The sequence below is a fragment of the Rhodococcus sp. BP22 genome, assembly GCF_014281965.1.
Classification (GTDB): Bacteria; Actinomycetota; Actinomycetes; order Mycobacteriales; family Mycobacteriaceae; genus Rhodococcoides.
The window spans coordinates 1-57671 of the sequence record NZ_JACFTB010000004.1; the positions used below are offsets into that span (position 1 = coordinate 1).

General features: G+C 61.4%; 49 protein-coding genes and 2 tRNA genes (1 of these 51 running past the window's edge). 27 read left to right on the plus strand and 24 right to left on the minus strand.

From position 1 onward, the window contains the following. Positions 1-509: 509 nt before the first annotated feature. Complete coding sequence (locus H2510_RS09615) at positions 510-779, minus strand: metal-sensitive transcriptional regulator (RefSeq protein WP_186628152.1); 270 nt, start codon at positions 777-779, stop codon at positions 510-512. Between the two features lie 235 nt (positions 780-1014). Next, positions 1015-2427, minus strand: coding sequence for an MBL fold metallo-hydrolase (locus tag H2510_RS09620; RefSeq protein ID WP_186628153.1), 1413 nt, complete (start codon positions 2425-2427; stop codon positions 1015-1017). 386 nt (positions 2428-2813) lie between these two features. Between H2510_RS09620 and H2510_RS09625 the strand changes: the two genes are divergently transcribed. Next, positions 2814-3590, plus strand: coding sequence for a DUF1542 domain-containing protein (locus H2510_RS09625; RefSeq protein WP_186628465.1), 777 nt, complete (start codon positions 2814-2816; stop codon positions 3588-3590). A gap of 81 nt (positions 3591-3671) precedes the next feature. Here H2510_RS09625 and H2510_RS09630 read toward each other — a convergent pair whose 3' ends face one another. Then, a complete protein-coding gene (locus H2510_RS09630; RefSeq protein ID WP_186628154.1) occupies positions 3672-4199 on the minus strand; it encodes a hypothetical protein in 528 nt (175 codons plus the stop codon). 229 nt (positions 4200-4428) lie between these two features. Here H2510_RS09630 and H2510_RS09635 point away from each other — a divergent pair, with 229 nt between their 5' ends. Further along, positions 4429-4773: a hypothetical protein gene (locus H2510_RS09635; protein WP_186628155.1), complete on the plus strand. Its 345-nt coding sequence runs from the start codon at positions 4429-4431 to the stop codon at positions 4771-4773. 207 nt (positions 4774-4980) lie between these two features. On the opposite strand, the gene H2510_RS09640 is transcribed toward H2510_RS09635, so the two are convergent. The 3 genes from H2510_RS09640 to H2510_RS09650 form a co-directional block, all read right to left on the minus strand. After that, a complete protein-coding gene (locus H2510_RS09640; protein ID WP_186628156.1) occupies positions 4981-5727 on the minus strand; it encodes an N-acetyltransferase in 747 nt (248 codons plus the stop codon). 198 nt (positions 5728-5925) lie between these two features. Continuing rightward, complete coding sequence (locus H2510_RS09645) at positions 5926-7656, minus strand: MMPL family transporter (protein ID WP_222438566.1); 1731 nt, start codon at positions 7654-7656, stop codon at positions 5926-5928. Between the two features lie 837 nt (positions 7657-8493). Beyond that, the gene (locus tag H2510_RS09650) at positions 8494-8934 is read right to left on the minus strand and encodes a VOC family protein (protein ID WP_186628157.1); all 441 of its coding nucleotides are present in this window, start codon (positions 8932-8934) and stop codon (positions 8494-8496) included. Between the two features lie 132 nt (positions 8935-9066). Here H2510_RS09650 and H2510_RS09655 point away from each other — a divergent pair, with 132 nt between their 5' ends. Together H2510_RS09655 and H2510_RS09660 are read left to right on the plus strand one after the other, a co-directional pair. After that, positions 9067-9627, plus strand: coding sequence for a dihydrofolate reductase family protein (locus H2510_RS09655; RefSeq protein WP_186628158.1), 561 nt, complete (start codon positions 9067-9069; stop codon positions 9625-9627). A gap of 135 nt (positions 9628-9762) precedes the next feature. After that, positions 9763-10791: an LLM class flavin-dependent oxidoreductase gene (locus tag H2510_RS09660; RefSeq protein WP_186628159.1), complete on the plus strand. Its 1029-nt coding sequence runs from the start codon at positions 9763-9765 to the stop codon at positions 10789-10791. Positions 10792-10820: 29 nt separating this feature from the next. On the opposite strand, the gene H2510_RS09665 is transcribed toward H2510_RS09660, so the two are convergent. Beyond that, positions 10821-11486, minus strand: coding sequence for a phosphoribosyltransferase (locus tag H2510_RS09665; protein ID WP_186628160.1), 666 nt, complete (start codon positions 11484-11486; stop codon positions 10821-10823). Positions 11487-11551: 65 nt separating this feature from the next. Further along, the gene (locus tag H2510_RS09670; RefSeq protein WP_186628161.1) at positions 11552-13177 is read right to left on the minus strand and encodes an acyl--CoA ligase family protein; all 1626 of its coding nucleotides are present in this window, start codon (positions 13175-13177) and stop codon (positions 11552-11554) included. A gap of 113 nt (positions 13178-13290) precedes the next feature. Between H2510_RS09670 and H2510_RS09675 the strand changes: the two genes are divergently transcribed. Beyond that, a complete protein-coding gene (locus H2510_RS09675) occupies positions 13291-14157 on the plus strand; it encodes a LuxR C-terminal-related transcriptional regulator (RefSeq protein ID WP_186628162.1) in 867 nt (288 codons plus the stop codon). Between the two features lie 18 nt (positions 14158-14175). Here H2510_RS09675 and H2510_RS09680 read toward each other — a convergent pair whose 3' ends face one another. Next, a complete protein-coding gene (locus H2510_RS09680; RefSeq protein ID WP_186628163.1) occupies positions 14176-14838 on the minus strand; it encodes a hypothetical protein in 663 nt (220 codons plus the stop codon). A 462-nt stretch (positions 14839-15300) separates the two neighbouring features. On the opposite strand from H2510_RS09680, the gene H2510_RS09685 reads away from it, so the two are divergent. From H2510_RS09685 to H2510_RS09710, 6 genes are all read left to right on the plus strand, one after another. After that, on the plus strand, positions 15301-16185 hold the full coding sequence (locus H2510_RS09685) for a universal stress protein (protein WP_186628164.1): 885 nt from the start codon (positions 15301-15303) through the stop codon (positions 16183-16185). A gap of 96 nt (positions 16186-16281) precedes the next feature. Continuing rightward, the gene (locus H2510_RS09690; RefSeq protein WP_186628165.1) at positions 16282-19437 is read left to right on the plus strand and encodes an HAD-IA family hydrolase; all 3156 of its coding nucleotides are present in this window, start codon (positions 16282-16284) and stop codon (positions 19435-19437) included. A 141-nt stretch (positions 19438-19578) separates the two neighbouring features. Next, positions 19579-20385, plus strand: a complete 807-nt coding sequence (gene modA, locus H2510_RS09695; RefSeq protein WP_397517347.1) for a molybdate ABC transporter substrate-binding protein — start codon at positions 19579-19581, stop codon at positions 20383-20385. 148 nt (positions 20386-20533) lie between these two features. Next, on the plus strand, positions 20534-21181 hold the full coding sequence (locus tag H2510_RS09700; protein ID WP_186628166.1) for a TetR/AcrR family transcriptional regulator: 648 nt from the start codon (positions 20534-20536) through the stop codon (positions 21179-21181). A gap of 96 nt (positions 21182-21277) precedes the next feature. After that, positions 21278-22723: an NAD(P)/FAD-dependent oxidoreductase gene (locus H2510_RS09705; RefSeq protein WP_186628167.1), complete on the plus strand. Its 1446-nt coding sequence runs from the start codon at positions 21278-21280 to the stop codon at positions 22721-22723. 193 nt (positions 22724-22916) lie between these two features. Continuing rightward, the gene (locus H2510_RS09710) at positions 22917-24113 is read left to right on the plus strand and encodes an Ig-like domain-containing protein (RefSeq protein WP_186628168.1); all 1197 of its coding nucleotides are present in this window, start codon (positions 22917-22919) and stop codon (positions 24111-24113) included. Positions 24114-24153: 40 nt separating this feature from the next. Here H2510_RS09710 and H2510_RS09715 read toward each other — a convergent pair whose 3' ends face one another. From H2510_RS09715 to orn, 3 genes are all read right to left on the minus strand, one after another. Continuing rightward, entirely contained in the window at positions 24154-24897 is a 744-nt protein-coding gene (locus H2510_RS09715; protein ID WP_186628169.1) for a M23 family metallopeptidase, read from the minus strand. Positions 24898-25213: 316 nt separating this feature from the next. Then, positions 25214-25289 (minus strand) — tRNA-His (locus H2510_RS09720). A gap of 86 nt (positions 25290-25375) precedes the next feature. Then, on the minus strand, positions 25376-25978 hold the full coding sequence (gene orn / locus H2510_RS09725; RefSeq protein ID WP_186628170.1) for an oligoribonuclease: 603 nt from the start codon (positions 25976-25978) through the stop codon (positions 25376-25378). Positions 25979-26065: 87 nt separating this feature from the next. On the opposite strand from orn, the gene H2510_RS09730 reads away from it, so the two are divergent. Further along, positions 26066-27808 (plus strand): helicase HerA-like domain-containing protein, encoded by a 1743-nt coding sequence (locus tag H2510_RS09730; RefSeq protein WP_186628171.1) that lies wholly within the window; start codon positions 26066-26068, stop codon positions 27806-27808. Between the two features lie 31 nt (positions 27809-27839). On the opposite strand, the gene cmrA is transcribed toward H2510_RS09730, so the two are convergent. The 3 genes from cmrA to H2510_RS09745 are packed head-to-tail and all read right to left on the minus strand — an operon-like array spanning position 27840 to position 31240. Next, positions 27840-28643: a mycolate reductase gene (gene cmrA / locus H2510_RS09735; protein ID WP_186628172.1), complete on the minus strand. Its 804-nt coding sequence runs from the start codon at positions 28641-28643 to the stop codon at positions 27840-27842. A 36-nt stretch (positions 28644-28679) separates the two neighbouring features. Next, complete coding sequence (locus H2510_RS09740) at positions 28680-30716, minus strand: NADPH-dependent 2,4-dienoyl-CoA reductase (protein WP_315901314.1); 2037 nt, start codon at positions 30714-30716, stop codon at positions 28680-28682. Further along, positions 30713-31240, minus strand: coding sequence for a PadR family transcriptional regulator (locus H2510_RS09745; protein ID WP_186628174.1), 528 nt, complete (start codon positions 31238-31240; stop codon positions 30713-30715). Before H2510_RS09745 ends, H2510_RS09740 begins: the two co-directional genes overlap by 4 nt. A gap of 131 nt (positions 31241-31371) precedes the next feature. Here H2510_RS09745 and H2510_RS09750 point away from each other — a divergent pair, with 131 nt between their 5' ends. Further along, the gene (locus H2510_RS09750; protein ID WP_186628175.1) at positions 31372-32694 is read left to right on the plus strand and encodes an MFS transporter; all 1323 of its coding nucleotides are present in this window, start codon (positions 31372-31374) and stop codon (positions 32692-32694) included. On the opposite strand, the gene H2510_RS09755 is transcribed toward H2510_RS09750, so the two are convergent. Both H2510_RS09755 and H2510_RS09760 read right to left on the minus strand, forming a co-directional pair. Further along, positions 32691-33515: an alpha/beta fold hydrolase gene (locus tag H2510_RS09755; RefSeq protein ID WP_186628176.1), complete on the minus strand. Its 825-nt coding sequence runs from the start codon at positions 33513-33515 to the stop codon at positions 32691-32693. The genes H2510_RS09750 and H2510_RS09755 overlap by 4 nt on opposite strands. Then, positions 33512-34153 carry a TetR family transcriptional regulator gene (locus tag H2510_RS09760; RefSeq protein ID WP_315901315.1) on the minus strand — a complete coding sequence of 214 codons (642 nt, stop codon included), beginning with the start codon at positions 34151-34153 and terminating at the stop codon, positions 33512-33514. Before H2510_RS09760 ends, H2510_RS09755 begins: the two co-directional genes overlap by 4 nt. A gap of 210 nt (positions 34154-34363) precedes the next feature. Between H2510_RS09760 and H2510_RS09765 the strand changes: the two genes are divergently transcribed. Genes H2510_RS09765 through H2510_RS09775 form a run of 3 tightly spaced genes read left to right on the plus strand, consistent with a single transcriptional unit; the run spans position 34364 to position 36979 of the window. Further along, positions 34364-35476 (plus strand): ferredoxin reductase, encoded by a 1113-nt coding sequence (locus H2510_RS09765; RefSeq protein WP_222438569.1) that lies wholly within the window; start codon positions 34364-34366, stop codon positions 35474-35476. Between the two features lie 49 nt (positions 35477-35525). Then, positions 35526-36710: an acyl-CoA desaturase gene (locus tag H2510_RS09770; protein WP_186628178.1), complete on the plus strand. Its 1185-nt coding sequence runs from the start codon at positions 35526-35528 to the stop codon at positions 36708-36710. Between the two features lie 41 nt (positions 36711-36751). Then, a complete protein-coding gene (locus H2510_RS09775) occupies positions 36752-36979 on the plus strand; it encodes a hypothetical protein (RefSeq protein WP_084344822.1) in 228 nt (75 codons plus the stop codon). Here H2510_RS09775 and H2510_RS09780 read toward each other — a convergent pair. From H2510_RS09780 to H2510_RS09790, 3 genes are all read right to left on the minus strand, one after another. Beyond that, positions 36935-38575, minus strand: a complete 1641-nt coding sequence (locus H2510_RS09780; protein WP_186628179.1) for an MFS transporter — start codon at positions 38573-38575, stop codon at positions 36935-36937. The genes H2510_RS09775 and H2510_RS09780 overlap by 45 nt on opposite strands. Positions 38576-38651: 76 nt before the next feature. Beyond that, positions 38652-39794: a N(5)-(carboxyethyl)ornithine synthase gene (locus H2510_RS09785; protein ID WP_186628180.1), complete on the minus strand. Its 1143-nt coding sequence runs from the start codon at positions 39792-39794 to the stop codon at positions 38652-38654. Positions 39795-39856: 62 nt separating this feature from the next. Then, positions 39857-39929 (minus strand) — tRNA-Arg (locus tag H2510_RS09790). Positions 39930-40112: 183 nt separating this feature from the next. Between H2510_RS09790 and H2510_RS09795 the strand changes: the two genes are divergently transcribed. Further along, positions 40113-42182 carry a cytochrome c oxidase assembly protein gene (locus H2510_RS09795; protein WP_186628181.1) on the plus strand — a complete coding sequence of 690 codons (2070 nt, stop codon included), beginning with the start codon at positions 40113-40115 and terminating at the stop codon, positions 42180-42182. Between the two features lie 12 nt (positions 42183-42194). Here the strand turns inward: H2510_RS09795 and H2510_RS09800 are convergent, their stop codons facing one another. Next, positions 42195-42620: a MarR family winged helix-turn-helix transcriptional regulator gene (locus tag H2510_RS09800; protein ID WP_186628182.1), complete on the minus strand. Its 426-nt coding sequence runs from the start codon at positions 42618-42620 to the stop codon at positions 42195-42197. A gap of 160 nt (positions 42621-42780) precedes the next feature. Here H2510_RS09800 and H2510_RS09805 point away from each other — a divergent pair, with 160 nt between their 5' ends. From H2510_RS09805 to H2510_RS09845, 9 genes are all read left to right on the plus strand, one after another. Next, positions 42781-44523, plus strand: coding sequence for an ABC transporter ATP-binding protein (locus tag H2510_RS09805; protein ID WP_315901340.1), 1743 nt, complete (start codon positions 42781-42783; stop codon positions 44521-44523). Positions 44524-44561: 38 nt separating this feature from the next. Next, positions 44562-45188, plus strand: coding sequence for a YigZ family protein (locus H2510_RS09810; RefSeq protein WP_186628184.1), 627 nt, complete (start codon positions 44562-44564; stop codon positions 45186-45188). Positions 45189-45398: 210 nt separating this feature from the next. Further along, positions 45399-45884 (plus strand): single-stranded DNA-binding protein, encoded by a 486-nt coding sequence (locus H2510_RS09815; protein ID WP_186628185.1) that lies wholly within the window; start codon positions 45399-45401, stop codon positions 45882-45884. Positions 45885-46062: 178 nt separating this feature from the next. Continuing rightward, the gene (locus H2510_RS09820) at positions 46063-46605 is read left to right on the plus strand and encodes a hypothetical protein (protein WP_186628186.1); all 543 of its coding nucleotides are present in this window, start codon (positions 46063-46065) and stop codon (positions 46603-46605) included. 58 nt (positions 46606-46663) lie between these two features. Next, positions 46664-48343, plus strand: coding sequence for an energy-dependent translational throttle protein EttA (gene ettA, locus H2510_RS09825; RefSeq protein ID WP_186628187.1), 1680 nt, complete (start codon positions 46664-46666; stop codon positions 48341-48343). A 3-nt stretch (positions 48344-48346) separates the two neighbouring features. Then, complete coding sequence (locus tag H2510_RS09830; protein WP_186628188.1) at positions 48347-48781, plus strand: thioesterase family protein; 435 nt, start codon at positions 48347-48349, stop codon at positions 48779-48781. A gap of 119 nt (positions 48782-48900) precedes the next feature. Then, positions 48901-53757 (plus strand): NAD-glutamate dehydrogenase, encoded by a 4857-nt coding sequence (locus H2510_RS09835; RefSeq protein WP_186628189.1) that lies wholly within the window; start codon positions 48901-48903, stop codon positions 53755-53757. Positions 53758-53812: 55 nt separating this feature from the next. After that, entirely contained in the window at positions 53813-54277 is a 465-nt protein-coding gene (locus tag H2510_RS09840; RefSeq protein ID WP_261392847.1) for a thioesterase family protein, read from the plus strand. Beyond that, a complete protein-coding gene (locus H2510_RS09845) occupies positions 54270-54956 on the plus strand; it encodes a hypothetical protein (RefSeq protein ID WP_186628190.1) in 687 nt (228 codons plus the stop codon). The genes H2510_RS09840 and H2510_RS09845 overlap by 8 nt, the downstream gene beginning before the upstream one ends. Before the next feature lie 31 nt (positions 54957-54987). Here H2510_RS09845 and H2510_RS09850 read toward each other — a convergent pair whose 3' ends face one another. Then, on the minus strand, positions 54988-56571 hold the full coding sequence (locus tag H2510_RS09850) for an alpha-amylase family glycosyl hydrolase (RefSeq protein ID WP_186628191.1): 1584 nt from the start codon (positions 56569-56571) through the stop codon (positions 54988-54990). Between the two features lie 161 nt (positions 56572-56732). Between H2510_RS09850 and H2510_RS09855 the strand changes: the two genes are divergently transcribed. Further along, complete coding sequence (locus tag H2510_RS09855) at positions 56733-57200, plus strand: cupin domain-containing protein (RefSeq protein WP_186628192.1); 468 nt, start codon at positions 56733-56735, stop codon at positions 57198-57200. Between the two features lie 5 nt (positions 57201-57205). On the opposite strand, the gene H2510_RS09860 is transcribed toward H2510_RS09855, so the two are convergent. Together H2510_RS09860 and H2510_RS09865 are read right to left on the minus strand one after the other, a co-directional pair. Further along, positions 57206-57601, minus strand: coding sequence for a globin (locus H2510_RS09860; RefSeq protein WP_136171816.1), 396 nt, complete (start codon positions 57599-57601; stop codon positions 57206-57208). A 51-nt stretch (positions 57602-57652) separates the two neighbouring features. Beyond that, positions 57653-57671, minus strand: partial view of a mechanosensitive ion channel family protein gene (locus H2510_RS09865; protein ID WP_186628469.1) — the final stretch only. It continues 860 nt past the right edge of the window; 19 of the gene's 879 nt are visible here — the last part of the coding sequence; its start codon lies beyond the right edge, outside the window; it ends in the stop codon at positions 57653-57655.

A 57671-nucleotide genomic window follows, 5' to 3' on the forward strand; every position in this document is an offset into this window, starting at 1 on the left:
TCGTTCGTCAGGAGCTCATCACTTTCAGTCGTGTTGGTGTCGAATGTCCGCGGCGGTCCGTTTAGCCGATGGGGGACCATGCGGGACTCAGATGGACCGGAAGCAGGTCGCCGGTGGTTATCGTTTACTCATGACTTTGGGGCGCACCCGGGTGGATTCACGCGGACGCCGATGGTCACTCGATTCGCCGAACATCCAGCTCAACGGGCCATTGATGGACGCGCGTGCATCCAGGTGAATTGTTATCTCTTGTACAGCGGGTCCGGGGTTCGAATCCCTGATGGCGCACAAAATATGCCCTCGAACAGCAGAAATGCTGTTCGAGGGCACATTTTTTTGACTCGGTGAGTCGGGTACCCGCTGCCCTTCGATGCCAGAGGTAGCAACCAGCGGCGTAGCGGGAAAGATTCCCCTGCTCGCGACTGTGATCCTCTGTCAGGTCAACCCGCGAGGGTTGGTTGCGTGCGGTTCCGCTCGACACCGCCCGTGGCGCCACGGCTACGCACCATTCAGGCGAGGGTGAGGAAGAGCTTTTCGAGTTCGGCTTCGGTCATCGGTTCCGTGGCGCTGGAGCCCTCGCCGGTGATGCATTCACGAAGGCTGGTGGCGACGATCTTGAAGCCGGCCTTGTCGAGTGCACGGGACACGGCAGCGAGTTGCGTGACGACATCCTTGCAATCACGACCCTGTTCGATCATCGAGATCACTCCCGCGAGCTGACCGTGTGCTCGCCGGAGTCGGTTGAGTACCAACGCGATGCTGTCCTCGTCGCCGGTCATGAGAGTTCCCTTCGAAGATGAATCGGGGTTGTGGGTTGGGCGGGTCATCGCCGAAGCAGGGAGCGGAAGAAGCCGGTCCCTGCTGTATCGGCAGCAACGCAGGTGCAGCGCTGCGCTGTGGGAACGCTATTCATTACGTCGTCGGAGTGTTGACCGCATCCGGCCCAGGTGGTCTTGGAACAGGAAGGACACTTCTCGGGGTAGCACATGATGGGGATTCCTTGTCGGGTCTGCGTCACTCGGTGACGGATGAAAGTTGCTGCGAATCAACCGATGTGGAAGATGATTCGATCCAGGCGTTGTAGCCACCGACCAGGTCGCTGACGTTCTCGATACCGTCGGCACGCAGTAGCGACGCGGCGACGGACGAGCGCCAGCCGCCGGCGCAATAAACGACTATCGGCTTGTCTTGTGGCAGATCGTCGAGATGGGAGCGGAGTTGAGCGAGCGGAATCGGCTGAGCGCCTGCGATGACGCCGTCTTCGCGCTCACCGGGATTACGAATATCGATCAGTGTGATCGCGTCCGCACTCAGGAGCGAGTCCAGCGCGACCACTTCGGTGCGCGGTGCAGTACGCACCAGGTCGGTGAGTGTGTCGGGGAAGGTGCCGTCTGTGTCGACGGTGAGATACCCGATGACATTGTCGGATCCGATGCGCGCGAGCCGCATTGCTGCATCTTGTTGCTGACCCGGATAGGTGATGAGAGCGATTCGGCCGCCGATGTCTGCCACCATGCCGCCGGTCTCGGCGAACCTGCCGTCGAATCCGACATTGATCGAGCCACGCACATGTCCGGCAGCGAAATCGTCGGGCGTGCGGGCGTCGAGGACTCGAATCCCCTCAGCCAATCCAGTGCGCAGTTCAGTCGGCGACAGCGCGGGGATGTGCCGACCTTGATCGAGCAGCGCCCGATTCGACTTGTTCAAGGCGACATCGGTCGAGAAGTAAGCCGGCACCGCAGGCTGACCGTCCGTGACGAGTGCGACGAAGGCGTCCTCGGTCATGGGCTGCACCGACGGATTGGTGCGTCGTTGCTCACCGATCGTGGAGGTCAGCTCGGACGAGAGGTTTTTGCCACAGGACGATCCGGCGCCGTGAGCGGGCATGACGGTCACTGAGTCGGGCAACATCAGGAGAGTCTCGTGGACGGTGCGGTACATCGCCCGTGCAAGATCGGTGTTGGTGCCATCTCCGAGGTTGGCCAGGTCGGGGCGGCCGACATCGCCGATGAACATCGAATCTCCGGTGAGCACGGCAGACGGCGCAGCAAGCGGACTCTCTCGGACCAGCAGGCTGATCGACTCCCATGTGTGGCCGGGGGTGGAGAGAATCTCGATGTCGACTGTCCCGAGGGACACATGTTCGCCGTGCCGCAACCTGCGGATCGGATACTCGGTCTCAGCGGACTCGCCGAACCCGACCCACGCTCCCACGGCGTCGACAAGCTCGAGGTGACCGGAAACGAAGTCTGCATGAAGGTGGGTGTTGATTACCCCCTCGATTGTCAGTCCGTATTTGGCTGCGTCATCGAGATACTCGGTGATGTCGCGACGCGGATCTACCACGATGGCTCTGCCGGTGGTCTCATCGCCGATCAGGTATGACGCATGAGATAAGCACTCGATGTAGTACTGCTCGAGAATCATCGGACAACCTTCCTTGCGATATTCGGGGTATATGGAGACTGTATAGATACCCCATGGGGTATGTCAAGTACCCCATGGGGTATGCAAGCAGAGTGGACACACCTCGATTTGTGGCCTCGTCGCGAGCGTTCGGACATCAAGCAGGACTGGGCAATTGGAAGACCACTGCATATTCGTCGGTTCAGGAAACAAGGTGGTCCCATGACCGCATCCGCCCGGCTTGGGTCGGGAGAATCAGGTCACAACAACGCGAACGTGCCATGTTCAGGTGCGGGTGTCAGTCCGGTTGTCGAGGCAGATGACCCCCTCGACGACCGGGCCTCGTGCAGTTTCCGGCGTATCCTGTGGAGGGCATGACCTCCGTCTCTTGCTTCGAAAGGTCTCCCGTGGCGTACCTCCTCATTGTCATCGTGTTAGCTGCGCTCATCGTTTTGGTTGTAGCCGGCCAGCGACGATCCACTGCGGCCAAAGCCCACGAATTGGAGGATGCCCAAGCAGACGCACGTCAATCGATCGAGCGTCTCGGAGGTCAGATCTACAACTTGTCGGGGACCGACCTTGCCTCCAAACAAGCGCTCGCCGACGCATCGGAACGAAATATTGCCGCGGGATCGCAAATCGAGCAGTCGAAGACTGTTGCGCAGGCGCGGCTCGCGAAGCAGACCGCCCTCGAGGGGCTGTACTACATCCGCGCGGCTCGGCTGGCTATGGGCATGGACCCTGGCCCAGAAATTGTGGGAATCGACGGTCAGAAATCGGCCGGTGAGGTGACCGAAGATCGGAAAGTCGACTTCGAAGGAAGGAAAGTCGCCGCATCACCGAACCCATCGGATCAGACCCCGAATTACTACCCTGGCGGACGGGTCGCCGGTAGGCCTGTGCCAGCGGGTTGGTACTCCGAGCCCTGGTGGAAACCCGCGCTTGTCGGCGGCGCTTGGGGACTGGGGTCGGCGTTGTTGTTCTCCTCGATGTTCTCGGGGATGTCCGGCGTCGGCTACGACACCCAAGCCTTCGAAGGCGGCTACGGCGACGGCACCGACAGTGGGTACGACACAGCTGGAAACTTCGAGGGCGACCAGGGCGGGTACGACCAGGGTGGGTACGACCAAGGCGGTGGCGATTTCGGTGGCGGTGGCGGGTCTGATTTCGGTGGAGGATTTTAACTGATCTCACCGCAGCTAGAGGCAATTTTGTCTGTCCGGGGGCCTCCTAACGAAGCTCGAAGCAATCGGCGTTGGTCCGGGTTATCGGATGGGGGAGTACACGTCGTTCAGGGTCACCAACGTCAGTTCTCTAGTTCGAATGTTGTCGAGTAATTTCGGGTGGACATGCGTGACGGCAGGGTGGATTGCGTGTCCGATCACCACAGCGCCGGGCGTGAGGTACTTGCGCACGCACTCGATGAGGTAGTCCTCGGTAACGATGGAGGAGTCCGACAGCGTCCACGAGTGGTACGAGGCCGTCACGAAGAATGTGAAACGAGCGCCGTTGTCCTTTGCGAATTGGATGTAGGCCGCAACTACCGCGGGGTCGGTGCCGTCATTGATGGTCAGCGCAAGAGTTGGTGCGGCCGGCAATTCAGTCCCCGCGCCGGGTGGGATCGGAACGCGGGTGCGCGGCGCCGCGGGAGCTGTGTTGGGCTGGTTTGTCAATGCTGCGGAGGGCTGGGGAATTTTGGCCGATTTACCATCTGCGGTGCTGGGTATCGCGTGGGGCTCAATTCGATCGAATCCAGCGGTAGCGGCGTTGGCGCCGACGGCGTGAGCCGTCATGAGAGCGTGTCGACTCCGCGCGAGCCTGACCGCATCGCGCGGATGTCAAGTGGGGCCCGATGCACCGTAGCCGTATAAACGTGGCTGGAAGATCACCGGCGGACGGCTGGCCCTCGCACCTAGGGTCCGGTTCATTTTAGCCGCCGATGATGGGCAAGCATCGGTCGCTGCATGCAGACATTTCAAGAAACGGTCGAAGGGTGCGACGGGGTCTGTCATTCTCGCCGTGATGGCGTCTCTGGCCGCTGGGCCTTCCGCCTCCTTCGAGATGTCGACGGCCATCGTGTTCGTCCTGGTGTTGATGGCGGGAATCATGGTCGGATGGCGATGGCGTGCACCGCTGACGGGGTTCGCGATGTTGGCGGTCGTCGCTGCCACGGGACTGTTCACGCAGCCGCCTCTCGAGGCGATCCACTCGGTCGCGACCATCGTCGTACTTCCTCCCGCCCCTGGTCTGCTTTTCGCATCGTTGCTGCCAACGGATGCACCGTGGCGACAATCGCTGTCACGACGCCGATTGCTGGGTCGATTCCGATCGTCGCCGAGTTTGAGTGGACGGCCTACACCCCTCTGACGCGGATCCAGACAACCCTCTCGCCTAGCACCTGGATGTGGACGTCCACCGTCGTCTCGTTTGTGTCGGTCCTGGCGGCGGGTGCGGCTCTACTTATGCTGGAGAAGCGTCGGGAAGTCCCGACCGCTGGTCGATGCGGCAGAACGGGACTATCGCAGCATCTCTCGAACTTCATCTGCCGCGTCTGAGGGTTGAACTCATCGGGAGCTAGGCGGGATTGGTCCGGTGCCGAACCCACACGTTCGGCTCGACGTAGACAGCGGTTCCGTGTTGGAGATCGCACAGGACCGGGGTGAGCGCGCCTGGTATTTCGACTGGACCCGATCGATCGAAGGGCAGCCTGGTCCATGTTCGCCACTCGTCGAGTGTCCCGGGGATGACCATGGAGCGCGGCGCGATACTGTCGATGCGTCCACCTGCTCGTACGTGTACACGCAGCCAAGGATCCACAGGCAGTCCATCGAGCCGAGTTCGAAATGCGTATCGATGCATCGCTTCGTGTATGTCGGTCTTGCCATTGGGTCGTACCGGGACGATCAGCTCTTCGAAGCCTAGACGGCTTGAGTTGTCGCGGAGCGCCGCCAGCATCTTCGATGAGGCCCCGCTGCCTTGCATGCCGGGGGTCACGGCAATTTCGAGGGCGCACACTGTATTCGGGGTGTGTCCGACGAGCCGGGTTTTGACACCACGCCGTATCGCCCCGTCCCAGCCATCAGTGGGGAGAGGCTCTCCATTGGGGAGATAGATCGGCATCGAGAGGCCCTTCGCGACGACGGACCCCTTCTCATCCAGCCCGGCTACAACAAACTGGGAGAAGGCCTCGCGAATATCGGGGTCGAAGTACAGTGCCGCAATTGGATCCTGGGTCATGAACTTTGGCCATGAGTCGGTCATGTTCCACAGTGCATCTGCGAGATCGGGTCGATCGGCAAGGGTGGCTACGGTCAGGTTCATGAGCCCTATGATGCCTGAGCCTGACTGTACCTATGTGCTGATGAGCTTGGTCTTGCTTGCGCTAAGCAGATTCTGGCTGGGCACGAGTACGGTTCATTTTCCCGGACCAGCGCCTGCTGCCCTCGCCGCACTCTTAACTACTGAAGTGGCCGGTGAGCCTTCTGTTCATCGGCCCCTTTGTGTGAAATAGCGGAAAATTTACGAAGCCGCGACATTACCGACGGGTTTTGCCATCGGTGTTAGTTCTCGAAAGGTATATGTCTGCCCGGGGGAATAACCGAAAAGGGAATTTCTTGAATGACGAGCGGAATGGCAGCCAACGAAAGACTTTTGACGGTATCCCAGCTCAGTGCGTTGTGCGGGCTGTAAAGCTCGAGAAGCAGGAGCACCGCGGGCAGAGTGAGCGCGCCGGCGACGGCAGCGGCCCGTCGGCCACGAAGGCTGGCGCGGTTGTAAGCGCAGATAGCCGTGGGCAGGGCCCCACGTTGTACGTGTGGGCGAGGGGAAAGAGCCCCTAATGACAGCATCGCCAGGAGTAGGGACAGCGCTGGGCGCTGGCGGCGGATCAGGATAAGCGGCGACGCGATCACAATAAGCACTACGGACAGCACCGGCGGCCCACCACGGTCCGAGATGAAGAATTCTGCGCAGATCAGCGCCACAGCCGTCGCGAACACCACTGCATCTACAAGCGGGGCGCGGAGAGCGGACAACTATGTCGATCGGGTCACCCCCGCCGTTCGGTGTGTAGTTGAGAATGCCGGTAAATCTAACTGCCTGGTAGATGAAAGTGAGTAGGCCGAGTGCTACGCCGACGGTGAAGACGTTCATGACGACAGCCACCACGGGTAGCACCGCTGATCCTGTCATGAGCCACAGCACCAGCAGGGGCAGCAGAACAAGCAGCCCGGCCGCGTAGGGAAGTGCGTCGGCAATACCGGACTGTTGGTCCACGAACTCGGCTGCATTGCCACTTATCAAGACATCAGTGCCGGACTCTTCTGCGAGGTCTCGAACGTCCGAAACTACTTGCTGCGCAATAGTACCTGCTGGGTCGTCGTTGAGCGGGAGATTCACTTGCCAGGTGTTCTCGTTCAAGGCGGGAACCGTACCCGGCGCTGCCACTCCGTCGAGCGAAGAAGCCTCAGCAGTGAACTGTTCGACTAGTTGGGAACTGTTGCCGGAGACCGTAGCGGCGGAGTACAGCACTGTGCGACTGGCGGTGCGCATGGTGGTCACAACTGCCCCAGCCGTGGCGCCTTGACGGTCGAGCTCTTCTCGGTATCGACTCACCAAAAAGAGCGTGTAGTCCACTGCCAGTCCGAGTCCGAGTCCGAGACCGATGACGAGGTTGAGGGCGAACGCGCTGAGGGCGTAGACCTGATTGATCACGGTCAGCGCCAGGAAGGTCCCGAATACCGTGGTGACGCTGACGATCAACGGCAGAAACGCGGCGCGGCCGCCGAAGATCAATATCGTCAGGAGCACCAGCACCAGCAGCGGGAAGGCCAGCGATTCCGAGCGAGCAAGATCGCTGGTTACTTGTTCAGCGATTTGCAATCCCGCGACTGCTTGGCCGCCGACGCTGACGGCTGGATCGCCTTCGAAACTGTCAAGAGCGCTCGTTGCAACCACCCGCTCGTCGGCACCGCTCTCCATGGCGCCGAGTAGCAGCGCCGACGAGCCGTCGTTCGATCTTTTACCGGGCGTCACGAAGGCAACCCCGTCGATACCTGTGAGCTTGTCTGCAGCAGTGGACACCGCGCTCGAATCGGCCCCGTCGACCAGAAGGACGATACCCGGGAACGGTGTACTGCCTGTGGCAGTTTCGATTCTCTCGACACCTCGAGCCGACGCCGCGTCTGCTGACGTAAACCCTCCAGTGGTGGCCAGATCCTTGGAGACGCCACCTCCGAATACGCCGGCCACAATGACGAAAAGTAGAACCAAGAGGAGCGGCCGACGTGGCCGAGACTGCAGTAGGCGCACGACCGGCGAGGATCCTTCGGACGGCGGACTAGGTGGACTGTGGACTGTGGACTGCGTGATCGCTGGATGGCTTGGTCATGACATCACCCTCGCGCAGCGTGGCAGTTCTCCACATCGGCCACCGGGAGTACCTCACTACGGGCTTCGGCCCGCTGTACTCCCGAGGATGTACACGCAGACTGCCCCACCACCCCGGCCGGCGATCCGGACTACAAGGTGGCAGAGCACCGAGAGGGTCATGGGGTCGGATATTTCGGGGCAGTTTTTCGAAAGCCGCGGCGTACAGTCGGCGGTGTCGAGGCCAACTCGTGCAAGGTGGAAGGCCCGCGAGTTTAGCCAGCGGTCATACGAGATAGGAACGGACCTGATTGTGGTCAGCGTGGACAGCGGGGGCGATGACACAAACGGTTGTGGCACAGACAGACGCAGTTCCGGTGGGGATAGTGTCTGCAGCGGCGATGTCTGCAGCGGACCTGCTGGAAAATTGGCAGTCAGCGCGGAGGTAGGCCTGTCCGGTGCCCAGGCCGCTCGGCGGCGCACACAGTGGGGACCCAACGCGGTGTCCTCACATCGCGCAAGGTTCTGGCCGGTGCTCTAGTCGCAGCACCCGGTGATCGCGAACCGCTTGGTTCAGTGCTTGTTTCGTCTACCCAGTCGCATCCAGGGCCTGCTTGTGGGTGACAATCGCGCCGATGTGGTTCTCACAGGCGCGGGGAGCCTTCAAGCCGGATAGCACGCTGCTGATCCCGTTCTCGACGAATGCGACATCGCTCGGGTTCAGCTCCGTGTGGCCGAGTCCGCTGGCAGCGCGCTAGCGGGCGCCAACACCACCAGCCACCCGTCCGGGTCCTCGAACAACACGGCACCGTGGTCCGTCCAATATGGGTTGGCGGCTACAACCGGGGTCTGACCGTGATCGGTGAAACGCTTGCATGCGGCCGCCAAGGCTTCCGGTCCACTGAGGTAGAGAACCAGCTGATTCTCAGGGTTCCTCTCAGGAATACGTGGTGATTCGCCGAACTGCAGTAACTCCATGTGAACGGGGGCGCCCGGCAAACCGAACACGACTCCGTCGTATCCGCTGTGATTTCGCCACTGCGCCAGCACTGTTAGTCCGACAACGTCGCGGTAGAAAACGAGTACCTCTTCGTAGTTGGCGGTGGGACGCGCAAAGCGAACTGCACCGACATCGAGGTGAGCGGGCCAGGACGGAGACATTTGCGTACTATTCCACGGGTCGTTGCCGAGCACAGGGGCAAACGATTTTCGTCGCTGTGATGAAGAGTCGGTTGAGAAATGGCCGAGTGTGAACAGCGATGAGTTTCACCCGCCGGCGCAGTCTTCAGCTGCATGGGAAAACTCAGCTATGGCTTCAACGTGTCGGTGGACGGATACATCGCTGACGCGCAAGGCAGCATCGACTGGTCCGAACCGAGCGAAGAACTGCATCAGTATTGGAACGACCTCGAGCGGGAGACTGCCTTGTCGTTCTATGGGCGGCGGCTCTATGAACTGATGTCCGCGTTCTGGCCGACCGCCGACAAGTCCCCGGACGCTAGCCCGACGATCGTCGACTTCGCGCACATCTGGTGCAACATGCCCAAGGTCGTGTTTTCTCGCACTCTGGAGTCCGTCGACTGGAACTCCCGCCTCGAACGCGGCGACCCGGTCGAGGTCGTGAAGAAGCTGAAAGCCGAAACCGACGGCAGGCTCGAGGTGGCCGGGGCGACGTTGGCCGCACCTATTGTGCAGGCGGGACTGGTGGACGAGTACCGGATCGTGATCTCGCCCATCGCAGTAGGCGGCGGCATACCGTTCTTTCCGACCCTGCCGTCATGGATCTCGCTGCGACTGGTGGAGAACCGCACTTTCCCCGGAGGCGCGGTCTTGCTGCGCTACGAGGCTAAGTAGCCGAAGACTCCGCCGTCATCGGGGTGAACCGTGCGACTACCGATCTGGCCTGCGACCCGGAACTCGTTCATCCGGAGTGGTTGAATCGACTCCAATGCGGGTGGATCCGTCCGCCCTGAATCGAGAGGTCGCATCATGCATGTTGGCGTAGACAGCTTCGTCTCCTCCGTGACAGACCCGACGGACGGCCGTGTGATCGGGCCGGCCGAGCGGATGGGGCACCTGCTGGAGGAAATCGCCCTTGCTGACCAGGTCGGGCTGTACTCGTTCGGGATCGGTGAGCACCACCGCAGCGAGTATTACGATTCGGCACCGTCGATCATTCTGGCCGCTGCGGCCGCTCGGACGGAACGGATCCGCCTCGGCAGCGCGGTCAAGGTGCTCAGCGCAGATGATCCGGTGCGGGTGTTTCAAGAGTTCGCCACCCTGGATCTGATCTCGAAGGGCCGGATCGACCTGGTGGTAGGCCGCGGGTCCTTCACCGAGTCGTTTCCGCTGTTCGGCCTCGATTTCGCCGACTACGACTCTCTTTTCACCGAGAAGCTGGAACTGTTGCTGCAGATCCGCGACAACGTCGAGGTCACGTGGTCCGGTCGGCATCGCCCACCACTTGTCCAGCAGAGCATCTACCCACGGCCGGTGCAGGATCCTTTGCCGATCTGGGTCGGCGTCGGTGGAACCCCTGAGTCCTTCGCCCGCGCGGGCATGCTGGGACTGCCACTGATGGTTGCGATCATCGGAGGTGAGCCGCGCCAATTCGCCCCGCTCGTAGACCTGTACCGGCGCGCAGGAGCTCAGGCCGGTCACGCCCCGGAGAAGCTGCAAGTAGGGCTGCACGTATTCGGCTTCGTCGCCGAGTCCACGAAGGTGGCAGCGGACACTATCTACCCCGGCTGGAACGAAATGTTCTCCAAAATCTCCCGGGAGCGCGGTTTCTCCCGGCCGACCCGCCAGCAGTTCGACGCCACATCCGGGCCCGACGGTGCCTTCTTCATGGGAGACCCGCAGACGGTGGCCGAGAAGATCCTGCGGGTCGGTGAGCAGCTGGGCGGTGTCGACCGGTTGTCGCTGCAGATGACGAATCCGAGGCTCGCCCACGGCGACCTACTCCGCGGGATCGAATTGCTCGGCACCGAGGTTGCCCCTCTGGTGGCGAAAGCCTGACGTCTGCGCGGGTAGCTACCGGCGGCACATCACTGATCACGCTGATGTTGTGCGGCCGCGTCGGCGAGTGTCGATCGGACTTCTTCGTCGGTGGTCTGCTCGAATCGTGCATACGACGCTCCCACCCCGAGGAACCGGGCAGGAGTGCAGACGCACACGAACTCGTCGACCAGGTTTTGGAGTAGAACGCGGCTCGAAGCCGGAGCCACGGGGACGGCCGCAACGACGCGGGTAGGGCCGTAGCGATACACCACCTCGAGCGCCACTCGCAGGGTTGCTCCGGTAGCGACACCATCGTCGACGACGATCACCGACCTCCCGTCGATCCGAGCAGGCGGTGCGTTTCCGCGGTAGAGCTGTTCGCGACGCTTCAGTTCGCGTTGTTCGTCGGCAATCACCTGTTGCAGCTCAACCGAATTCACCTTCTCGGCACGGATCACGTCGCCGTTGATCACCATGGCTCCACCGCTGGCGATAGCTCCCATCGCCAGCTCGGGGTGCCTGGGTACGCCGAGCTTGCGGACGACGAGAACGTCCAACTGCGCGTGCAATGCCGTAGCGACTTCGGCGCCGACTGGAACTCCGCCACGCGGCAAAGCGAGCACCAGCACGTCGTCAGAGAACTTATCGGGGTCGAAGAGGACCGACAACGCCTGCCCGGCGTCGGCTCGATCGCGGAACGTTCTCGTCCCCATGTGGGACGGTTACCCGTGGTATCGAGGCACAAACGCGTCGAACCTCTGGTTGTTCTTTCCGGCGCTCAAGCCGTCGACTTCCTCAGCTCGAATTTCAGTATCTTGCCTGTCGGCGTGCGGGGGAGGTCCAGTGGGAAGACGATCTCGTCGGGGACCTTGAATTTTGCGAGACGGCTGCGGGTGTACTCGATCAATTCTTCGACGCTTACGTCGGCGTCCTTCTTCTTGATCACGAATGCTTTGGGGCGTTCTCCCCACTTCGGGTGCGGGACGCCGATGACGGCTGCTTCCAGAACCGCTGGGTGGGACATGAGGGCTTGTTCGATCTCCACGGTCGAAATGTTCTCGCCGCCCGAAATGACGATGTCCTTGGCGCGATCTTTGACCTGGATGTAGCCGTCCGGGTGCATTACCCCGAGGTCGCCGCTGTGGAACCAGCCACCGGCGAAGGCTTCCGCTGTGGCCTTCGGATCCCGGTAATAGCCGAGCATTACGTTGTTGCCGCGAAGGACGATTTCACCCATCGTCTGTCCGTCGGCTGCGACGTCGTTCATTTCTGGGTCGACGACGCGTGCGTCCTCGGCTTGAATCATCCCGACGCCCTGTCTGGACATCAGCTCGGCGCGCTCGTCGGATTTCAGCTCGCGCCAGTCGTCCTGAACTTCGCAGATCGTGTACGGCCCGTATACCTCGGTCAGCCCGTACACGTGGACGACGGTGATTCCGAGTCCTTCCAGCTTGGCGATGATGCTCGGTGCTGGTGGCGCTCCGGCGGTGGTGATGTGCAGGGCGTCCACGTGATGTGCCTGGGGTGCTTCGGCGATGGTCGAACAGACAACCGGCGCGCCGCACAGGTGTGTGACGCCGATATTGTCGATTGCATCCCATACTGCATCGGCGCGAACCGCGCGTAGACAAACGTGGGTCGCGGCGGCCTGAGTGACGGCCCAGGGTGTGCACCAGCCGTTGCAATGAAACATCGGGAGGGTCCACAGATACTTGGTCGAGCCGGTGAAACCGTTGTGGAACGTTTCGCCGAGCGAATTGAGGTAGGCGCCACGATGGGTGTACATCACACCCTTGGGCTTGCCTGTGGTTCCGGAGGTGTAATTGATTGCTATGACTTGCTGTTCGTCCTCTACGCCCCACACCAACGGCGGTGCATCGACCAGGTTGCCCGCCTCGGCGAGAAGGTCTGAATACTGCCCGGTGACAACGCCTTCCGGAACGGTGGGGGGAGCGATAGTGGAGTCGGGGATTTCGATTATTTCCTGCAGCGACGGCACTGCCGCGCGGGCACCGGAGGCGGATCCGACCAGCTCCGAATCGACGAACAAGATCTTGGTGCCGGAGTGGTCGAGGATGTAGTCGAGTTCACTGCCCGTCAGGCGCGAGTTGAGAGCGACGAGGACGCCCCCTGCCAGGGGAACGGCGAAGTGCGCAAACAGCATTTCCGGGGTGTTGGGACTGAGGTATGCGATGCGGTCGCCGGGTTCGATACGGCTCGACAGGACGCGGGCGAGACGGTCGACCTCGTCACCGAATTGCTTGTAGGTATAGCGGCGGTCGCCGTGAATCACAGCCACCCGATTCGGGAATACGCTCGCCGAACGCGCCAGAAAACGCAACGGGCTCAACGGTGTGTTGTTGGCGGACGACAGTTCGGCGGACGACAGTGTCGAATCGAGCATCGGGTGAGACCTTTCGAAAAGCGATAGTCTTGTGACGCGCACTACACGTTACTGTTGACGCTATCCACAGCAGGGAGAACGCCGCTACCCCCAAGAGTGGGTATCGGGCGGGTATGAGAGGGATCGTGAGTCGACATCTGAGGCCGAGCGACCGGGATGCGTTGCAAGCGGAATTGCGGACGCTGAAGGCGACGACCCAGTTTCCGGTGCTGTTCGGCGGTACCGTCGAACACGGGAATCTGACCTTGTCCGGGTTTGTGGGTACGCGTAGCACCATCCTCCGCAACCTCGTGATCGACGTGCGGTGCGGCGTCGGCGGCCGCGCGATGGCCGAGCAACGGCCGATCGGCGTGCAGGGCTATGCCAATTCACTCTCGATCACTCACGAATACGACTATCAGGTCGGAGCGGAGGGGATCGAGACCCTACTGGCGGTGCCGGTGGTCGTGCGCGGACGAACACGAGGCGCGTTATACGGCGGGTTGCGGGTGAATCAACCCCTCAGTGACCGTCTGACAGACGTCGTCGTCGAGCGTGCGCACGAGCTCGCACGGGAAATCGATATTCGTGACGAGGTCGACCGCAGACTTGCCATGTTGGCGTCCTCGGGAAGGGTAGAGGCCCCGATACCGCGTGACGACCGCCGGACGGATGCCATCATCGAGAGCTATCTCGCGTTGCGATCGATCGCCGATCGCATCGAAGACACCGACCTCGAGGCAGAGGTGACGGCCGTCGAGCACATCCTGCGTCGCATCTTGCCGACTAATCGACGGACCTCGACGGTGACGTTGTCGAAACGCGAAATCGAGGTTCTCGAGTATGCGTCGCTCGGTTGCCGCAACGCCGAAATTGCGGCGCGATTGTCGTTGAGCGTCGACACCGTCAAAACGTACATGCGAAACCTCATGGGTAAGTTGGATGTAGCCACCAGAGCGGAAGCTGTGGTCGAGGCGCGTCGGCACGGTCTGCTCGGCTAGATCGCGATCGCGAGACGTCTACGAAACAGACGTTGTCAGATCCGTTCGTACGCGATCAACTTGTGTATTCCACAACGCCCAAGCAAGAACCAAGCAACCCCCGAACATGAGGGTCCCGTGTGCAATACGAAGTGCGGGACTTGCGAAGAACTGCGGAAGAAACGATGCGAGCCCCACTAAAAGTGGCAATCCCGACCACGACGGCAGTACACCGGAACGTCTCACGGCGATTGCGGTACAAATACCGCCCACGAGAATGAGCAGCAGTCCAACGACGAACATCGAAATTTGCATGGCACCGTTCCTGATCGGATCAGTCAGATCCATGATCTTTGGATCGGAGTCGGACAAGGCCTGAGTCCCGACGGCGTTCAGGGCGAAGGCCTCAGCGCCGTAATAGGCCAGCGTCAACCCGACGCCGATCCATGTGAGCACGACGGCTGTGCGGGCCATAGACTTCGCTGCCGTGGCGCCCACAACGTATTCGAGATTACGTAGGGCGAGCGCAATCGCGATGAACCCCAACATTGCACACACGTGGGCGATGACCCAACCGGTTTCGCCGAACGCCTCGGCCCCCTCCAATCCCACCTCGCTGGAGTAGGGTCTGAAAACTGGGTAAACGAGGAACATCACGCCGGTGAATATCCATAATGCGCTCCCGGCCTTTGCTGAAGTCACTGCCGCTTCTCCTCTTCGATCGTTCGTTGCCGAAGTGTGCGTCGCTGTACTCGGGGAAGACACTTGTGCACGTAAAAACCAGCGCCGACCAGAAGAACGAGGTCGCCGTCCCTAGCGATCGGCCGGAGTGTAACGCACTCGAACCAACGAACTGGTCACCTGAAGTGAGATGGTCAGTCGCACGTGTGAAGGCGCGGTTGATTCGGTCGAGATCGATCGAAATGTGCGCTTGTAGTTGCGAAATAGACTTCGTATTCGAATTTTGCTCAACGCCTGCGTTCGGCAATGCGGATTCCGCGGTCTCGACGCAAAAGGTGCACACCTGACGGGAAGCTGAGCCTCATGTTCCACTGTTCCACCGTTGAAGAGGACTTTGTGCTCTCGTGTGAGTAACTCAGCCGTGCAATCGTGGTGATCATCGGCGGTGAGTCGCCGCACCCTTATCTCTGTCGGGAGGCTGACATGGTCTTGGCGAATCATCAAGAAATCGTTGTCGGAGTGGATGGTTCACCCACCAGTACGGCTGCGGCTTTATGGGCTGCAGCCATGGCGGACCGTTTGGGTTCTCCGCTGCACATCGCGTGCGCGGTTCAGGAACCGACGTTCTACATGGCCGAGTCCGTCATGGTGATACCCGAGGAAGTGTGGGAGCAGCAGCGTCGAACCGCCGAGGAGATTGTCGACGAGGCAGCGAAGGCCATCCTGGAGCGACATCCGTACCTCAGCGTGTCCACACATGTCGACGCTGTGCCGCCCGCTGAAATGCTGGTCGATCTGTCGGCTTCGGCGCGGCTGATGGTGGTCGGTAGCTCCGGGACGGGCCTTGTGCTGTCGACTTTGCTCGGTAGCACCGCCAAGGTGGTGGCCGACACCGCAGCGTGCCCTGTCGTCGTATGGCGCGAAGGCACGCAGGACCCGAATTCCCCGGTCGTGGTCGGAGTCGACGGCAGTGCCACGAGTGCCGCTGCGATAGCGATGGCCTTCGAGATAGCGTCGCAGCTGGAGGTGCCACTCATTGCTGCGCATGTGTGGAGCGCCGCATCACAGGCGGGAGGCGTCACATTGCCCCTCCTCATCGACTGGGCGGCCATCGAGAAAGAGGAGTCGGTACTCCTCGCGGAAAGCCTGTCGGGGTGGGCCGAGAAGTACCCAGAGGTAGTGGTCGAACGAGTCCTCCGGCAGAGCAACCCCGCGCACACTCTCGTCGATCTGTCCGAAAACGCCCAACTCGTCGTGGTGGGAAGCAGAGGGCGAGGTCCAGTGAGAAGCGCCCTACTGGGATCTACCAGCAGTAACCTCACACACCACGCGCGCTGCCCGGTCATGATCTGTCGCGTGCGCTCGTGAGACCTCGTGGTGGATCTCCGTCGGTAAATCGCGCGGAAAGAGCAGGCACCCCATAGGGTTCCGCGTGGCGGTCGTCGATTCGGGCATCGAGTCGCCGTGAGAATCCAGGGACGCCGGATCGATGCTGTCCTGTTCGATCTAGACGGCGTCGTCACCGACACGGCTGTGATTCACGAGCAGGCCTGGAAAACCGCGTTCGATGCGTTACTCGAAGCTGCCGGACAAGGGGATCGGCCGTTCACGCACGAGGACTACTCGATCTACATCGATGGACGGGAGCGGCTCGATGCGGTGCGCGGATTCGCGCATGCACGTGGACTGACTCTTCCCGAGACTTCGCACGGCGACACGGCATTGGGGAGCGTGCGGCAATGGGCTGATCGCAAGAATGAGGACTATCTCCGCACGCTGACTTCTGAAGGTGTTCGCACGATTCCGGGAACGTTGGATGTGCTTCGCCAACTGCGGCTCGCGGGGATTCCGACAGCAGTGGTCTCAGCCAGCAGAAACGCAGGCGAGGTGATGGCCCTTGCCGGCGTCGGGGGACTGTTCGATGCGCGCGTCGACGGCACCGATGCACTGCGTCGAGACCTGGCAGGTAAGCCGGCCCCGGATATGTTCCTCGAGGCCGCCCGCAGGCTCGGAATTGCACCCAAATTTTCTGCCGTCGTGGAGGATGCGGTGGCTGGTATCCAAGGTGCGCGGGCCGGAAAGTTCGGATTGGTCATCGGGCTTCAACGAGCATCTGCGGCAGTCGAGTTGGATGCCGACGTGGTCGTCGGCGATCTCACTGAACTCGATATCGACATCGGTCCGGACAGCCCCGCTGAATACAACGGTGCTTGTGAGTTGTGCTCGACCGACGCGGAATCGACGTGGGTGTTGCATTACCGCGGCGCGATAGCCGCGGATGAGGGAATTCGCGAGAGTCTCTGCACCCTTGGAAATGGATATTTCGCAACCCGGGGTGCCCTGCCCGAGGCGAGCGCCGACGGCGTTCACTACCCGGGGACGTATCTCGCCGGGTGCTACAACAGGCTCACTTCGACAATCAGCGGTATCGACTACGAGGACGAGTCCATCGCAAACTGGCCGAATTGGTTGGGCACCACGTTCAATATCGACGGCGGTGAATGGCTCACTACCGACAATCACCTTCTGCGACACCATCACGTCGCCCTGGATATCGGCGAAGCCGTTCTTCGCCGCGAAAGCCTTCTCGAAGATTCGCAGGGGCGGCGCACCTGGCTTCGGCAGATACGGTTCGTGTCCATGGCATCACCGCACCTGGCGGCGCTCGATACCAGACTCGATCCGGAGAATTACACCGGAACGATCACTGTGCGCGCGACTCTGGACGGAGAGGTCACCAATGGCAACGTGGCCGAGTTTCGTGCTTTGAACAACTCTCATCTGACCGAATGTGAAACAGGTTCTGCGGCAAAGAATCAGGTGTGGCTCCGGGCGCATACTCGGCAATCGCGGATCGCACTCACACTCGCTGCCCGAATGGATTCGGCCACCCCAGTGCGGAACACCACCAGCACCCCGACGAGTATCTTCCATGAAACCTCGGCCGACGTCACGCAGGACGTCGGCGTGCAAGTATCGACGATCGTCGCATTGTATTGCTCTCGCGATCGGGCTATCGCCGATCCGTTGAGTGCTGCCCTCTCTCGCCTCACCGAAGCCAGATCTTTCCTCGTACTCCTCGACGAGCACCGACGGCAATGGAAACGGTTGTGGCATCGACACGATCTCGAGGTCGAATGCTCCGACAACGAGATCGTCCGAGCGGTCCGGCTTCAGCTCTTTCATGTCGTCCAGTGCTTGTCTCCGCACACCGTGGATCTCGACGTCGGAATACCCGCGCGTGGCCTTCATGGGGAGGCTTATCGAGGGCACATTTTCTGGGACGAATTGTTCGTGCTTCCGTTACTGAATTTGCGCATTCCAGAGTTGTCGAGATCTCTGTTGATCTATCGCTATCGACGCCTGTCCGCGGCGAAACGGCGGGCACGAGAAATCGGTTGTAGCGGCGCCTTGTTCCCCTGGCAGAGCGGCAGTGACGGCCGCGAGGAAACACCGCATGTGCTGTTCAATCCACGATCAGGACGGTGGATGCCCGATCATTCCAGTCGGCAGTTCCATGTCGGGTTGTCGGTTGCCTACAACGTGTGGCACTACTGGGAAGTGACAGCAGACTTCGGCTTTCTAGCCTCCTACGGGGCCGAGATGCTGGTCGAGAATGCACGATTTTGGGTCAGTCTCGCGGTGTGGGATGCCGCCGACGATCGGTTCGATATTCGTGGCGTCATGGGACCCGATGAATTCCACGACGGATACCCCAGTGATCCCGGTGCGGGAATCGACAACTCGACTTACGTGAACGTGATGGCGTCGTGGAGCATCCGGCGCGCGTTGGACGCTTATACGATCGTCGGACGTGACGACGGTGTGGGCCTGTGGGCTGGGCTCGATGTCAGCTCGTCGGAATTGGGCGCATGGCACAACCTGGCATGCAAGCTGCGCGTGGAGTTTCTCGACAACGGATTACTCGCACAATTTCATGGGTACGGAGAACTGCGCGAACTCGACCTCGATGACTACCGCCAGAGGTACGGAAATATCGGCCGACTGGATCTGATTCTCGAAGCCGAAAATGACTCCTGCGCACACTACAAGGTGTCCAAACAGGCCGATGTTCTGATGCTGCTGTACTTGTTCACCGCGGAGGAACTCACCGAATTGCTTGCGGGGATGGGGTACGACTTCGAGCCGAGCACGATTCCGGCAACCGTCGATTATTACCTCGCTCGAACGACGCACGGCTCGACTCTGAGCAGAGTCGCGCACTCCTGGGTGCTCGCGCGAGGTAACCGTCGAGACTCCTGGGACATGCTGCGTGAATCGTGCACGGCCGATCTTGCCGACAGTCAACAGGGGACCACGCGGGAGGGAATTCACCTGGGCGCAATGGCGGGAAGTGTGGACATCCTGCAGCGCTGCTATACCGGAATCGAAGTGAGAGGCGACACATTGAGACTTCATCCGCAGTTGCCGACCGAGCTTCGATCACTCGAACTCGATCTCCGATACCGCGACCACTGGGTTCATATCAGATGCAACGGTGCAGCGACCACTGTTACGACGAGCCCGTGCAGTGCCCCGGCGATCCGGATCGATATCGACGGACAGGAATTTGTGATGAACGGCGGTGAATCGGTTTCTGCTGCCTACCTCGCCTCATAAAAAAGCTATGACGCGACGCGTGACGATTCTATGCCCGCGGGACAACCCCAATCTTCTATCCGCGGATACTGCTCTATGCTTGGTCGCGGTCCGCTAATGCGGATTTGGGGAGCCACCGAATCGGTCTATCGAGGGAGCATAGTGAAAAACATCTACGGGCGGCTCGGGTCAGTCCTCGCCATGTCTGCATTACTGGTTGCAGGCTGTTCGAGTGGTGTGGACGGAAGTGATTCCACGGCGCCGGAGTCCGGTTCTGCTGCTTCAGGTGAGGTCAGCGGGAACATCACCGTATTCGCAGCAGCGTCGCTCAAGGCGACCTTCACTCAGCTCGGCACCAAGTTCGAAGCAGCCCATCCCGGGACTGACGTCGCGTTCAACTTTGCCGGTTCTTCGGATCTGGTCGCACAATTGACTCAAGGCGCACCGGGAGACGTTTTCGCTTCCGCGGATATCGCAAACATGACCAAGGCGCTCGATGCGAATCTAATTTCCGGCGAGCCCGAGAACTTCGCTACGAACACGCTGATCATCGTCACCCCTCCCGGGAATCCGAAGGGCATCGCTTCCTTCGCCGACCTCGCCGATACGGACAACAAGGTCGTCATCTGTGCCCCCCAGGTGCCATGCGGCGCCGCTACCACGAAGGTGGAGAAGACGACCGGAGTCGATATCACCCCAGTGAGCGAAGAGTCGTCCGTCACCGACGTCCTCGGCAAGGTCACCTCCGGTCAAGCCGACGCAGGTCTGGTCTACGTGACCGATGCGTCAGGCGCGGGTGAGAAGGTCACCTCGGTCGCCTTCGAAGAGTCGTCCGGTGCAGTCAACACGTACCCGATTGCGGTGCTGTCGGATTCGGGTAACAGTGCGGCGGCGAAGGCGTTCGAAGCGCTGGTCATGAGCGACGAGGGGCAGAAAATTTTGGCAGATGCCGGATTCACCGCGCCCTGACGAAAGTGAGATCGCAAGGGATCGAGACTACAGTCGCGCGGGTGATCTACTCCGGTTAAGACACGTGCTTGAATGTTGAGCGGTGGGATAGTTCACTCGAGTGTGTGTCCGGTTCGAAAAGCGATGGTAGCGAAGGGTCGACCCCGAGATGACGAGTAGCGGCGTGCGTTCAGCGCGCACGGCGGGGACGCGCGAGTCGATCTTGCTGATGGCAGAACGACTGTATGCCGAGCATGGACTTCACTCGGTGTCCAACAGGCAGGTGAGCGAGGCTGCGGGGCAAGGCAACAACGCGGCGGTCGGGTACCACTTCGGTACGAAGGCGGACCTCGTACGCGCGATCGTCGAACGTCATTCGGTCGTAATCGAGGCGAATCGGAGCACGCTTGTGCTTCGAAACGGGGATTCGACAAGGCTTCGAGATTGGGTCTCGTGCCTCATCGCGCCGTACACCGATCACTTGGCGACGTTGGGACAACCCAGCTGGTATGCACGATGTGCAGTACAGATCATGACCGATCCGACGCTGCGGCCACTGATGTACGAACAGGCAGGGGTGTCGTCCTCGTTGAGGAAGACCCTCGTCGGCCTCCATCGATGCCTACCGGATCTACCGGCAGAGGTACGTCGAGCACGTAGCGATATGGCCCGAAATATGATGATGCATATTTGCGCCGAGAAAGAACTCGAATTTGCACAGCAGCCCGAGTGTCCACCGAACTGGGCCGACTGCGGAACCGATCTGATCGACGCCACAGTAGGCATCTGGCAGGCCCCGGTATCGCCGCGACGCTGACAGAATGAAAAGCGACACGTCGAAGTTCCCGGATCCGGGGCAGCCCGAACCACACGATGGAGTTCTTGCCATGACCAATCTTGCGAACATTTCCTGATGACCACGACAGTCGACGTCCTCATCATCGGCGCAGGCCTGTCCGGAATCGGTGCCGCGCATCATCTTCGGTCCACCCTGCCGCACAAGAGCTATGCCATCCTCGAGAGCCGTGGTGCGATCGGCGGAACGTGGGATCTGTTCAGGTATCCGGGGATTCGATCCGATTCGGACATGTACACCCTCGGTTACAACTTTCGCCCCTGGGTGGGTGACAAATCCATCGCCGACGGCGCGTCCATCCGCGAGTACATCGAGGACACGGCGCGTGAAGCCGGGATCGACCGCCACATCCGGTTTCATCACACAGTGGTGTCGGCCGAATGGTCCACTGCGACCTCGACATGGACGGTCGAGGCAAAGGTGGGTGAATCAGGCGAGGTTGCAGTGTTCACTGCCTCGTTCTTGATGTGTTGCAGCGGATACTACGACTACGAAAAGGGGTTCACGCCGGATTTCGAGGGCCTCGAAGACTTCGGCGGAACCGTCGTGCATCCGCAGTTGTGGCCGGAGGATTTGGACTACGCCGGCAAGAAGATCGTCGTGATCGGCAGCGGTGCCACGGCTATCACGCTGGCGCCGACCCTTGCCCGTGACGCCGAACACGTGACACTGCTCCAGCGCTCACCCAGCTACATCATGTCGTTGCCGTCGAAGGATCCGATTGCGCTGGCGTTGCGCAAGTACTTGCCGTCACGGGTGGCCTATGGAGTCACTCGAATGAAGAACGCCGTCACCTCGATCGGGATGTACGTGCTGTGTCAGCGCTACCCGAACTTCATGAAGGGACGGATTCGCAAGCTTCAGGAGGGCTGGTTGCCCGACGGCTACGACCTCGACACCCACTTCACACCGAAATACGATCCTTGGGATCAACGGCTCTGCCTCGTTCCCGACAGTGATCTGTTCACGGCCATCGGAGAGGGAAAGGTAGACGTCGTCACCGACCACATCGAGCGCTTCACCGAGAAAGGGATCGCGCTGACGTCCGGGGAGAATCTCGACGCGGACATCGTCATCACTGCGACGGGTCTGAATCTCGTCGCCCTCGGCAACGTCGCCCTGCGGGTCGACGGCAAGAAGATCGACATCACCGAGTCGATGGCCTACAAGGGCATGATGCTCACCGATGTGCCCAACTTCGCCTTCGTCATCGGGTACACCAATGCCTCGTGGACGCTCAAGGCAGATTTGGTGTGCGATTACATCGTGCGGCTTCTCGCGCACATGGACAGCAAGGGCTACCGAGAGGTTCGCCTCGAACGGGACGCAACCGTCGGGGAGGAACCGTTTCTGGATTTCGCTGCCGGCTACGTTCTGCGTTCGGTCGACACCTTTCCCAAGCAAGGTTCGGTTGCACCGTGGCGCCTGCGGATGAACTATTTCAGAGACCTTCCCTCGCTGCGCTACGGCAAACTCGTCGACGACAACATGCGAATGCGCTGACTGGTGATCCCTCACCGATCTCACCGGTGCGATCGGTGAGGTAACACGAAGCCGGTACCACGCGATTGGTATTCGAACGTTACTCGAGGCGCGGCATTTCGATTGGATAGCCAAGCTGTGACCTGGCAGCATTCAATCGTGACTGTCGGGCCGAGTACGTGCCCCGAATCGGTGTGTGGAAGTGGAGCGTTTGATGAGGTTCTCTCGCGGAATTGGGACCGCCGCGGTCGCGATGTTGACTGCAACTATCGTCCTGTCGGGATGCACGACGTCGACCACGGGTTCGACGGACGCACTCGCTCCGATCGACTCCAACCCGATTGCCGAACTCATGAAGCCCAAGGTGAGTTCGAGCGTGACCGATGGGGCAGTCGGATTCTCTCCCGCAGATCCGGTGACCGTCTCTGTCGCCGACGGCAAGCTCGCGGACGTCACGGTGACGGATTCGGAAGGCGTGCCGATCGAAGGCGTCCTCTCTCCCGACGGCCTGACCTGGTCCAACACCGAGCAGCTTCAGTACAGCAGCCGTTATCGCGTGCAAGCAGATGCGTACGGAATCGGTGGTGCGACCCGCACGGTCAACAACTTCACGACCAATCAGCCCGGCAACTTCACCAAGGCCTACGTATTGCCGAACGAGGGTGCGGTCGTCGGTATCGGTCAGCCTGTCGCGGTGCAGTTCGACGAGCCGATCGCCGACAAGCTCGCTGCGCAGAACGCCATCCAGGTCACGACGACGCCTCCCGTCGAAGGCGCGTTCTATTGGGTCAACAGCAAAGAGGTTCGGTGGCGTCCGCAGAACTACTGGGCGTCCGGCACTCGCATCGATGTCGCCGTCAACGTCTTCGGCCGTGATCTCGGTGATGGCATCTACGGCCAGGAGAACTCGTCGACGTCGTTCACGATCGGTGACGCCGTCGTCGCGACCGCAGACGACAACACCAAGCAGGTCACCTTCTCGGTCAACGGACAGAACGTCATGACGATGCCCACCTCGATGGGCAAGGACAGTACCCCCACCGACAACGGCGTCTACATCATTGGCGACCGATTCGATCACCTGGTCATGGACTCATCGACCTACGGCGTACCGGTGAATTCATCTTCCGGCTACCGCACGCCCGTCGACTGGGCGACCCGTATGTCCTACAGCGGTATCTTCTTCCACTCTGCGCCCTGGTCAGTGGGCCAGCAGGGGAGCTCCAACACCAGTCATGGTTGCCTCAACCTGAGTCCCGCGAACGCGAAGTGGGTCTACGACAACACCAAGCGTGGAGACATCGTCGTCGTACAAAACACGCTCGGCGGCACACTGTCCGGTACCGACGGCCTCGGCGACTGGAACATCCCCTGGGCCGACTGGAAGGCCGGCAACGCCAACTCCATGTGACGGGGGCGCCCTCAACCAGGCGTCACCCCACCCGATGGACTCAGCGTGCATCCTGGCTTTGGTACCGCGCTGGATCTACTCCCAGCGTCTTCAGGTAGGCAACTGGTTCGACACTCGAGCCATTGTTTCTGACCTCGTAATGAAGATGGGGTCCGGTCGAGTTGCCGGTGCTGCCGACCTCACCGATCTTATCGCCAGGCGCCACGGTGTCGCCGACGCCGACGTTGATCGCGGATTGATGCCCGTAGTAGGTCACCGTGTTTCCACTCTTGACCCGCACGAGATTGCCGTAACCATCTCCCGCGTCACCTGCCTGTTCGACGGTTCCGCCGTTCACGGCGTAGATCGGGGTCCCCGACGGGGCAGCGAAGTCCACACCCTGGTGGAATTGGCCGCCATTTCCGGTCGGGTTGTTTCTGCTGCCGTAGTTCGAAGAGAGTTCGTAGCTGCGCGCGGGCAATGGCAGCATCGCCCCGCCCAAGCCAACCGACGGGGGAGCGACCTCCACTTCAGGAGCGGACGGCGTGCTCGTATCGGGTGCAGGCCCGAAGTCGGAATCGAGAATCACCGCAGCGACCTCGTTGATCAGCACGCCGGTGGCGTCGAGTACGGCTGAGAGGATCGCTGCTCGCTGCTGAGCGTCGGGTTGAGGGATAGGAAGTACGGGCAGGTCGATGGTCGGCTGGGCCGCCGCTACGGCCGGATCGATCAGACCCGCGGAACCGATGCACAACGCCGCCGACAACACCGAACCCGCGATCGCTCTGTGAACTTTTCGACCCACTGCAACTGCCTCCTAGTCTCTGCCCGGCTGGTAATCCCTGATGGGCTTCGAACGACGGGTGGCGCGTTTCGGGGGCGCGTCGAATCAACGGTGCAAGTCACAGCTTTCACGTTGGTACTTTTCTTCCCCAAAAGTGCCATTTGCAACCGTACGTCACATCAACCCCATGCGACACTCGAAAGTTGAATTACAACAACGTAATTCGCTACCCGTTCGATGCACTTCCGCCGCGACTTCGTGACGTACGCCGAGCAAATGGGTGCAGAATGCACAAAAAAGCCGGCCTCCGTGTGGAGACCGGCTTTCTTGCTTCTTATGGGGTGAGTGACGGGACTCGAACCCGCGACACCCAGGATCACAACCTGGTGCTCTACCAGCTGAACTACACCCACCATAGCTACTGGACCGAACCCTCGCGGGTTCTGTTTCAGTAGCTATGACAATGATAGCGGTTCGAATCGTTGGTTGCCAATCGGTATCAGGACTGTGTGTCGAGTCTCTCTACAACTGCGGCAATATCGCTGGTAGAGGGCCCAGGAGGCGCCACGAACACGGTCTGGCGGTAGTACTTCAGTTCCTTGATGGACTCTTCGATGTCTGCCAACGCGCGATGGGCCAGACCTTTCGTCGGCTGACCGAAATAGATGCGCGGGTACCACCGACGGGCGAGTTCCTTTATGGAACTGACATCGATCATTCGGTAGTGGAGGTAGGTATCGAGGTCACCCATATCGCGTGCGATGAAGCCGCGATCGGTGCCGATCGAATTTCCGGCCAACGGAACCGTCCCGGCAACGGGGACGTGCTCGCGGATGTACGCGAGCACCTGACGCTGTGCCTCTTCCAGCGTGACCGAAGATGCGCGCACCTCTTCGGTCAATCCGGATTTGGCATGCATCTTCTTCACCACGTCCGGCATCCCGGCCAGCGCGTCGTCGTCGGCATGAATGACGATGTCCACACCGTCGCCCAGTACGTTCAGTTCGCTGTCGGTGACGAGCGCCGCAATCTCGATGAGCTTGTCCTTCGACAAGTCCAGCCCGGTCATTTCACAATCGATCCACACAAGTTTGTCCTGCACCAGACACACCCTAGTGCGGGCGTCGTCACCGCTAAGGTTTGCGGTGGTGATCAACTGCGAGATGAGCTGTGTCAAGGAGGACGGAAGATGACGGTCGATCCGAATTCGGCGGGCGGTGGGGTGCCCTCGACGCCTGCAGAGAAGGCGAAGGCAGCCAAAGCCGTCGCACTCGAAGCAGCCCGAATCGCGCGAGAGGCTGCCGCAGCAGCGGACGCCGCCGAGAAGGAAGCGATCGACGCGGAGGCAGCAGCAGGCGCGACCGGGACATCCCCGACGGGGGGCGTGACCTCTTCGATCGCGGCGGGCTACGCATCTCACGGCGCAGTGCTCGAGCTGGGATCGGTGATGCTCGACGGCGTCAGCGACCCGTCGGCTCGCATCGCAATTCCTCTGGCGACACTCAATCGTCATGGTTTGGTGGCCGGCGCTACGGGCACCGGGAAGACGAAGACCCTTCAGGGCATCGCCGAGCAGCTCTCCGCCGCGGGAGTTCCGGTGGTGATGGCCGACGTGAAAGGTGATCTCTCCGGGTTGTCGGTGCCGGGAGCAGACAACGAGAAGATACGCAGCCGCGCCGTCGACTGCGGAGAATCGGGCTGGGTGCCCACGGGCTACCCCGTGGAGTTCCTCTCTCTCGGAACCGGTGGTATCGGTGTCCCGGTCCGTGCAACGATCACCGCTTTCGGGCCGATCTTGCTCAGTAAAGTGCTGGAGCTGAACAAGACTCAGGAGTCCACCCTGGGGCTCATTTTTCACTGGGCCGACAAACAAGGGTTGGCGCTGCTCGATCTCAAGGATCTGCGATCGGTCATCACACACCTGACCTCGGACGAAGGCAAGGCCGACCTCAAGGGCATCGGTGGAGTATCGGCGGCGACTGCCGGAGTCATCCTTCGTGAGCTCGTCAATCTCGAGGCCGACGGGGGCGACACGTTCTTCGGCGAACCCGAACTCGAGACCGAGGACCTTCTGCGGGTCGACGGCGACGGCAAAGGCATTGTGACACTGTTCGAACTGGGTGCTCAGGCGTCGCGGCCGGTCATGTTCTCTACATTTTTGATGTGGGTTCTCGCCGACTTGTTCCAGACGTTGCCCGAAGTGGGGGACATCGACAAGCCCAAACTGGTCTTCATCTTCGACGAGGCGCACCTGCTGTTCGCCGATGCGTCCAAGGCATTTCTCGAACAGGTCGAACAAACCGTCAAGCTCATCAGATCCAAGGGTGTCGGCGTCATCTTCTGCACCCAACTACCGACCGACATTCCCAACGAGGTCCTCTCTCAGCTCGGCGCACGAATTCAGCATGCGTTGCGAGCATTCACACCAGACGATCAGAAGGCTCTGAACAAGACTGTCCGGACCTATCCCACCACCGATGTCTACGATCTCGAGAAGGCCCTCACTTCACTCGGTACCGGCGAAGCGATTGTGACTGTGCTTTCCGAGAAAGGTGCCCCGACGCCGGTGGCGTGGACGAAGATTCGTCCACCGCGCTCACTGATGGACACTATCGGCAACGACGCGATCTCGGCCTCGGCCTCCGCCAGCACGCTGTCGTCGAAATACGGTGCGACGATCGACCGCGACTCCGCCTACGAGCGACTGCAAGCGCGGGTGTCCGATGCCCCGAACACGGACCCGGTCCTGGACATACCACCGCTCCCGGTGGACCTACCGGACTTGCCGCGAGTGGAACCGCAAGGGCCGTCGGCCGCCGAGCGCATCATGGACAATCCGGCAGTGAAGAGCTTCCTGCGATCTGCGGCGTCCGCGGCAGGTCGCGAGATATCGCGGAGCATCTTCGGTACCGGGCGGCGGCGTAAGCGCTGACGTCCGGCATCGTTGTCGGCGCTGCGGCCTTCTACCCGCCGAGCTTCTTGTAGAAGCCTCCGATGATCGGAGCGGAAATTGCACGTGGGCTGTATTGGCCTGCAACGGACATGGCCTTGCTGAGGACTCCCGGCACTACGCGCATTTTGTTCGTAGCGAGCGAATCGAGCGACAACTTCGCGGTGTAGGTGCTGTCGATCCACAGGAAATCCGGAACGAGCTTGTCGACGATGGACGCGTCGGCGGGATCGGGTGTTTCAGTGCGGACGGGCCCGGGGGCCAGGAGCGTGACGTGCACTCCGCTGTCTTTGAGTTCGAGGCGCAGGGATTCGGAGAACGTGTTGACGAAGGCCTTCGAGGCCGCATAGGTCGCGTTGTTCGGTATTGCCATGTTGCCAGCGGCCGAACCGGTCATGAGAATCCCGCCGCTGCCGCGCGCGATCATCCCGGGCAGGACGGCGAGCGTAAGATCATGCACCGCAACGGTGTTGAGTTCGACCTGATCGCGCTCGTACTGAGGGTCCAACTGCGCGAGGGGGCCGAATGTCGCTATTCCTGCGTTGTTGCACAGGATGCTGATCGGACGTTCGGACAGCTCGGTCGACAGTGCAGCACGAGCAACACGATCCGCGAGATCGACTTGACGAACCTCGACCGTCACGCCGTGATCGGCGCGAAGCTTCGTTGCGAGCGCTTCTAGCAACTCACCCCGACGAGCGACGACGACAAGCGAGTGCCCTCGCCTCGCCAACTCGGTGGCAAGGGCCTCTCCGATTCCGGAGGAGGCGCCGGTGACGACGGCACGGGCATCAGGGGAAGGACTGGGCAGGCTCACGGTGAGACAGGCTAGCGCAGCGGCGTCCTCGCCCTGTCAGATACTCATCGCAAGCCGGGTGGCCTGCTCGATTGCACGTTTGGCGTCGAGTTCGGTGGCGAGGTCCGCGCCCCCGATGACGTGGGTCGTCACAGCTGATGCGGCCAATTCGTCGACCAGGTCACGGACCGATTCCTGGCCTGCGCACACAACGATGGTGTCCACCTCGAGAGTCCGACGCCGTTCGTGCTTGTCACCGAAGGAAATATGTAGGCCGTCGTCGTCGATGTGTTCGTAGTTGACACCCGAGAGTTCGTGCACGCCCTTGGCCTTCAATGCTGCGCGATGGACCCAGCCGGTCGTCTTGCCCAGTCCGGCCCCGATCTTTCCGCTCTTACGTTGCAGCAGATACACCTCGCGAGGGGACGCGGCCGGAATCGGGGTCGTCAGCGCACCGGGCGCGGCCTCGGGTTCGGTCACGCCCCACTCCTGCTTCCACTCCTTCACATCGAGCGTCGGCGAAGCGTCGGTGGTGAGGAACTCCGATATGTCGACGCCGATACCGCCTGCACCGATCACGGCCACTCTCTTACCGACGTGCCTGCCCTCTTCGACGACCTCGGCGTAGGACAGGACCGACGGATGGTCGATGCCTGGGATGGACGGGATGCGCGGGACTACGCCGGTGGCAACGACGACCTCGTCGTAGTCGCCGGCGAGGAGTTCGGCTGCAGTGACCTTACGGCCGAGGTGTATCGCTACGTTCTGCTCGCGGAGTGAGGTGGTGAAGTACCGAATCGTTTCGGCGAATTCTTCTTTGCCGGGGATGAGCGCGGCGATGCCGAATTGCCCGCCGAGTTGCGGGCGTGACTCGAAGAGACTGACTTCATGGCCGCGCCGCGCCGATTCGAGAGCTGCGGACAACCCTGCGGGCCCGGCTCCGACGACGGCGATTCTCTTCGTCTTCCGTGCGGGGAGCAACTGCAATTCGACCTCGCGCCCGGCTCGGGGATTGACCAGGCACGAGACTGTCTTGCGGGCGAACGCGTGGTCCAGACATGCTTGGTTGCACGCGATGCACGTGTTGATGCTGCCGGGAGCGTCGGCTTCGGCCTTGCGCACCCAGAACGGGTCGGCGAGCATCGGCCTGGCCATCGAGATCAGCTCGGCGTCCCCGCGCGCGAGAATCGCTTCGGCTGTCTCCGGCATGTTGATGCGATTGGATGCGGCCACCGGGATCCCGACATGTTTGTCGAGTTTTCCCGTGATGTCCACGAATGCGGCACGCGGTACCGAGGTGACAATGGTCGGCACCCGCGATTCGTGCCATCCGATATCGGTATTGATCATGTCGACTCCGACCCGCTCCAGCTCCTGTGCGAGTGCGACGATGTCGTCCCAGCTCTGCCCGCGCTCGACCAGATCGGCCATCGACAGGCGGAACACGACCATGAAGTCAGCACCCACTGCGGCGCGTATCTTCTTTGCTATCTCCACAGCTATCCGTCGGCGATTCTCCGGGCTACCACCCCATTCGTCGCGGCGACGATTGGTTCGCTCGGAGAGGAACTGATTGATGAAATAGCCTTCGCCGCCCATGATTTCGACACCGTCGTACCCCGCAGACTGTGCCAGTCTCGCGCAGCGTACGTAGTTGCGGATCTGCCATCGCACCCCACGAGAGGAAAGTCTTCTCGGTCGAAATGGGTTGATGGGAGCCTTGATCGACGACGCCGATACGGAGAAGGGCTGGTAAGAATAGCGGCCGGCGTGCAGGATTTGCAGGGCGATCTTCCCGCCTTCACCATGCACTGCGTCGGTGATACGCCGGTGCCGTCGGGCTTCGATTCGGTTGGTGAGTTTGGCCCCGAACGGCAGCAGCCAGCCGGTTCGGTTCGGTGCATATCCACCGGTGATGATCAGTGCGACGCCACCTCTGGCGCGCTCGGCGAAATACTCGGCGAGCCGTGCGGTGTCGCGGCCACGGTCCTCGAGCCCGGTATGCATCGATCCCATGATGACGCGGTTCTTGAGCGTCGTCGTGCCGACCTTCAACGGAGACAAAAGGATTGGGTACCGACCGGTTGAGCTCACAGCTTCTCCAACACTTCTTCGCACCATTCGGCAAAACCTTCCTCGACTCGAATTCCACCGCGGAGCACCAGATACTGGTGCAAGGCCGCTCCGACAAGACCTGCAGGAGCGGGGAAATCACGTTTTTCGATCGATCGATACAACTGCAGGCGCTCGAGATGAACGTCGCGATGGCGTCGTACTTCCACCTTCAGTGCCGCGATGTCACCGAGAGCGGCTCCGCGGATCTTGACAGCCAGCTCCTCTCGGAGAACTGCGGGGTCGGTCGGCTCGGCGATCCATCTGTCGAGTTCCGCCTTCCCATCGGCACTGACGGAATAGACCTTCTTGTCCGGTCGTCCTTCCTGGGCCACCGCGGTGCCGACCACCCAGCCCGCGCCGTCCATTCGCGTCAGTACTCGGTAGATCTGCTGATGCGTGGCACTCCAGAAGAAGCCGATCGATTTGTCGAATCGGCGCGCGAGTTCGTACCCCGACCCCGACAGCTCGGTGAGGGAAACGAGGAGTGCGTGTTCGAGTGCCACGCAGCAAAGTATGTATGCAACGAAGTGCTTATGCAACTAGGTGCATAAAGGGCACTCTCGGCCGGAAGCCGCACGCGGACTCGATACCCGAGTGGGACGCCCGACGCGGCACCCTCGCCTAGGCTTCCGCTATGAGTGCACAGGCGAATGCCGCCGTCGTCGGCGTCGCGACGACCCGAAAGCAGGTATTCGCCTGGGGGATATGGGATTGGGGATCGGCCGCGTTCAATGCTGTGATCCTGACCTTCGTGTTCTCGGTCTATCTCACCGACGCGGTCGGCGATGACTTGCCGGGTTCCATTTCGGCGACCTCGTGGTTCAGTTGGTCGATCGGTCTGGCTGGGGTCTTCATTGCGGTCCTGGCCCCGATCTCCGGGCAGCGGTTCGACGCCCAAGGACGAAGAAAGCGGTCCCTCGGAATTCTCACCGGTCTGACCGTTCTCAGCATGGTGGGCCTGTTCTTCGTCAAGGACGACTACCACTATCTGTGGCTCGGTTTGGTACTGCTGGCTTTCGGTTCGATTCTCTTCGAACTGGCCAGCGTTCCGTACAACTCGATGCTTCGCCAGGTCTCGACGCCGCAGAACATCGGCCGGGTCTCCGGATTCGGTTGGTCCATGGGATATTTCGGTGGCATCGTGCTGCTGCTGATCTGCTACTTCGGTTTCATCACCGGCGATGGCGATACCCGCGGCCTGTTCGGTCTGACGACCGACGGCGGGCTGAACATCCGTTTCGTTGCCCTTCTTGCAGCCGTGTGGTTCGCAGTATCGGCCATTCCAGTTTTCCTGGCGGTGCCGGAACTACCGCCGACGGGTGCGGATCCGGACGCCGCCAAAGCAGGAATTGCCGAGTCCTACAAGGTGCTGTTTCGGGATCTCCGTGAACTGTGGTCGGTGGATCGGCGCAGTGTCTATTTTCTTGCCGCAAGTGCGTTGTTTCGTGACGGTCTGGCCGGGGTCTTCACCTTCGGCGCGGTGCTCGCAGTGAGCGTGTACGGCATCGGGACGGCAGATGTGTTGTTGTTCGGCGTCGCGGCCAATGTGGTCGCCGGACTCGGGGCGATCAGTGCTGGACGGTTCGACGACAGGGTCGGCCCGAAAACGGTCATCGTCCTCTCGCTCGCGTCGATGATCTTCGCGGGCGTCGTGCTGCTCTTCGTGTCCGGCCCACTGATGTTCTGGGTTTTCGGTCTCGTCCTGTGCCTGTTCGTCGGACCCGCGCAGTCTTCCTCCCGCACATACCTGGCGCGACTGGCCCCGCCAGGGCGGGAAGGACAGTTCTTCGGCCTCTATGCCACGACGGGCCGAGCAGTGTCGTTCCTCGCGCCGACCTTGTTCGGACTCTTCGTATGGCTCTTCGACTCGGACCGCGCGGGGATCGGTGGTCTGCTCGTGGTTCTCGCGCTCGGCCTCGGTGCGCTTCTGGCAGTGAAGGCGCCGGACAAGGTCTAGTTCGAGGAGACGCGTGCGCAGATCTCGTCCGCAATCCGCTCGGGAGCTTCCTCGGGTACCCAGTGCGAGATGCCGTCCAGTTCGACGAAGGTGTAGTCGGCGTCGACGAACTCTGCGCACCGTTCCGCGGCAGCGCGGCCGATCGCAGAATCCTGATTACTCCACACGTAAGTAGTAGGGACCTGGACGGATTCGACACGACCGAAGTCGCTCGTCATCGCGCGGTACCAATTGAGGGCTGCAGTCAGAGCGCCGGGTTCACTGAGGTGCTCGACATAGCTGTCGACAGCACAGCTGCTGCCGAACATGGCACGCAATCGGGCGGCGTCGTGCTCCAGGAGTACTTGTTCGGCTTTTCCTTCGGTGCGAAGCAATTGCATATAGCTCGAGCGCGCCTTCTGATCCTCGTCCTCGCGCAGAGCCCGACCGAACGCGGCTGTGTGCGGCACCGAAACTGCAGTGAGAGAACGTACGCGCTCAGGATGTCGCGCGGCGAGCTGCCATGCCACTGCCGCGCCCCAGTCGTGGCCGACGATGTGTGCCGACTCGAGATCGAACGCATCGAGCAACCCGAGAACGTCGGCGACAAGCTTGGCCGAGGTGTATTCCGCGACACCCGAAGGCCTCGCTCCGGGGGAGTACCCACGCTGGTCGGGGGCGAGTGTGCGCATACCCGCGGTGTGCAGGCGAGGCGCCACCTCTCTCCAGACGAGCGATGTCTGCGGAAACCCATGCAGCAGGACGACTGGTGTTCCATCGTCGGGACCTTCGGCCCGCACGTCGAACACGAGGTCTTCGATCGTAATGGTGTCCATGGTCATCGGTTTCCTTCCGCTCGGTGTCGCGGATTCCACGATCCCATGCCGAGCACGATCAGCCGGACTTGCTGCTCGGTGCGGCGCACCAGTTCTTGTTCCTTCGGGCTGCCGGGGCGGTCGATCTCCAACAGGCCTACCGTCGCGGTCAACATCGTGGAGACGATAAGGTCCGCGGCCATCTCCAAGTCGGCTACATCCCAAGCCGCGAGACCTGGCATTCGGGCGAGATCGACGGTCAGCTCGCTGACGAACATCCGCAGTTCGGTTGCGAAAGCTTGTCGTACTGCGGTGACGCCGCCGTACCGTTCGCGTGAGAGGAATCGGAACTGCTCCTCGTGGCTACGCATCTGCCGAACCAGGATCGCGAACGACTCGGCCGCATTCTTGACGCTCGGATCCTTCCGCGCGTCGCGCAACATCTGTCGCAGCATTCGCATCGAATCTTCTACCAGGGCGACACCCAAATCGTCCATCGATGCGAAGTGGCGATAGAACGCAGTAGGAACTATCCCCGCCGATCGGGCAACCTCGCGCAGACTCACGCTTGCGAAGGAGCGATCTCTCAGCAGTTCGAGAGTGCCGTCCATGAGCGCCTGCCTGGTGCGTTCCTTACGTTCGGCTCGGGTGCCCGGTTCTGTCACGGGTCCGAGTTTATGACTGTCCACTGAGCGAGTACTCCCGGTCCTAAGCTCGACTCTTTCGTGAATGTGATGCATGTCATATTTTGGTGACTTTTGTTCCTGCCGTCACATTCACGTTGACAGGTCGGGGTGTCGATCTGCCACACTCATTCTAGTGCACATTCGTACACTGAAATGGTTCCGCCGTTTCGACCGCTATCGGGAGGCGAGATGACACTTCACCAGAAGTCGCGAAGACCGCGACTGCCGAGCACCTTCTCTCTGTTGTCCTTGTTCGAGGCTATGGCGACCCCGCACGCCCTCGATCGCTACCTCGAACTGGTCGATCCGATGACCACGGTCCGCGATCTTCGCGCCGAAATCACCGCGGTGCATCGCTCCACCCGTGACACGGTGACCTTGACGATGCGCCCGACGCAGCAGTGGCGTGGTTTCGAGGCAGGTCAATTCGTGCAGGTCGGGGTCGTCATCGACGGTGTCCGCCACACTCGCTGTTACTCGCCGAGCTGCTCCCAGTATCGCGATGACGGTCGAATCGAACTGACGGTGAAGGCGCATCCGGAGGGGCTGGTCTCTCAGTATCTGCACCGGCACGCGCGGGAGGGTCTGGTTGTCAGTCTTTCCCAGGCCGACGGGACATTTCACCTCCCACGGCCTCGGCCGGCCGGCGTGCTTCTCATCAGCGGCGGTAGCGGAATCACCCCCGTGCTGTCGATGTTGAGAACGCTGCTGGACGAGGGGTACAGCGGCGACCTCACCTTCTTGCACTACGCGTACACCGAAAGCGACGTCTGTCATCGGAGTGAGCTCGACGCCATTGCAGCAGAACACGACAACATCCGCATCGTGTTCGCTTACACCGATCAGGAGGAAGGCGGCGATCTGCACGGCTTCTTCGGCGCCGAGCACCTCCGATCCGCCGCACCTTGGTACGCGGACGCCGAGACGTATCTGTGCGGCCCACCCGGACTGATGCGTGGCGTCGAAAATGTGTATGCCGAGCTGGGTCTCGAAGACCGTCTTCACCTCGAAGAATTTGCGCCGCCCCTGGCAGTGGTCACCGGCGACGTCGAAGGTGAGGTGTCCTTCACCGAGAGCGGCAAGGTCGGTGAGAACTCCGGTCTGACACTGCTCGAGCAGGCCGAAGAGGCGGGTCTGACCCCCGCATACGGATGTCGGATGGGGATTTGCTTCACCTGCACCTCGGTCAAGACATCCGGATGTACCAAGAACATCAAAACCGGTGCGACGGACAGTGAGCCGGACAAGAAGATTCAGCTGTGTGTCTCGGTGCCGGTCGGTGATGTCGCCATCGAGATCTGAGCAGTTCACCGCACGCCGCTACACATCGATCCGAAACGGAGAGTGTTCAATGTTCGGAATTCCATTACCATCGTTGTCCCTGTTGCCATTCATGAGTACGTCGGACTCGCCCCACGAGCAACCCGTGCCCACAACGCTCTCCTACGAACAAGTCCAAGAGCTCGGCCGCGAGCTGGACGAGATGCGAGCTCGCACCGTCGCGAAGCTCGGCAGCGAGGACCGGGAGTACATCTACAAGGTCATCAAGGCGCAGCGCGGGCTCGAAATCACTGGCCGCGCCCTGATGTATCTACCGTTCCTGCCGCCGGCATGGCTGGCCGGAGTCGGTGCACTGGGGCTGTCGAAGATTCTCGACAACATGGAGATCGGGCACAACGTCATGCACGGTCAGTACGACTGGATGCGTGAGCCGGAGTTCAACTCCCAGGTCTTCGAATGGGACACGGTATGCCCGGCCGATCAGTGGAAGCACTCGCACAACTACATGCACCACACCTTCACCAATATCGTCGGCAAGGACCGCGATATCGGATACAGCCTGCTTCGCATGGACGAGGGGCAGAAGTGGAACCCGTACTACCTCGGCAACCCGGTGTATGCGTTCTTCCTGATGCTGCTCTTCGAATGGGGCGTGATGCTCCACGATTTGGAGATCGAAAACGTCGTCCAGGGCAAGCGCAAGTGGCACGACGTCCAGCCATTGCTTGCGGGCATGTGGCGTAAAGCGGGCAAACAGGTTCTCAAGGACTACCTCATCTTCCCAGCGCTGAGCGGGCCATTCTTCGCCTCCACGGTCGTGGGCAACGTCGGGGCGAACCTGATGCGGAACCTGTGGACCTACTCGATCATTTTCTGTGGCCACTTTCCCACCGGCGTGCAAACCTTCACCGAGGACGAGACGTCCGACGAGTCGCAGGGTGAGTGGTATGTCCGCCAGATGCTCGGGTCCGCGAACATCGAGGGAAGTCCGCTGTTCCACATCATGTCCGGCAATCTGTCGCATCAGATCGAGCACCACCTTTTCCCCGATCTACCTGCGCACCGATACCCAGAGTTGGCCCCCGAGGTCGAAGCGCTCTGCGAAAAGTACGGACTTCCGTACAACTCCGGTGGGTTCTTCAACCAGATCGGATCCGTCTGGGGCAAAATTTTCAAACTCGCACTGCCCAATTCACTCACCGGTTCGAAGCCGGCAGTCGGTGTTATCGTCGAGCGCAAGAAGGTCGCTGCATAATGACCGGAGCCGAGTTCCGACCGAATCAGGGGTGGCCAGAGGTGGTAGGGAAGTTCGAGCGAAACAAGGACACAGTTCAAGAATTGACGGAGTCCGCAGCCACACACGTCGGCAAAATCGCTGTCATCATCGCCGGAGCAGTGCGCGATGTGACTCGCGAGATCGGCGACTGGGTCTCCGACGGTGTCGAAATGCGTGAGGCTGCACGCAAGGCCCGAGATGATTCACCGGGCGGCACGGTCATCAACGGAGAGTTCGAAAGCCGCTGAGGGTCGCTCCCTACGTGAGACCTCGAGTACACGTAGGGAGGCGACCAGGCCGAAGACGAGGAATAAGAGTGCGGCGAACAATGCCCACTGAGTCGCGGAAGCGAAAGCCTCGGACAACTGCCGGACGATTTCGTCGGGAGCGTGGCTTTCGCGCAATCCGGTGATCGCGCCACCTGCGGACTCTCGAGTGGCATCGGCGAACTTCTCCGCCGGACCTTCGATCCCGCCAAGATAGTGGGCCAGCCCCACCGACAGCACGGCGCCGACTACCGCAGAGCCGAGCGCCGAGCCAACTTGCCGGACGGTGCTCTGCGTGGCAGAACCCTGACCGGACAGGTCCACCGGGATGTCGGCCAGGACGGTGCTGGTGAGTTGCGCGGATGCCAGGCCGAGGCCCACGCCGTAGATCACCAGCACAGCGCCGATCGTGACGGGGGAGGTGTCTGCGCTGAGGACCACAGCGAGAACCAGCACGCCGATGATCTCCAGTGCGACGCCGACAACGACTGTGCCGGCGGCGCCGATCAGGGCGGCCAGGTGCCGTGCCATGGTGCCGGAGAGGAATGCGCCGGCCGCCATCGTCGCGAGTACGAACCCCGCTCCGAGGGTGCCGAGACCGATGGCGTTGATCAGGAACAGCGGCAGCGCGAAGATCAGGCCGAACTCGCCGACCGCGATCATCATCGCCGCTACGTTCCCCCAGCTGAAGGTGGGGGTGAAGAAAATGTGCAGATCCAACAGCGCCGATCGAGCGACCCTGGCGCGGTGGCGTTCCCAAAAGACGAACAGCGTCAGCGCGACGGCGGCTACGAGCAACAAGACCGGCACGATCGAGATGGGCTTGTCCGTCGACCACGTCATGCCGAAAAGACTCGAGTCTTGGAGGGGCTGCCACCAACCGAGGGAACTGCCCTCGATTATCGCGAAGACCAGCGCACCGAAACCGATCGCGCTGAGCAACAGCCCATCCATGTCGAAGCCGGGGCGGTTGTCACTGGAGCGGGTCTCGGGGACGACGGCCACCGCCGCGACTATCAGGACAACGCCGATGGGGACGTTGACGTAGAAGATCCATTGCCAGCTGAACGCGCTGGTGAGCCAGCCTCCGAGCAGCGGGCCGATAGCGGCGGCACCGGCCATGACCGCACCCCAGACACCGAACGCGGCGGCCCGGTCCTTGCCTCGAAAGGTCGCGTTGACCGTAGAAAGCGTGGATGGCAATATGCACGCGCCGCCGACGCCCTGAAGTGCACGCGCGGAGATGAGCATCTCCGCGCTGCCGGACTTCGCGGCCCAGAAACTGCCGGCCAGAAACAGTGCGATGCCGACGATGAATATGTTGCGCCTGCCCAGGCGGTCTCCGAGATTGCCGGTGGTCAGCAGCAGTGCGGCGAACACAATCGAGTAGAGCGAGTTCACCCACTGTGCATCGGTGATATTCAGGCCCAAGTCGTCGATGATCGTCGGGAGTGTGACTGCGACGATAGTGCCGTCCATGACGATCATCGCCAGGCCCAACGCGAGGACGACGAGGCTCCACCACTTCGATACGCGTGGAGCCGCAGGCACTGCAATGGCCTTTTCGCTTTTCGTCACGGTGTCACTTTAGATTTCACGTCGATTGACGCGCATCAATCGAAAGTTGTAACCCTGACGCGTTCGTGGCAACGGCCTACACGGCGGGGTGTGGGTACTCCGGACTGCGATGTTGGAACGCAAGGATGTTGGGGTTGGCAATTACGCCCTCGCGAATCTCGATTGCCTTCCTTATCGTTTCGTCACTGTCCCACGACGCAGGCCCGTCCAAGACGATCCGAAGATAGGGGAGAAGCGATTCGCTGACTTCCCATGTAGCGGAGTCCCAAAGATAGGACGGACTGTGATCGACTGCGTAGTACCGAACGTTGTCGCCGACGGTGAACATGGGATCGGTGAACGAGGTCGGCCGGGCCCATTCGAACCCCATTCCCTCGTCGCACGACACGTCGACAACGAGCGTTCCCGGATTGATCGACGGTAAGTCGTCGTTCATCAGGAATGTCAACGGCGCGTTGGTGTCCTGCAGTACGCAGTTGACGATGATGTCGTGATCGCCGAGGAACCCGGACAGTGGCACCCTGCCTGTTTCGGTCAAGGCGCGGCTGCGGCGCGGATTGTCGCCGTCCAAGTCGAAATTGACGATGCGTGCGGAATGAATGGGTGAGCTGACGGCGGTTACTCCGCGCTGGGTGAGGACGTCCACATCGTGAATGCCATGCGCGTTGAGTGCCGTGACAGCGCCTCGAGCAGTTGCTCCGAAACCTATGACTGCGGCGCGAAGTCGGCGGCCGTAGTCCCCGGTCACCCCGACGAGCTGCATCGCATGAAGGACGGAGCAGTATCCGGCGAGCTCATTGTTCTTGTGGAAGACGTGAAGATTGAACCAACCCTCCGAGGTCCAATGATTCATCGCCTCGAATGCGATGAGAGTGAGCTTCCGATCGATAGCGATCTGCGTCAACTTCTCGTCCTGCACGCAGTGCGGCCACCCCCACAGAACTTGACCGTGTCGCAGCTTCTCGAGGTCCTCGGCAAGTGGCTTCGGGAGAAGAATCACATCGCATTCGGCGACAAGTTCTTCGCGAGTACGAATGCCGGCAACGAGAGTGCCGATATGGTCGTCGGAGATTCCGAAAGGCTCACCGTACCCAGCTTCGAAATACATTCGAGCTCTGAGGTCGGCGGCGATGCGATCGAGGTGGAGTGGATGGATCGGAAGTCGGCGTTCGTTCGGCTTACTCGACCGTGACGTGACGCCGAGGGTGAGCTGGTGCACTATGGCCCCTTCGGTTGAGCTCAGTCAACCACAATCCGACGTGCTCACTCCTCGGCTGGAAGTGCCCCCGGCAGGATTCGAACCTGCGACCAATGGATTAGAAGGCCATTGCTCTATCCCCTGAGCTACGGAGGCGCGGCGCGGACAGCCGAAAATGCATCCGTCCGAGCACGGTGCATGAGTCTACATTCCGTGTAGCAACGTGATCCGCATGGAGGGGTTCGCCTGCGTGGTGCAGGCCACATGATCTACGACGGCTCGTAGCAGTTGCGGGCGCTGGCTTTCCCGCCGCGGCTCGGACCTCCTACTCTGGAGGGCATGGCAGCACCGGAAGTGGATCGGACCGAAACCTCGAGCACGGCTGGAGCCGAGGCCGATAGTGGGGTTCGGTCCAAAGCTGTGTCGGGGTCGGCGACGACGTCCGTGTTCGTTGCCGCGGGCGCGATAGCCGGCATCGTCGCGGCGCTGGTGGTGACTCTGTCTGCATCGGACGCGTTGGTCCTGCTCGGCATTCCGGATCCAGGACCGGCCACGGTCTACGGACTTCCTGCGGTGCGGGCGATCGGTGAGGTCGCCGTATCCATTGCCATCGGCTCGTTCTTGCTCGCGGCGTTCTTGGTTCCGCCGCAGAAGAGTGGGGTCCTCGACGTCGGTGGCTATCGGGCGGTCCGTACGGGATCCGTGGCAGCAATCGTCTGGGCCGCGTGTGCCTTGGTGCTCGTCCCGCTGACCCTGTCCGATACGTCGGGTCAACCGTTCACCACGGCGATCCAACCGAGCAACCTCTGGGTCGCGCTCGAACAGGTCGAGATCGCCAGTGCGTGGCGCTGGACTGCGATCCTTGCTGTTCTCCTGGCGATCGCGTCGCGGGCCGTGCTGAGGTGGTCGTGGACACCTCTGCTTCTCGTGTTTGCGCTCGGCACGTTGATGCCGATCGCCGCCACCGGCCACTCGTCTTCGGGTGGATCGCACGACTATGCGACCAACAGCCTGATCCTGCATCTCGTTGCGGCGACGCTGTGGGCGGGCGGACTCTTCGCGGTGTTGGCTCACGCACGCCGCAAGGGCGCACATACCGATGTCGCTACTCGACGGTTCTCCACGATCGCAACTGTGTGTTTCGTGGTGATGGCCGTCAGTGGTGTCATCAACGCGTTCGTCCGGGTATCGGTGTCGAACCTTTTCGACTCCACGTACGGTCTGCTGATTCTCGGGAAGATCACGGCGTTGACGGTGCTCGGATTCTTCGGGTGGATTCAGCGGCGTAGGTCGCTTCCGGCCCTGGCTGCCGACCCCGAGTCTCGCGGAGCACTCATCCGATTCGCGGGCGCTGAGGTGCTCGTCTTCGCCGCGACGATCGGACTTGCAGTCGGACTCGGCCGCACACCTCCGCCTTCGAATATCAATCCGAATCTTTCGCTTACCGAGGCCGCGTTGGGTTACAACCTGGACGGACCACCGACCGTCGCGCGTCTGGCGTTCGACTGGCGATTCGATCTGATCTTCGGTACCGCGTCGATACTGCTCGCGGTGATGTATCTGCTCGGCGTCCGTCGGCTGCGGAAACGAGGAGATGCGTGGCCGATGGGCCGCACTGTTGCGTTCATGCTCGGGTGCCTGACCCTGTTGATTACGACGTCGTCGGGTGTCGGCAAGTACTCGTCCGCGGTGTTCAGCGTGCACATGGGTGGGCACATGGCACTGTCGATGCTTGCCCCGGTTCTGCTGGCGCTCGGTGGCGCGCTGACGCTGGCGTTGCGCGCTCTGCCGGCAGCAGGGAAGAACGGAATTCCTGGGTTGCGGGAATGGCTGTTGATCGGTCTGCACAGCAAGGTCTCCCGATTCCTCACCCAACCGATAGTTGCCGCAATTCTGTTCGTCGGCGGCTTCTACGTGCTCTATCTCGGCGGGATCTTCGGCGCTGTCCTCGACAACCACACAGCTCACTTGCTGATGAACGCGCACTTCATCCTCAGCGGCTACCTCTTCTACTGGGTGGTCATCGGAGTCGACCCGTCACCGAGGCCGATTCAGCCCATCACCAAGCTCGCGATGGTGTTCGGGTCGCTGCCATTCCATGCGTTCTTCGGCGTGGCGCTGATGAGCGAGGCCACGGTGATGGGCGGCTGGTTCTACCGATCCCTCGGACTCGACTGGAACGCAGATCTGCTCGGTGACCAACAATTGGGCGGCGGCATCGCTTGGGCGACGGGCGAAATACCGCTCGTCCTGGTCATGCTCGCGCTGCTCATCCAGTGGTCGCGTAGTGACACTCGAAACGCGACGCGTTCCGATCGTGCCGCCGAACGCGATCACGACGCCGATCTGGCGGCCCACAACGCCATGTTCGCCGAGCTCGCGAAGCGTGATCGCGAAAGCGGGCTCTGACTTTTCTCGAGCTCACCAGGCTGCGGTGATCTTGTCGAGGATCCGAGCCAACTGCTCGCGATCTTCGGCATCGAGCGTGTCGAACAGTTCGGTGGCGACAGCCCGACGTGCGGAATCGATCGCGTCGAGCTGGGTGCGCCCGGAGTCCGTCAACGAGACCAGTACGGCGCGTCGGTCCTGCGGGTCCGGTTCACGGATCACCAGCGCCGCGGATTCGAGCGAGTCGACGATGTCCGTGGCCGAGCGAGCAACGATGCGCAATCGGTCGGCGAGAGCGCTCAACCGCATCGGTTGCCCCTCGCGGGCAAGGACGTGAAGAGCGCGAGATTGCGACGGATTCAGACCGAACGGCTCGAGCGCATTCATGTGGGTGTGGCGTATTCGCCGTGCGACTGCCATGAACGAATCGGCGATGGTCGGGCTGTCTCCCGTAGGCATGTCCGAAGCATAGCTTCATTGCTGGCAACCTCATAATGAGGTAACCTCTGCTTTATGTCGTTCATCGAACCTGGAGGTCTTCTTGGTACGCCCACTCACGAAATCTGCAGTCGCCGCTCCTGACACCGGGCCGGTCACCGATCCGGCCCCGGTCGGCCGAGTGCTCGCACTCTTCCATCCCTACCGAGCGCGTATCGCTGTCGTCACCGCGATCATCGTCTTCAGTGCAGTCATCGCACTGGCCTCACCACTACTACTCCGCGAACTGCTCGACCATGCCATCCCTGATCGCGACGTCACACTCGTCACGCTGATCGCCGTCGGCATGATCGCAGTCGCCATCATCACCAACACACTCGGCGTCGTGCAGACCTGGATGTCCAACGGCGTCGGCCAGAAGCTCATGCACGACCTGCGAGTCTCCGTCTACGCACATCTGCAAAAGCAGTCACTCGGCTTTTTCGCCCGCACCCGCACCGGCGAAGTGCAGTCTCGGATCGCCAACGACATCGGTGGAATGCAATCCGTCGTCACCAATACCGCGACGTCGATAGCCCAGAATGCAACAACCGTGGCAGCGACCGTCGTCGCCCTGTTTCTCCTCGATTGGCGTTTGGCCCTGTTTTCGCTGGCGATCCTGCCGGTCTTCGTCCGGATAGCGCGTCGCATCGGCAACGAGCGCCGAAAGATCTCCGTCACCAGACAGAGACTGCTCGGAGAACTCTCCGTGCAGATCGAAGAATCCCTGTCCGTCAGTGGCATCCTGCTCGGCAAGACCACCGGATCAGCGCACGTTCTGACCGATCGGTTCGCCAGTCGGTCCGACGAAGTCGCCGATGTCGAACTCAAAGCGATGATGGCCGGCAAGTGGCGAATGGCCAGCATGCAGATCAGCTTCGCGATCATGCCCGCCCTCGTGTACTGGTTCGCGGGCGTGACCATAGGTAACGGAAGCGCACTCACCGTGGGCACGCTCGTCGCGTTCACCACGTTGCAAACCCAACTCTTCCGCCCGACCATGCAACTGCTCGGCACAGGCGTCGAAGTCCAGAGCTCGCTGGCATTGTTCGGCCGGGTATTCGAGTATCTCGACCTCCCGATCGACATCGCCGAACCGAAGAACCCGAAGGTGCTGTCGAGTCAGGACGTACGCGGCGACGTCGCATTCGACCATGTGAGCTTCTCGTACACCGACGCCACACAACCGACATTGACCGACATCGACGTCGAGGTCCCAGCAGGGAGCACATTGGCCCTGGTCGGATCGACAGGCTCGGGTAAAACCACGCTCGGGTACCTCGCTGCGAGGCTTCACGACCCGACGTCCGGACGAATCACCATCGACGGCGTCGATCTTCGGGATCTGCAGACCACGGCCGTGGCCGAACTCGTCGGCGTCGTGTCGCAGGAGACGTACCTGTTCCATGCATCGATCCGCGAGAATCTCCGGTTCGCCAAACCTGAGGCAACCGATGCCGAGATCGAACACGCAGCCCGGATAGCCCAGATCCACGACTTCATCACCGCACTGGACGAGGGATACGACACACTGGTGGGGGAGCGCGGATACCGGTTCTCCGGTGGGGAGAAGCAACGACTCGCCATCGCCAGGACCGTCCTGCGCAACCCGCCGATTCTCGTGCTGGACGAGGCGACCAGCGCCCTCGACACTCGGACCGAGCGCGCGCTGCAGGACGCTCTCGACGAACTCATGGCGGGCCGCACCACGATTCTCATCGCGCACCGGCTCTCGACCGTACGATCTGCGGACCGCATTGCAGTTCTCGGCAGCGGTCGAATCCTCGAATCCGGTACCCACGACGAGTTGATGGCGTCGGACAGTCACTATGCCGAGCTCGTCCACGCATCGGAAGCTGCGGACTCGGAGCAGGTTGCGGCGTAACCCGTCCGCGACCTCCGACTGCGAAGGCGAGGAATGCATTGTTTTTCACTGTTGAACGTCGCGTCGAGGCGCTGATCGAGGTCAAACGATCGAAGTTCCTCGCGGTGGTCGAACGCGCAGCGTCGGAAGAAGCAGCGCGAGCAGTGATCGCTACAGCCCGTTCGGCCAATCCTGTTGCTCGACATCATTGTTCGGCATTCGTCATCGGGGATGTGCCGGGCAATCTGATCCTTCGGACCAACGACGACGGGGAACCGAGCGGTACTGCGGGTGGCCCGATGCTCGACGTCCTCCTCGGGCGTGAGATGACCAATGTCGTTGCCGTCGTGACTCGTTGGTTCGGTGGAGTAAAGCTCGGGACCGGCGGGCTGGCCCGGGCCTACGGAGATGCGGTCACGCACGCACTCGTAAACGCCCGACTCCTGCGGCGCGAGCGCCGTGAACTGTTGCAGGTCCAACTGGACTACACAGAGGTCGGCCGAGTCGAATCGGAACTTCGGGCGCGGGGGGTCGGCATCGTGTCCATCGACTATCGCTCTCGTGCGGTGATGACGGTCCAGGTCGAGGACGTCGACGCTGTGATCGGCATGCTGGCCGGCCTGACCGGGGGAACGGCCCGTCCCGAGGTCGTCGGACACACATATGTCGAGTCCGCGCTCCTCTAACACGCTCGACCGACACACTTGGCCCCGAAACCCCGTCGGAATCGGCCGTTGTCCACAACCGGGGCATCTATCCACAGATGTCGATTCCCACCCACCTTTCGCTCGCACCTCACGGCAAAGTCGGTGTCCTCGGATCGGCGCTGCCGAACCGGATCGTCGAACAGACAGATCACCGAGCAGATAGATGACCGAGCGACAAGGGGACGGACGATGTACGAGGCGCAATGTGCGGTTGTAGGGACAGTCATCACCAATCCGATCAAGAGACAGACCGCGTCCGGTGACGAAGTACTGAACTTCCGGATGGCCAGCAATGTGCGAAGGCAGGACCGAGCTACCGGTGAGTGGAGCGACGGCGGCACGCTGTATCTCGGTGTCACCTGCTGGCGACGGCTGGTCAAGGGCGTCGGCGGATCGCTGATGAAGGGCGACCCGGTGGTGGCCTACGGACAGCTCAGGACGAACGAATACACCACCCGAGACGGCGCCGAACGGTCCGATCTCGAGATGACGGCCAGCGCCGTCGGCCCCGACCTCGCTCGCTGCATCGTCAAGGTGGAGCGCGCACGACCCGTGGCGGTACCGCAGGACGAACCGGACCAGACGCACGACGAAGGAGTCGACACCTTCGACGAACACGAAGACGTCGACGAAGATACGGTCTCCGAGACGATCGAACACGCCGCTGCGGTGTAGCCGAACATCGCCCGCGCCGGGCCCGTGCGAAACCCGTTCGGGCCCGGCAGTTCGTCGTCGATCGCTATCGTTACCGCATGCGGGCCGACACATGTGCGTGGACGCGACAGGTACTACCTGTGTTGCTCTCGATCCTCCTCGGCATCGGTGCCGGGGGAGTCGCAACTGCGGACCCGGGGTGGCCACGGGAGCGCCGTCGAACCTCGAATACGCGTTTCAGGTCGGTGGGCCGTGGATTCCAGACCTCGGTTTGGACGGTCTGAACGTGTTCGCGGCGTACGTGCTCGCGGGGCTACGTGAATCGAGGCCCGATCTCGATGTCGACAGCTACCTGACGGACTTCGGGCGCTCCGAAGTAGACAACGTCGAGGCGAACTGCCCGGGGGACCTTCGATTGCACCACGGATCAGTGGGTGCGATGCTCTCGCGACCGGTTGCTGGAACCGAGATGTTCGACGCCCTGTCGGAGTATCTCTCGGTACCGGTCGATGGCTACGACAGGCCGATCTTCCTCGGTCAGGGACTCATCGACACGATGGTGCCTTCGCCGCTGTCGGTTCCACTGGTCGCCGGTCTCATCGGGCACGGTCAGGACGTCACGTACGTTCCGTACCTGTATTCGGGGGGTGAATTCGTCGGCCACGAGGGGTCGATGATCGCCTCCATGGTCGACTCGACGCCTTTCGTGCACCGTCTGCTCGACCCTGCGCAAATGGGCTAGCTTTCTCTCGGATCGGGCGATGGTGCCTAGACCCGTTCGCACAGATAGGCTTGCGCACATGGCGGAATTCATTTACACCATGAAGAAGGTGCGCAAGGCGCACGGCGACAAGGTCATCCTCGACGACGTAACGATGAGCTTCTACCCAGGAGCGAAGATCGGCGTCGTCGGCCCCAACGGTGCCGGCAAGTCCAGCATTCTCAAGATCATGGCCGGGATCGACCAGCCCGGCAACGGTGAGGCGTTCCTAGCTCCCGGGGCTTCGGTCGGCATCCTCATGCAGGAGCCGGTTCTAGACGACACCAAGACTGTCCGTGAAAACGTCGAGGACGGTCTCGGCGAGACGATGGTGCAGCTCAAGCGCTACAACGAGATCGCCGAGCTCATGGCGACCGACTACTCCGACGAACTCATGGAGGAGATGGGCGAGCTTCAGGAAAAGCTCGACCACGCCGACGCCTGGGAAATCGACTCTCAGCTCGAGCAGGCGATGGATGCTCTCCGTTGCCCGCCGCCCGAGTCGCCCGTCACCAACCTTTCCGGTGGTGAGAAGCGTCGCGTTGCGCTGTGCAAGCTACTGCTCAGCAAGCCCGATCTGCTCCTCCTCGACGAACCTACCAACCACCTCGACGCCGAGTCGGTTCTGTGGTTGGAGCAGCATCTCGCTGCATATCCCGGCGCTATCCTCGCCGTCACTCACGATCGGTACTTCCTCGATCATGTGGCGCAGTGGATCTGTGAGGTCGACCGCGGCCGCCTCTACCCGTACGAGGGCAACTACTCCACGTACCTGGAGCAGAAGGCCGCTCGCCTCGAGGTGTCCGGCAAGAAGGACCAGAAGCTACAGAAGCGACTCAAGGACGAACTGGCCTGGGTCCGCTCCGGCGCCAAGGCTCGTCAGGCGAAGAGCAAGGCTCGTCTGGATCGCTACGAAGAGATGGCCATCGAGGCGGAGAAGACTCGCAAGCTCGACTTCGACGAGATCCAGATTCCGACGCCTCCGCGTCTGGGCGACGTTGTGGTCGAGGTCAAGAACCTCGACAAGGGTTTCGACGGCCGCGTACTGATCAAGGACCTCTCGTTCACGCTGCCGCGTAACGGCATCGTCGGCGTGATCGGCCCCAACGGTGTCGGTAAGACCACGCTGTTCAAGACCATCGTCGGTCTCGAAGAACCGGACGGCGGTGAGGTGAAGGTCGGTCAGACCGTCAAGCTGAGCTACGTCGACCAGAACCGCAGCGGCATCGATCCGAAGAAGACGGTCTGGGAGACCGTGTCCGACGGACTCGACTTCATCGTCGTCGGCCAGACCGAATTCCCTTCGCGCGCCTACATCAGCTCGTTCGGATTCAAGGGTCACGACCAGCAGAAGCCTGCCGGAGTTCTCTCCGGTGGCGAGCGCAACCGTCTGAACCTGGCGATGACGCTCAAGCAGGGCGGAAACTTGATCCTGCTCGATGAGCCGACCAACGACCTCGATGTCGAGACCCTTGGTTCGCTGGAGAACGCGCTCTTGGAGTTCCCCGGTTGTGCAGTCGTGATCTCGCACGATCGGTGGTTCCTGGACCGGACGTGCACGCATATCCTGGCGTGGGAGGGTGGCTTCGGCGACAACGAGGCTGCCTGGTACTGGTACGAGGGCAACTTCGAAGGCTACGAAGCCAACAAGGTCGAGCGATTCGGACCCGATGCAGCACGCCCGCATCGCGTCACGCACCGCAAGCTGACGAGGGACTGACGCTTGTCCGGGAAAAAGTTCGGGTACAGCCTCCAGGTTCGCTGGAGCGACTCGGATCGACTCGGGCACGTCAACAACACGCGATTCGTCGAATATCTGCAAGAAGCCCGCGCGCACTTTCTTACCGAGTGCATACAGGCTGCGGAAGGGGCGCGGGGAGGGTCGGTCGTGAGGAAACTTACGGTCGACTTCCTGCGCCCGATCTTCGACGCGTCCGGGCCGTTGCAGATCGAGGTGTCGATCTCCCGTATCGGCCGAACTTCTTTCGCTGTTCGGCATCTCGTTCGTGATGTCGAGGGCGCACTGTGTGCCGATGCGGAAGCCGTCATGGTCATGTTCGATCTGAAGGCGCAGGCTCCACGTCCGGTTACGGATCGGGAGAGGGCCGTATTCAGCGACTACCTCGACGCGCCCGAAGATCGGTCCGAATCCGAGTAGACCACTCCGAATCCGATTAGCCTACAAGGGCACCGCCTCGACTTGTTCCCGATAGGCTCGTGTTGCGGGGCGGCTGTTTCGGCCGCGCCGGCGATCCTCACAAGGGAGTGGTTCAACACATGCCTGACGCGGCGGGAACAACGGACATCGACTGGTCGAGCGGACTGCCCGCAGAGTTGGTGACTACCTTGCCCGAAGTGAAGGCAGTCTATTTCGCGCACGTCGACACCGATGAGCGCACTGGACCCGCTGCCGAGGCCGAGGACGCGATCGTCCGCATGCATCTGCGGTTGGCGGCGCGCAGAACTCCCGGGGACGCGCAGATTCGCCTGCATCGCGTCGGCGGGGACGCTACGGGCAGAGTAATAGAGCCTTCGTTGCAGATCGTGACCGACGACATGCCTTTGCTGGTCGAATCCGTTATGTCGCGACTGTCGCGACTCGATGTCGACGTCACCGACATGGTCCACCCAATAGTGGGTGTCGTTCGAGACAACGATGGAAATCTGATCCGTGTGGGACCAGCCAACGGCAGTGTCGGCGGGGCCCAGCGGGAGTCCTGGATGCACATTGCGCTGCATCACTCGACGCCAGGCTCTCTTCTGGACGTGCTCGAGGACGAGATCGCCGTCGTTCTCGACGACGTCCGTGTGGTCATCGCCGATACCGAAGCGATGCGCGGGCTCCAAGCTTCGGTGGCCCGTACTCTCGCGGACTCGGCCGAAGGGCGTGACGATGAACGCGCAACGGAACTTCGAGACGCGGCAAACCTGCTCGGTTGGTTGGCCGAAGGCCACTACACACTGCTCGGCTATCGCCGTTACGACGTGAAACCGGCGCAGGACGGATCGCTGCTGACCCGGTCCGTTTCCGGGAGTGGACTCGGGGTGTTGCGCCAGGATCATGCACTCGATCGGGAGTCGCCCGATATCAGTGAACGTACCGACCTTTTGACTCTGACACAGGGTTCGAGCCCGGCGACTGTGCATCGCGCGGTGTACCCGTACTTCGTCACGGTGATGGATCGTTCGGCTCCAGAGCTCGGCGAGCATCGCTTCATGGGTGTCTTCACCGTGACGGCGTTACACGAGAGCGTGCTCGACATCCCCGTCATCGAGCGGCGCGTGCGCTCGATCATCGACCGAGCCGGCTACGATCTCGATTCGTACTCCGGCCAAGCGATGCTCGAAGTGTTGCAATCGATGCCGCGATCGGAACTGTTCGCCTCCGGTACGGAAGCGCTGTTCGAGAATGCGACTGCGGTTCTCGCTATCGGACGTCGCCGCAAGGTCAAGGTATTTCTACGTGAGGACTCCAACTGCGCCTTCGTTTCGGCGTTGGTCTACCTGCCGCGTGATCGCTACACGACGAAAGTTCGCCTGGCCGTTCAAGATTGCTTGTTGCGTGAACTCGTGGGCTCGGGAATCGACTACACCGCGAGAGTCACCGAATCCGATATGGCCTTGCTGCACGTCACCATTCGGCGTGAGGATCGGAACCAGGTCGGAACTGATCTCTCTCGAGACAATGTTGCTCGTATCGAGTCACTTCTCACCGAGACGATCAAGACGTGGGAGGACGGGCTTGCGCAGGCGATCCTGGACGACACCAGTGTCGACGCTATCTCGGCAAGTCGGTACACCGATTCGTTCCCAGAGGCCTACAAGCAGGATTTCGGGCCCGAACGTGCCGTGTTCGATATCGCGCGGCTCGAAGCTCTCGCCGACGGATCGATCGACATGCAGCTCTATCGGAATTCCGATTCCGCAGTCGGAAGCTGGCGGTTCAGTTTGTACATCGGTGGGCGTGGTGTGTCGTTGAGTCAGGTCTTGCCGATCCTGCAGAGTCTCGGAGTCGAGGTCGACGACGAGCGTCCGTACCCGATCGGTCGTCCGGATGAACTGCAATGCTGGATATACGATTTCGGAGTCTCTGCCTCGCGAGAGATGCTGCGCGCAGCGATCGACAGTGATCTGGACTCCGACCTTCCCAGCGCAGGTGCGCTCGATGAAGAAAGCCGCGTGCAGCTGAGGTTCACCGACGCATTCACAGCGGTGTGGAACGGACAGGCCGCGGCAGACCGATTCAACGAACTCGTCATGCGTGCCGGCTTGAACTGGCGGCAGGCGCACATCCTCCGTGCATACGCGAAGTATCTGCGGCAGGCCAACTTTCCCTACAGTCAGTTCAATATCGAGGGTGTTCTACTCTCTCATCCGAGGACCGCGCAGTTGCTGGTGACCTTGTTCGAGTCTCAATTCGACCCCGAAGGTGCTGCCGAGGAACAGTCAGCCGAACTCGACAAAGAATTGCGGGTACTGATCGATCAGGTGGTGAGTCTCGACGCCGACCGGATTCTCCGCGGAATCTTCGAATTGATCCGTGCGACAGTGCGAACCAATTTTTACGTAGTCGATTCCGTCGGCGAACCCCGCGAGTTTCTGTCCCTCAAGTTCGATCCTCGGTTCATTGCCGAGTTGCCGAAACCGAAGCCGAGATTCGAAATCTTCGTGTACTCACCGAGAGTCGAGGGTGTACATCTGCGATTCGGCGCGGTGGCGCGTGGGGGGCTTCGTTGGTCCGATCGACGTGAAGATTATCGCACCGAAGTACTTGGGCTGGCCAAGGCGCAAATGGTGAAGAACGCTGTCATCGTGCCGGTCGGCGCCAAGGGTGGATTCGTCGTCAAGCGCCCGCCGGTACCGACTGGAGACGCGTCGAAGGACCGGACCGCGACGACCGAGGAGGGGCGGGCGTGCTATCGGCTGTTCATCGCCGGTCTACTCGACGTGACCGACAATCTCGATCGAGCGACGGGCGCAGTTCTTCCGCCGGACCGCGTCGTACGTCGCGACGGTGACGACACGTACCTCGTGGTGGCAGCGGACAAGGGGACAGCCTCGTTCTCCGATCTTGCGAATGCGGTTGCCGGAGAGTACGACTTCTGGCTCGGGGACGCGTTCGCGTCGGGCGGGTCGGCAGGCTACGACCACAAGGCGATGGGCATCACCGCAAGGGGCGCATGGGAAAGCGTCAAACGTCACTTCCGTGAAATCGGTATCGATACGCAGACAGAGGATTTCACGGTCGTCGGCATCGGAGACATGAGCGGTGACGTGTTCGGAAACGGCATGCTGCTCAGCAAACACATCGGATTGATCGCCGCGTTCGATCATCGACACGTTTTTCTCGACCCGAACCCGGATCGCGCGGCCGCATTCGCCGAACGTGCCCGACTGTTCGACCTTCCTCGATCGTCCTGGGCCGATTACGATTCGGCACTGATCAGCGACGGCGGTGGAGTGTGGGAACGTACGGTCAAGTCGGTGCCGGTCAGTCCTGCGGCCCGCGTGGCTCTCGGTCTCGACGAGTCGACAACCGAGTTGGCGCCACCGGACCTGATCCGCGCAGTCTTGAAAGCTCCCGCAGACCTGCTGTGGAACGGCGGAATCGGTACCTACATCAAGGCGTCCACCGAGTCGAACTCCGATGTCGGTGACAAGTCCAACGACACAATCCGGGTCGACGGGAGCGAGATCAGGGCCACTATCGTCGGTGAGGGAGGCAACCTCGGTGCCACTTCGCTCGGACGGATCGAGTACGACCTCGCCGGCGGCCGGATCAACACCGACGCGGTGGACAACTCTGCAGGTGTCGATTGTTCCGATCACGAGGTCAACATCAAGATCCTTCTCGATTCAGCCATCAGCGACGGCACCCTCGACCCCGCCGACCGGGACGACCTGCTCGCGTCCATGACCGAGGAGGTGAGCAGGCTCGTGTTGTGGGACAACATCATGCAGAACGAGCTGCTCGGCACGTCCCGCTCGGACGCGCCTGCGCTGCTTACGGTGCACCGACGCGTCATCGAGGACCTCGAGGTGCGCAGCGGATTGGATCGCGAACTGGAGGCGCTACCCTCGGAGATCGAAATCCGAAAGCGTACGCAGGACGGGCGAGGCCTGACCTCGCCCGAGCTCGCAACGTTGATGGCCCACGTCAAGCTGGTCCTGGAGAGCGACCTGCTTGCCAGCGAATTGCCGGACAGTGACGTGTTCGCGCCGAGACTGCCCAAGTATTTTCCGGAGCCGTTGCGTGAGAAATATTCCAACGCAATCACCTCGCATCCACTGCGGCGCCAACTGGTGGCGACGACGCTGACCAACGAGACCGTAGACCGGGGAGGGATCACCTTCGTCTATCGACTTGCCGAGGACACCGGGGCGAACGGTACCGATGCGGTGCGCGCATTCGCTGCCGCGACGGAGATCTTCGACCTCGAGGAGCTCTGGCAGGAGATTCGTTCGGCCGACATGTCGACTGCATCGTCCGATGAACTGCTGCTCGAATCCAGACGCGTGCTGGACCGCGTGGCCAGGTGGCTGCTCATCAACCGGCCCCAGCCACTTGCCGTCGGTGCCGAGATCAGCAGGTACGCCTCCAAGGTCCGTTCCCTGAGGAGCCGGGTAGCTGGTTGGATCGAAGGGCATCAGGTGCGAGATCTGAACGATCGAGTTGCGGCTTCGGTCGAACGGGGCACACCGAGGGAATTGGCGAGTTCGGTCTATCAACTGCTGGACGTGTTCTGTTTGCTCGACATCATCGATGTCGCCGACATCACCGAACACGATCTTTCCGAAGTCGCGGAGTTGTACTACGCGTTGGATGCGCACATCGGCATCGATTGGCTGCTGACATCGGTGTCGAGGCTGCCACGTGGCGATCGTTGGCATTCGTTGGCTCGGTTGGCCTTACGCGACGATTTCTACTCCTCACTCCGAGCCATCACCAAAGAGGTTGTACTGGGCGGAGAGCCGCACGAGAGCGCTGCCGAGAAGATCGCCGAATGGGAAGCGATGAATTCATCCAGGCTGACCCGGACACGAACAGCGCTTGCCGAGATCGCGGACTCGGGCACGCTGGATCTTGCCTCACTGTCGGTGGCAGCCCGTCAGGTTCGCAGCATGGTTCCCTGAGCGTTACCGATCGTCCCTGAAACACGAGACACCGATACAAGAGAGAGAAACCGACTTGACTGTGCCCAAGAATCATTTGTCGAACGAACTGGAACCTAAGCAACGAATCGGGTTCCACACCAGCGTCGAGGTTCGTTGGTCGGATATGGATGCCTACCAACACATCAACCATGCCCGCATGGTGACGCTCCTCGAGGAGGCACGTATTCCGTGGCTGCTGGTCGACGGTAAACCTACGGCGAACCTGCGTCACGGTGCCGTCATTGCGGACTTGCATGTTCGATACCGGGGTCAACTACGTCACGAGGACGGTCCGCTGGACGTGTTCATGTGGGTGGACAAGGTCCGAGCGGTGGATTTCGTTGCAGGTTACGAGGTTCGGGCGAAGGGTAAGTCTCTCGATACACCCGCCGCGATCGTTGCGTCGACGCAAATAGCGGCGTTCGACATGAATACTCAGGGGCTGCGGAGATTCACAGCCGAAGAGCGGACGTATCTGGAAAGCTGGCAACGTGTTTGAGCGTGTCCTCACCATTCCTGATCCCGTCGAACGCAAGAACCTCGTGGCCTTCCTGGAGAAGGCAGTCCGGCTCGACGAGGCTGCTGTCGTTCGTATGAGAACCCGTGCCGACGGCCGTGTATCGGTTTGGACGGCAACCGGATTCGAGGCACTCGCGGTGCGGGTCATCACGGGAACGATCGTGCCCGACGACACCTCGGCCGCTGCCGATCAACTCGTGGCGACCTTGCAATCGGCATCCGACGGCGTGGTGGATCCTGGATTCTCGATGGACTCGGCCTGGCGAGGTGCGCTTCCCCCGGACAGCGGTTTTCACCATGTGGACGACGTCCCGGCACGCGTCCTGATCGATCTTGCTCAGCGGGGTGCAGCCCTGGCCAAGGAGCACGGGAGTAGCCACGGCCCACCGGTATCACTCCTGGATCAGGAAGTGCTGCACGTCGACGGACCAGGCGATGACGTGTCGATCGCTATGCGCACGGTGTTCGCTCTTACCGCAATGGGTTTCGTTCCCCACTCGGGTGTGGACCCGTTGACGGCCGACGTCGACCTCACCAGTATCGACGCCGACGAGTTGGTGCGGGTGCGGGCCACCAAGGTGTGGTTGCGGCTCGATGCACGCTACGGATCGGTCTTCTGTAGACGCGGGGATCCGTTGTCCCTCAGCGTCGAACGTTAGCCTCTACCGAATCAGCCCGCTGTGTGTGCCGTCAGACGAGCCATGCAGCGGCATCGGCGGGGAGCTGTCCGTCGACGAGCGGCGCGCTCGACATCAGCAGCTCACCAGGTGGAAGTGGAATGGCTGCATCGGTCGCATTGAGGGCGCAGATGAGTCCTCCTTGCCGGCGGAACGCCAGGCAGCCGGGAGGGCTTCCGTACCAATCGACTCCGCTTCCAGCGAATTCGGGTCGCAGCGCACGAAGCTCGAATGCTGTCCGATAGAAGTTGAGCATCGAATCGACGTCTTCCAACTGTTCCTCGACGGTCAACGGCGCCCAATCGGGTGGAATGGGTAGCCATGTGTTCGGGGAGGTGCTGAAGCCGAACGGGGGCGCCGGGGACTCCCAGGGCAACGGCACGCGGCAACCGTCGCGGCCTCGTTCGGCATGCCCGGAGCGTTCCCAGACCGGATCTTGAAGGACATCGTCCGGTAGGACGGCGTTCGGTAATCCGAGTTCGGATCCGTTGTAGACGAATACCGTTCCGGGGAGTGCCAACTCCAGGAGCAGCATCGCCCGTGCCCGCCCTGTTCCTCGGGTTCCGCCGCCGTAGCGGGTCACTTCGCGCTCGATGTCGTGATTGGACAGTGTCCACGTAGGTGTTCCGTCGACTCGCGCGACTGCGGCGAGCGAGTTGGTGACGGCATCGCGAATTGTGGCGGCATCGAAATCGGCCTCGGCCAAGCGGAAATTGAATCCGAGATGCAGTTCGTCCGGTCGGAGGTAGTCGCCGAACCGTTCGTTGTCCTGGACCCAGATTTCCCCGATGGTGACCTTGTTCGGGTATTCGTCCATCACTTTGCGGATGCCGCGGTGAATCTCGTGGACACCCTCGTTGTTGAATCGAGGATCGTCGTCGTCGTTCTTCATCAGGGTGTTCAACTCGAGGTTCATGTCGTGCAATTCGGCGGGCTTGGCCATGCCGTGCGCGACATCGATGCGGAAACCGTCGACACCTCTATCGAGCCAGAACCGCAGCGTCTTCGCCAGATCCTCGGCCACTTCAGGATTCGTCCAGTTCAGGTCCGGTTGCTCGGGTGCGAAGATGTGGAGGTACCACTGCTCCGGACGCCCATCCGAATCGGTGACGCGAGTCCACGCCGAACCGCCGAAGATGCTGGGCCAGTTGTTCGGCGGCTCGGAGCCGTCCCCTTTACCGTCGCGAAAGATGTAGCGAGCACGTTCAGGGCTTCCCGGCGTGGACTCGAGGGCTGCGATGAACCAGGGATGCTGATCGCTGGTGTGATTCGGCACCACATCCATCGTGACCTTGATATCGCGAACGTGTGCTTCTTCGATGAGCGCGTCCATGACGGCCAAGTCGCCGAACAGGGGATCGATATCTCGTGGATCGGAGACGTCGTAACCGTGGTCGGCCATCGGGGAACGCATGACCGGGCTTAGCCACAACGCGTCGACACCCAACAGTTCCAGGTACCCGAGTTTTTCCCTGATGCCACCGAGGTCACCCACTCCATCACCGTTGGAGTCGGCGAACGATCGCGGGTAGATCTGGTAGAAGATCGCGTCCTTCCACCAGGTTTCTTCGGGCGCGTGGAGCGTCGGATCGTTCACAACTGGCAAGTGTGCCAAACGAAACCCACTCGTCTCGACCCAGGGAGTGCGATTGGCGCGATATCGCAGACCGGAAGCCCGGTTTTCGTGCTCAAACAGTCCAGTTGTCCGAAATGTGCGGTATCTTTCCACCCAGCCGCAATGAAGGAGATCTCCCCGTAATGACCGAACTGGCTATCGAGGCCGTGCGTTTGAGTGAAGTTCAGTTGAACGCCAGCCCGATCAACCCGGAATGGATCCTTCACGGCGAGCCCGTCGCGCGGTCCGCGGAGTGGACCCGCACACTCGATGGGACCACCACCTTCAATGTCTGGGATTGCACTGCCGGCCGATTCAATTGGTACTTTCACGTCGATGAGATCGTGCACATCATGGACGGATCGGTCACAGTCTCTGCGGAAGGCTCTCCACCACGGACGCTCGTTGCCGGGGACGCGGCACTGTTCCGCGCGGGTACGTGGTCGGAGTGGCATGTAACGGACTACGTCCGAAAGCACGCGATTCTGCGCAGTAATCTGCCTGCTTCGGTCTCCCGCGCACTCGACTTGGCACGCAACCTCCGCGGGGCACTGCGCAAGGTCTCGGGGCTCGGACGCGGGAAAAGCGCTCCGATCCCACGAGGCCTGTGACCGGCTCAGAGTGCCGAGTTGACCATGGAGTTCGCCGCCATCTCCATGTAGTCCACCAACTGTGTTCGGTGCGGGTCATCGAGAATGCTGGAGTCGATCGAAGCAATGGCAATGTGCATGCACCGCAACCAAGCATCGCGCTCGATCGGACCTATCTTGAACCCCGCGTGCCGCATGCGTAGCCGTGGATGGCCACGCTCGTCCGAATAGGTGCGAGGGCCGCCCCAGTACTGCTCGAGAAACATACGCATTCGGCGCTCGGCCGGGCCGAGATCCTCTTCCGGGTACAGCGGCCGGACGATCTCGTCGCGCGACACCTCGTCATAGAACACGGCGACGAGTGTTTCGAACGTCGCCGCGCCGCCGACAGCGTCGTAGAACGTCTGCTGCGGTTCGGTCATGGTTGCTCTTTCTCTACTCATACGGTGTGCGGGCCTAGGTCACCAGTATCTCTATACGGTCATGTCGGAC

Bases quoted from the DNA above. Each gene is read 5' to 3' on its own strand.
- H2510_RS09765 (WP_222438569.1), top strand. From the start codon at position 34,364: ATGACACTTCACCAGAAGTCGCGAAGACCGCGACTGCCGAGCACCTTC.
- H2510_RS09665 (WP_186628160.1), bottom strand. From the start codon at position 11,486: ATGGGGACGAGAACGTTCCGCGATCGAGCCGACGCCGGGCAGGCGTTG.
- H2510_RS09755 (WP_186628176.1), bottom strand. From the start codon at position 33,515: ATGACCATGGACACCATTACGATCGAAGACCTCGTGTTCGACGTGCGG.
- H2510_RS09675 (WP_186628162.1), top strand. From the start codon at position 13,291: ATGAGAGGGATCGTGAGTCGACATCTGAGGCCGAGCGACCGGGATGCG.
- H2510_RS09635 (WP_186628155.1), top strand. From the start codon at position 4,429: ATGGCGTCTCTGGCCGCTGGGCCTTCCGCCTCCTTCGAGATGTCGACG.
- H2510_RS09835 (WP_186628189.1), top strand. From the start codon at position 48,901: ATGCCTGACGCGGCGGGAACAACGGACATCGACTGGTCGAGCGGACTG.
- H2510_RS09855 (WP_186628192.1), top strand. From the start codon at position 56,733: ATGACCGAACTGGCTATCGAGGCCGTGCGTTTGAGTGAAGTTCAGTTG.
- H2510_RS09860 (WP_136171816.1), bottom strand. From the start codon at position 57,601: ATGACCGAACCGCAGCAGACGTTCTACGACGCTGTCGGCGGCGCGGCG.
- H2510_RS09710 (WP_186628168.1), top strand. From the start codon at position 22,917: ATGAGGTTCTCTCGCGGAATTGGGACCGCCGCGGTCGCGATGTTGACT.
- H2510_RS09730 (WP_186628171.1), top strand. From the start codon at position 26,066: ATGACGGTCGATCCGAATTCGGCGGGCGGTGGGGTGCCCTCGACGCCT.
- H2510_RS09800 (WP_186628182.1), bottom strand. From the start codon at position 42,620: ATGCCTACGGGAGACAGCCCGACCATCGCCGATTCGTTCATGGCAGTC.
- H2510_RS09770 (WP_186628178.1), top strand. From the start codon at position 35,526: ATGTTCGGAATTCCATTACCATCGTTGTCCCTGTTGCCATTCATGAGT.
- H2510_RS09640 (WP_186628156.1), bottom strand. From the start codon at position 5,727: ATGAACCTGACCGTAGCCACCCTTGCCGATCGACCCGATCTCGCAGAT.
- H2510_RS09685 (WP_186628164.1), top strand. From the start codon at position 15,301: ATGGTCTTGGCGAATCATCAAGAAATCGTTGTCGGAGTGGATGGTTCA.
- H2510_RS09615 (WP_186628152.1), bottom strand. From the start codon at position 779: ATGACCGGCGACGAGGACAGCATCGCGTTGGTACTCAACCGACTCCGG.
- H2510_RS09795 (WP_186628181.1), top strand. From the start codon at position 40,113: ATGGCAGCACCGGAAGTGGATCGGACCGAAACCTCGAGCACGGCTGGA.
- H2510_RS09660 (WP_186628159.1), top strand. From the start codon at position 9,763: ATGCATGTTGGCGTAGACAGCTTCGTCTCCTCCGTGACAGACCCGACG.
- H2510_RS09750 (WP_186628175.1), top strand. From the start codon at position 31,372: ATGAGTGCACAGGCGAATGCCGCCGTCGTCGGCGTCGCGACGACCCGA.
- H2510_RS09630 (WP_186628154.1), bottom strand. From the start codon at position 4,199: ATGACGGCTCACGCCGTCGGCGCCAACGCCGCTACCGCTGGATTCGAT.
- H2510_RS09815 (WP_186628185.1), top strand. From the start codon at position 45,399: ATGTACGAGGCGCAATGTGCGGTTGTAGGGACAGTCATCACCAATCCG.
- H2510_RS09670 (WP_186628161.1), bottom strand. From the start codon at position 13,177: ATGCTCGATTCGACACTGTCGTCCGCCGAACTGTCGTCCGCCAACAAC.
- ettA (WP_186628187.1), top strand. From the start codon at position 46,664: ATGGCGGAATTCATTTACACCATGAAGAAGGTGCGCAAGGCGCACGGC.
- H2510_RS09700 (WP_186628166.1), top strand. From the start codon at position 20,534: ATGACGAGTAGCGGCGTGCGTTCAGCGCGCACGGCGGGGACGCGCGAG.
- H2510_RS09620 (WP_186628153.1), bottom strand. From the start codon at position 2,427: ATGATTCTCGAGCAGTACTACATCGAGTGCTTATCTCATGCGTCATAC.
- H2510_RS09705 (WP_186628167.1), top strand. From the start codon at position 21,278: ATGACCACGACAGTCGACGTCCTCATCATCGGCGCAGGCCTGTCCGGA.
- H2510_RS09655 (WP_186628158.1), top strand. From the start codon at position 9,067: ATGGGAAAACTCAGCTATGGCTTCAACGTGTCGGTGGACGGATACATC.
- H2510_RS09650 (WP_186628157.1), bottom strand. From the start codon at position 8,934: ATGTCTCCGTCCTGGCCCGCTCACCTCGATGTCGGTGCAGTTCGCTTT.